At 61.1% G+C, this 57,671-nt stretch carries 47 protein-coding genes, 1 tRNA gene and 1 pseudogene (2 of these 49 only partly in view); 29 read left to right on the top strand and 20 right to left on the bottom strand.

The window, feature by feature from the left end; all coding sequences use genetic code 11:
• The 4 genes from uvsE to QPK31_RS16565 form a co-directional block, all read left to right on the top strand.
• Positions 1-869, top strand: partial view of a UV DNA damage repair endonuclease UvsE gene (gene uvsE, locus QPK31_RS16580; protein ID WP_290424016.1) — the 3' portion only. The gene continues 19 nt to the left of window position 1, outside the view; 869 of the gene's 888 nt are visible here — the last part of the coding sequence; its start codon lies beyond the left edge, outside the window; its stop codon occupies positions 867-869.
• A gap of 223 nt (positions 870-1,092) precedes the next feature.
• Positions 1,093-1,734, top strand: a complete 642-nt coding sequence (locus tag QPK31_RS16575; protein ID WP_290424015.1) for a choice-of-anchor J family PEP-CTERM protein — start codon at positions 1,093-1,095, stop codon at positions 1,732-1,734.
• 84 nt (positions 1,735-1,818) lie between these two features.
• A complete protein-coding gene (locus QPK31_RS16570; RefSeq protein ID WP_290424014.1) occupies positions 1,819-2,244 on the top strand; it encodes a post-PEP-CTERM-1 domain-containing protein in 426 nt (141 codons plus the stop codon).
• A 2-nt stretch (positions 2,245-2,246) separates the two neighbouring features.
• The gene (locus QPK31_RS16565) at positions 2,247-3,734 is read left to right on the top strand and encodes a PA domain-containing protein (RefSeq protein WP_290424013.1); all 1,488 of its coding nucleotides are present in this window, start codon (positions 2,247-2,249) and stop codon (positions 3,732-3,734) included.
• Between the two features lie 88 nt (positions 3,735-3,822).
• On the opposite strand, the gene QPK31_RS16560 is transcribed toward QPK31_RS16565, so the two are convergent.
• Positions 3,823-4,683, bottom strand: coding sequence for a class I SAM-dependent methyltransferase (locus tag QPK31_RS16560; protein WP_290424012.1), 861 nt, complete (start codon positions 4,681-4,683; stop codon positions 3,823-3,825).
• Between the two features lie 105 nt (positions 4,684-4,788).
• Between QPK31_RS16560 and QPK31_RS16555 the strand changes: the two genes are divergently transcribed.
• From QPK31_RS16555 to QPK31_RS16540, 4 genes are all read left to right on the top strand, one after another.
• Complete coding sequence (locus QPK31_RS16555) at positions 4,789-5,784, top strand: AraC family transcriptional regulator (RefSeq protein ID WP_290424011.1); 996 nt, start codon at positions 4,789-4,791, stop codon at positions 5,782-5,784.
• Between the two features lie 60 nt (positions 5,785-5,844).
• Positions 5,845-5,920 (top strand) — tRNA-Phe (locus QPK31_RS16550).
• Positions 5,921-6,288: 368 nt separating this feature from the next.
• A complete protein-coding gene (locus QPK31_RS16545) occupies positions 6,289-7,116 on the top strand; it encodes a hypothetical protein (protein WP_290424010.1) in 828 nt (275 codons plus the stop codon).
• Positions 7,116-7,961 (top strand): hypothetical protein, encoded by an 846-nt coding sequence (locus QPK31_RS16540; protein ID WP_290424009.1) that lies wholly within the window; start codon positions 7,116-7,118, stop codon positions 7,959-7,961. Before QPK31_RS16545 ends, QPK31_RS16540 begins: the two co-directional genes overlap by 1 nt.
• A 178-nt stretch (positions 7,962-8,139) precedes the next feature.
• Here QPK31_RS16540 and QPK31_RS16535 read toward each other — a convergent pair whose 3' ends face one another.
• The 4 genes and pseudogenes from QPK31_RS16535 to QPK31_RS16520 form a co-directional block, all read right to left on the bottom strand.
• Entirely contained in the window at positions 8,140-10,074 is a 1,935-nt protein-coding gene (locus QPK31_RS16535) for an AAA family ATPase (RefSeq protein WP_290424008.1), read from the bottom strand.
• Between the two features lie 910 nt (positions 10,075-10,984).
• Positions 10,985-12,368, bottom strand: a pseudogene (locus QPK31_RS16530) (N-6 DNA methylase); the annotation flags it as partial.
• A gap of 24 nt (positions 12,369-12,392) precedes the next feature.
• On the bottom strand, positions 12,393-14,774 hold the full coding sequence (gene hsdR / locus QPK31_RS16525) for an EcoAI/FtnUII family type I restriction enzme subunit R (protein WP_290424007.1): 2,382 nt from the start codon (positions 14,772-14,774) through the stop codon (positions 12,393-12,395).
• 11 nt (positions 14,775-14,785) lie between these two features.
• Complete coding sequence (locus QPK31_RS16520; protein WP_290424048.1) at positions 14,786-14,983, bottom strand: helix-turn-helix domain-containing protein; 198 nt, start codon at positions 14,981-14,983, stop codon at positions 14,786-14,788.
• 260 nt (positions 14,984-15,243) lie between these two features.
• On the opposite strand from QPK31_RS16520, the gene QPK31_RS16515 reads away from it, so the two are divergent.
• The 7 genes from QPK31_RS16515 (at position 15,244) to QPK31_RS16485 (ending at position 23,109) form a co-directional block, all read left to right on the top strand.
• The gene (locus tag QPK31_RS16515) at positions 15,244-15,405 is read left to right on the top strand and encodes a hypothetical protein (RefSeq protein ID WP_290424006.1); all 162 of its coding nucleotides are present in this window, start codon (positions 15,244-15,246) and stop codon (positions 15,403-15,405) included.
• Positions 15,406-15,498: 93 nt separating this feature from the next.
• Positions 15,499-16,077 (top strand): hypothetical protein, encoded by a 579-nt coding sequence (locus QPK31_RS16510; RefSeq protein ID WP_290424005.1) that lies wholly within the window; start codon positions 15,499-15,501, stop codon positions 16,075-16,077.
• A gap of 434 nt (positions 16,078-16,511) precedes the next feature.
• Complete coding sequence (locus QPK31_RS16505) at positions 16,512-17,678, top strand: hypothetical protein (protein WP_290424004.1); 1,167 nt, start codon at positions 16,512-16,514, stop codon at positions 17,676-17,678.
• 13 nt (positions 17,679-17,691) lie between these two features.
• Positions 17,692-18,429 carry a hypothetical protein gene (locus tag QPK31_RS16500; protein WP_290424003.1) on the top strand — a complete coding sequence of 246 codons (738 nt, stop codon included), beginning with the start codon at positions 17,692-17,694 and terminating at the stop codon, positions 18,427-18,429.
• A 260-nt stretch (positions 18,430-18,689) separates the two neighbouring features.
• Entirely contained in the window at positions 18,690-18,983 is a 294-nt protein-coding gene (locus QPK31_RS16495) for a hypothetical protein (protein ID WP_290424002.1), read from the top strand.
• Positions 18,984-19,642: 659 nt separating this feature from the next.
• Positions 19,643-20,824 carry a site-specific integrase gene (locus tag QPK31_RS16490; protein ID WP_290424001.1) on the top strand — a complete coding sequence of 394 codons (1,182 nt, stop codon included), beginning with the start codon at positions 19,643-19,645 and terminating at the stop codon, positions 20,822-20,824.
• 380 nt (positions 20,825-21,204) lie between these two features.
• Entirely contained in the window at positions 21,205-23,109 is a 1,905-nt protein-coding gene (locus QPK31_RS16485; RefSeq protein WP_290424000.1) for a phage/plasmid primase, P4 family, read from the top strand.
• A 193-nt stretch (positions 23,110-23,302) separates the two neighbouring features.
• On the opposite strand, the gene QPK31_RS16480 is transcribed toward QPK31_RS16485, so the two are convergent.
• Together QPK31_RS16480 and QPK31_RS16475 are read right to left on the bottom strand one after the other, a co-directional pair.
• Positions 23,303-23,629 carry a hypothetical protein gene (locus tag QPK31_RS16480; protein ID WP_290423999.1) on the bottom strand — a complete coding sequence of 109 codons (327 nt, stop codon included), beginning with the start codon at positions 23,627-23,629 and terminating at the stop codon, positions 23,303-23,305.
• 286 nt (positions 23,630-23,915) lie between these two features.
• The gene (locus QPK31_RS16475) at positions 23,916-24,626 is read right to left on the bottom strand and encodes a hypothetical protein (protein WP_290423998.1); all 711 of its coding nucleotides are present in this window, start codon (positions 24,624-24,626) and stop codon (positions 23,916-23,918) included.
• A 634-nt stretch (positions 24,627-25,260) separates the two neighbouring features.
• On the opposite strand from QPK31_RS16475, the gene QPK31_RS16470 reads away from it, so the two are divergent.
• Together QPK31_RS16470 and QPK31_RS16465 are read left to right on the top strand one after the other, a co-directional pair.
• Positions 25,261-26,136 carry a hypothetical protein gene (locus tag QPK31_RS16470; protein WP_290423997.1) on the top strand — a complete coding sequence of 292 codons (876 nt, stop codon included), beginning with the start codon at positions 25,261-25,263 and terminating at the stop codon, positions 26,134-26,136.
• A 12-nt stretch (positions 26,137-26,148) separates the two neighbouring features.
• Positions 26,149-27,417, top strand: coding sequence for an HNH endonuclease (locus QPK31_RS16465; protein WP_290423996.1), 1,269 nt, complete (start codon positions 26,149-26,151; stop codon positions 27,415-27,417).
• 504 nt (positions 27,418-27,921) lie between these two features.
• Here the strand turns inward: QPK31_RS16465 and QPK31_RS16460 are convergent.
• The gene (locus tag QPK31_RS16460) at positions 27,922-28,347 is read right to left on the bottom strand and encodes a hypothetical protein (RefSeq protein WP_290423995.1); all 426 of its coding nucleotides are present in this window, start codon (positions 28,345-28,347) and stop codon (positions 27,922-27,924) included.
• 131 nt (positions 28,348-28,478) lie between these two features.
• Entirely contained in the window at positions 28,479-29,918 is a 1,440-nt protein-coding gene (locus QPK31_RS26260) for a PKD domain-containing protein (protein ID WP_290423994.1), read from the bottom strand.
• Between the two features lie 444 nt (positions 29,919-30,362).
• Here QPK31_RS26260 and QPK31_RS16450 point away from each other — a divergent pair, with 444 nt between their 5' ends.
• On the top strand, positions 30,363-31,274 hold the full coding sequence (locus QPK31_RS16450) for a PEP-CTERM sorting domain-containing protein (protein ID WP_290423993.1): 912 nt from the start codon (positions 30,363-30,365) through the stop codon (positions 31,272-31,274).
• A gap of 19 nt (positions 31,275-31,293) precedes the next feature.
• Here the strand turns inward: QPK31_RS16450 and QPK31_RS16445 are convergent, their stop codons facing one another.
• Genes QPK31_RS16445 through QPK31_RS16435 form a run of 3 tightly spaced genes read right to left on the bottom strand, consistent with a single transcriptional unit; the run spans position 31,294 to position 36,148 of the window.
• A complete protein-coding gene (locus QPK31_RS16445; RefSeq protein WP_290423992.1) occupies positions 31,294-33,138 on the bottom strand; it encodes a glycoside hydrolase family 15 protein in 1,845 nt (614 codons plus the stop codon).
• Positions 33,135-33,896 carry a trehalose-phosphatase gene (otsB, locus tag QPK31_RS16440; RefSeq protein WP_290423991.1) on the bottom strand — a complete coding sequence of 254 codons (762 nt, stop codon included), beginning with the start codon at positions 33,894-33,896 and terminating at the stop codon, positions 33,135-33,137. Before otsB ends, QPK31_RS16445 begins: the two co-directional genes overlap by 4 nt.
• On the bottom strand, positions 33,893-36,148 hold the full coding sequence (locus tag QPK31_RS16435; protein WP_290423990.1) for a trehalose-6-phosphate synthase: 2,256 nt from the start codon (positions 36,146-36,148) through the stop codon (positions 33,893-33,895). Before QPK31_RS16435 ends, otsB begins: the two co-directional genes overlap by 4 nt.
• 139 nt (positions 36,149-36,287) lie before the next feature.
• Here QPK31_RS16435 and QPK31_RS16430 point away from each other — a divergent pair, with 139 nt between their 5' ends.
• The 6 genes from QPK31_RS16430 (at position 36,288) to QPK31_RS16405 (ending at position 41,982) form a co-directional block, all read left to right on the top strand.
• On the top strand, positions 36,288-36,449 hold the full coding sequence (locus tag QPK31_RS16430) for a DUF2256 domain-containing protein (RefSeq protein ID WP_290423989.1): 162 nt from the start codon (positions 36,288-36,290) through the stop codon (positions 36,447-36,449).
• A 99-nt stretch (positions 36,450-36,548) separates the two neighbouring features.
• Positions 36,549-37,409, top strand: a complete 861-nt coding sequence (locus QPK31_RS16425; RefSeq protein ID WP_290423988.1) for an alpha/beta fold hydrolase — start codon at positions 36,549-36,551, stop codon at positions 37,407-37,409.
• 120 nt (positions 37,410-37,529) lie between these two features.
• On the top strand, positions 37,530-38,897 hold the full coding sequence (locus QPK31_RS16420) for a S9 family peptidase (protein ID WP_290423987.1): 1,368 nt from the start codon (positions 37,530-37,532) through the stop codon (positions 38,895-38,897).
• Positions 38,898-38,920: 23 nt separating this feature from the next.
• The gene (locus tag QPK31_RS16415) at positions 38,921-40,150 is read left to right on the top strand and encodes a sensor histidine kinase (protein WP_290423986.1); all 1,230 of its coding nucleotides are present in this window, start codon (positions 38,921-38,923) and stop codon (positions 40,148-40,150) included.
• A 2-nt stretch (positions 40,151-40,152) separates the two neighbouring features.
• Entirely contained in the window at positions 40,153-40,938 is a 786-nt protein-coding gene (locus QPK31_RS16410) for a LytTR family DNA-binding domain-containing protein (protein WP_290423985.1), read from the top strand.
• A 99-nt stretch (positions 40,939-41,037) separates the two neighbouring features.
• Entirely contained in the window at positions 41,038-41,982 is a 945-nt protein-coding gene (locus tag QPK31_RS16405) for an alpha/beta fold hydrolase (protein WP_290423984.1), read from the top strand.
• Positions 41,983-42,012: 30 nt separating this feature from the next.
• On the opposite strand, the gene QPK31_RS16400 is transcribed toward QPK31_RS16405, so the two are convergent.
• Both QPK31_RS16400 and QPK31_RS16395 read right to left on the bottom strand, forming a co-directional pair.
• Positions 42,013-45,294, bottom strand: a complete 3,282-nt coding sequence (locus tag QPK31_RS16400; protein WP_290423983.1) for a DEAD/DEAH box helicase — start codon at positions 45,292-45,294, stop codon at positions 42,013-42,015.
• A gap of 68 nt (positions 45,295-45,362) precedes the next feature.
• A complete protein-coding gene (locus QPK31_RS16395; protein ID WP_374045818.1) occupies positions 45,363-46,520 on the bottom strand; it encodes a branched-chain amino acid ABC transporter substrate-binding protein in 1,158 nt (385 codons plus the stop codon).
• Positions 46,521-46,774: 254 nt separating this feature from the next.
• On the opposite strand from QPK31_RS16395, the gene QPK31_RS16390 reads away from it, so the two are divergent.
• A complete protein-coding gene (locus QPK31_RS16390; protein WP_290423982.1) occupies positions 46,775-48,286 on the top strand; it encodes an alpha/beta hydrolase in 1,512 nt (503 codons plus the stop codon).
• A gap of 356 nt (positions 48,287-48,642) precedes the next feature.
• Here QPK31_RS16390 and QPK31_RS16385 read toward each other — a convergent pair whose 3' ends face one another.
• The 3 genes from QPK31_RS16385 to QPK31_RS16375 form a co-directional block, all read right to left on the bottom strand.
• A complete protein-coding gene (locus QPK31_RS16385; RefSeq protein ID WP_290423981.1) occupies positions 48,643-49,047 on the bottom strand; it encodes a YgiW/YdeI family stress tolerance OB fold protein in 405 nt (134 codons plus the stop codon).
• Between the two features lie 97 nt (positions 49,048-49,144).
• Positions 49,145-50,500, bottom strand: coding sequence for an ATP-binding protein (locus QPK31_RS16380; protein ID WP_290423980.1), 1,356 nt, complete (start codon positions 50,498-50,500; stop codon positions 49,145-49,147).
• Complete coding sequence (locus QPK31_RS16375) at positions 50,490-51,155, bottom strand: response regulator transcription factor (protein ID WP_290423979.1); 666 nt, start codon at positions 51,153-51,155, stop codon at positions 50,490-50,492. Before QPK31_RS16375 ends, QPK31_RS16380 begins: the two co-directional genes overlap by 11 nt.
• Positions 51,156-51,354: 199 nt before the next feature.
• On the opposite strand from QPK31_RS16375, the gene QPK31_RS16370 reads away from it, so the two are divergent.
• Both QPK31_RS16370 and QPK31_RS16365 read left to right on the top strand, forming a co-directional pair.
• Complete coding sequence (locus QPK31_RS16370) at positions 51,355-51,930, top strand: PEP-CTERM sorting domain-containing protein (RefSeq protein ID WP_290423978.1); 576 nt, start codon at positions 51,355-51,357, stop codon at positions 51,928-51,930.
• A gap of 161 nt (positions 51,931-52,091) precedes the next feature.
• Positions 52,092-52,535, top strand: a complete 444-nt coding sequence (locus QPK31_RS16365; protein WP_290423977.1) for a nuclear transport factor 2 family protein — start codon at positions 52,092-52,094, stop codon at positions 52,533-52,535.
• Positions 52,536-52,589: 54 nt separating this feature from the next.
• Here the strand turns inward: QPK31_RS16365 and QPK31_RS16360 are convergent, their stop codons facing one another.
• Positions 52,590-52,799, bottom strand: a complete 210-nt coding sequence (locus QPK31_RS16360) for a DUF2945 domain-containing protein (protein WP_290423976.1) — start codon at positions 52,797-52,799, stop codon at positions 52,590-52,592.
• A gap of 139 nt (positions 52,800-52,938) precedes the next feature.
• Here QPK31_RS16360 and QPK31_RS16355 point away from each other — a divergent pair, with 139 nt between their 5' ends.
• Positions 52,939-53,802, top strand: coding sequence for a CAP domain-containing protein (locus tag QPK31_RS16355; RefSeq protein ID WP_290423975.1), 864 nt, complete (start codon positions 52,939-52,941; stop codon positions 53,800-53,802).
• 394 nt (positions 53,803-54,196) lie between these two features.
• Here the strand turns inward: QPK31_RS16355 and QPK31_RS16350 are convergent, their stop codons facing one another.
• On the bottom strand, positions 54,197-56,263 hold the full coding sequence (locus QPK31_RS16350) for a M13 family metallopeptidase (RefSeq protein ID WP_290423974.1): 2,067 nt from the start codon (positions 56,261-56,263) through the stop codon (positions 54,197-54,199).
• Between the two features lie 343 nt (positions 56,264-56,606).
• On the opposite strand from QPK31_RS16350, the gene QPK31_RS16345 reads away from it, so the two are divergent.
• Positions 56,607-57,509, top strand: a complete 903-nt coding sequence (locus tag QPK31_RS16345; RefSeq protein WP_290423973.1) for an AraC family transcriptional regulator — start codon at positions 56,607-56,609, stop codon at positions 57,507-57,509.
• A 13-nt stretch (positions 57,510-57,522) separates the two neighbouring features.
• On the opposite strand, the gene QPK31_RS16340 is transcribed toward QPK31_RS16345, so the two are convergent.
• Positions 57,523-57,671, bottom strand: the final stretch of a protein-coding gene (locus QPK31_RS16340; protein ID WP_290423972.1) for an MFS transporter. Its footprint extends 1,165 nt past the window's final position; the window shows 149 of its 1,314 coding nt (coding positions 1,166-1,314); its start codon lies beyond the right edge, outside the window; its stop codon occupies positions 57,523-57,525.

Raw genomic sequence — 57,671 nt, 5'->3', positions numbered from 1 at the left:
TGGTATGCATTACCGCATCAAAAGAGGTCCGATACCGGACCGTCACCCGCAAGCGCCTGCTCGAACAATCGCTCGATGGGCAACGCAAGATTCTGGAAGATATTTTCCGCGATAACATCCAGACCTTCGACAACGCCATGCGCTATTGCCAGAAGGCAGGCATCGCCCTTTACCGCCTGCCCTCCTCGATCTTCCCGTTTTCCGACGAGCCGATCGGGCGCGAAATCCTGGAAACCCTGGCGCCGATCCTGGCGCGCTCGGGCGAACGCGCCACCGCCGCCGGCATCCGCCTGGTGATGCACCCCGACCAGTTCGTGGTGCTGAGTTCGGATTCGCCGGCGGTGGTGGAAAACAGCGTCAAGATCCTGCAGATGCACGCCGACATCATGGACTTGCTGAAGCAGCCGCGCTCGCCCTGGGCGATCCTGGAAATCCACGGCGGCAAGTCGGACCGGGCCGATGCCCTGGTGGCGGCGATCGGGCGCCTGCCGGATGCCATCCGCACCCGCCTGGCGCTGGAAAACGACGAGTATTCGTACAGCGCCGAGGAAATTTATGCGATCTGCAAGCGCGCCAGCGTGCCGATGGTGTTCGATGCCCACCACCACATCGTGCACGAAAAGCTCGACAGCTACGAGCACCCGAGCGTAGCCGAGATGCTGGCCAAGGCGCGCGAAACCTGGCCCGACCCGGCGCACCAGCTGGTGCACATCTCGAACGGGCGCGAAGGCTTCAACGACCGCCAGCATGCCGACCTGATCGCCACCATGCCCTCCTCGTATGCCGGCGCGCCCTGGATCGAGATCGAGGCCAAGTCGAAGGAAGAAGCCATCGATGGCTTGCGCGACTGGGTCAGTGCACTGGCTTAGGATGTAAGACCACTCCCACAGCCTGTCGAGAATTTTGACAGGTTGATGACATGTTTTTTCGTATTGGTAATTTTTCCTTTCGAAAACAATGACATGGCTGAGTGGCACGCAATATGCATACGCCTCCAGCGTCGACGGAATGCTTCCGTTGCCAAGCTGGGGGTTGCGCCGAAGCCGCTATCTCGACGCCGCCCCACTGTTCACCACTTTGGAGGCGCACTACATGATGAAGAAAGCACTGCTCGTTCTGGCATTCTCAGGCGTCGCGGCATCGGCCCAGGCCGGCGCATTGATCAACGAAGGGTTCGACAATCTCGGCGACCTCGCCGGCAAGGGCTGGGTCATCGACAACGCCGGCACGCCCGGCGGCTCGACGCCCGCCTGGTACCAGGGCGACCAAAGCATCTTCCCGGCCCAGGAAGGCGCAGCCAACAGCTACCTCGCTTCCAACTACAACAACGCCCCCGTCGGCGGCGAACTCTCCAGCTGGCTGATCACCCCCGAATTCTCCACCGCGATGAACGTGATCGTGTCGTTCTGGCTGCGCGCCGACGCCCTCGCCGGCTACAGCGACCAGATCGCCTTCGGCTTCAGCAACGGCAGCACCTCGCTGACCGATTTCACCCTGGAACCGGCCTTTACCGTCCCGACCGGCGAATGGACCCTGTACAAGGCCCACATCGGCCCGCAGGGCGCCGACTCGACCGCGCGCTTCGCGCTGCAGTACACCGGTCCGGCCGACGCCGCCAACTACGTCGGCGTCGACACCCTGGCCGTGAACGCGGTGCCGGAACCGGCCTCGATGCTCATCCTCGCCGGCGGCCTGGCTGCGCTGACGGCTGCGCGCCGCCGTCGCAGCAACTGAAGCGGCAGTACTTTTCTTGCGGGCTGGCGTCCAACACACACGGCCCTTCGTCGTTCTGGAACACATCGCTACCAGGAGATCGTCATGTCACAGAAAGTAACGTCCCGCCTGCGCCTGTCGTGCGCCGCCGGGCTCGGCCTCGCCCTCATGGGCCTGGCAAGCCTGCCGGCCGCCGCGCAGCAAGCCGCGCCCGCCCCATCGAACGATAACCTGACCGTCGTGCGCGATGCCGAGACCGGCAAGCTGCGCGCCCCGACCGCCGCCGAATCGGAGACCCTGAGGCAGTCCGGCAAGGCCAGCGCCATGCGCAAGGCGCCGGAAGCCACCCTGCAGAAGTTCAACGCGAACGGCGCCGCCGGCGTGCGCCTGACCGACGAGATGATCAGCGCCTCGGTCGTGGTGCGCAAACCCGACGGCTCGCTCGAAAGCCAGTGCTTCGATTCCCACGGCGCCGCCGACAGTGCCGCCGCGGCCGGCCACGTCCACACCCTCACCCCGGTCACGGAGTAACCATGCGCCCAGTTCACCACTCGCGTCATCTCTCCCGCTCGCTCATCGCCGCCGCCGCCCTGCTCGCCTGCGCGGCCAGCCAGGCAGCCACCATCAACATCCAGAGCCGCGACCCGGCCGGCGTCGGCTTCAACGACACCACGCCGGTGGCGCCGGTCGGCGGCAACCCGGGCACCACGCTCGGCCAGCAGCGCCTGAACGTCTACCGCTACGTCGCCGACATCTGGGAACGCAACCTGCAAAGCAATGTCACGATCACCGTCAGCGCCGGCTGGGAAGCCCTGACCTGCAGCTCGAGCTCGGCCGTCCTCGGCAGCGCCGGCGCCTGGAATATCTGGCGCGATTTCCCGGGTTCCGTGGCGGGCACCTGGTATCCGCAGGCGCTGGCCAACAAGCTGGCCGGCGAGAACCTGAGCGCCGGCAATCCGGATGACGGCAGCGGCTACGGCAACGTCGACATCAAGACCCAGTTCAACATCAACCTCGGTAAACCAGGCTGCCTGGACGGCAGCGGCTTCTACCTGGGCCTGGACGGCAATGCCGGCAGCCAGGTGAACTTCGCCACCACCCTGCTGCACGAACTGGGCCACGGCCTGGGCTTCTCGGTGCTGACGGTCCAGACCTCCACCGGCAACCGCCTGAACGCAAACGGTTCGGCCTATGTGGCCACCGGCGGCGTGCCGAGCATCTGGGAACGCCACATGTTCGACAACACCCAGGGCAGGACCTGGCTGGCCATGACCGCGGCCCAGCGCCGCGCCTCGGCCATCAACCCGCTGCAGCTGGCGTGGATCGGCCCGAACGCGGTGGCCGGCGCCTCGATCCTGCGCCCGATCCCGGTCCTGAAAACCTCGTCGCCCGCATCGAGCGGCAACCTGCAGATGGACTTCAACGCCTCGCCATTCGGCGTCGTGCCGCCCGCCGGCACGCTCGGCGCGCTGACCACGATCGCCACCCAGAGCGGCGAACTCGGCCCGGGCTGCAGTCCGTTCGACAACGCGAATGCGGCTGCGGTGCGCGGCAAGGTGCCGATCATCAGCCGTGGCGGCTGCACCTTCGCCATCAAGGTCAAGAATGCGCAGGATGCGGGCGCGGTTGGCGTGGTGCTGGCGAATAACATCCCCGGCGCACTGCTGCCGGGCGGCACCGACGGTTCGATCACGATTCCATCCTTCGGTGTCAGCCAGGCCGATGGCGTGGCGCTGATCGCGGCGGTGGCCGCGGCCAAGGGCTACGGCACGCGCGGCCAGCCGGGACAGGTCACGGCCGTGCTGGGTTCGGACCCGACCCGCATCGCCGGCGCCGACCGTCTCGGCCGTCCGTTGCTGTACACGCCGAATCCGCTGGTCAGCGGCTCGTCGGTCTCGCACTGGGACGTGACGGCTTCGCCGAACCTGCTGATGGAGCCGAACATCAACGCCGACCTCACCAACATCCTGGTGCCGCCGAAGGACCTGACGCTGCCGCTGCTGAAGGACATGGGCTGGTAAGCGTTTTTCCAGCCAGGTAAGGAGTGGGTGGCCGGCTGATGCCGGCCACCTTTTTTTGCGCGCGTGCCGAGTGCTTAGTGCTGGGTGCTTATTCGCTGCGCTTGACGATCACCGCTTCCAGGTATTCGGACGGTACCACCAGCGAGGCGCCGCCCGCGCTGTTCGCGCCGTGCAGCATGCCGGTGATGTCGGCTTCCAGCGCCGCCTGGCCGGGCCCGTCGAGCGCGGCAAAGGCTTTCTGCACCGGGCCGTAGTAATCCTTGAACACCTGCAGCCAGTGGCCCGTCGACGCATAGCGGAACACGAACTGGCGCCGCACGATGCGGATCGCGGCCGCCTGGGCGCCGAACAGCTCGCGCAGGTACTCCTCGGTGCCCCACATGGCCGGCGAACGCAGCCCGGCGGGCGGCGGCACGTACTTGCCGATGGTCTTGAACAGCTGGCCGACCAGGCCGTCGGGCGTCCAGCTCGCCAGGCCGATGCGCCCGCCGGGACGCACCACGCGCAGCAGCTCGCTCGACGACTTCATGTGGTCGGGCGTGAACATCACGCCGAACGTGGACAGCGCCACGTCGAACGCGCTGTCGGCGAACGGCAGGTTCTCGGCATCGGCGACACGGAAATCGATCTTCAGGCCTTCGGCCTCGGCGCGCGCGCGGCCCTTGTCCAGCAGCGCCGGCACATAGTCGGTCGAGGTGACGCGGGCGAAACGGTGGGCCGCGGCCAGGCTGGCGTTGCCGTTGCCTGCAGCCACGTCGAGCACGGTTTCGCCGGCGTGGATATCGGCCGCCTCGGCCAGGGTCTCGCCGACGATCTGCAAGGTCACGCCGATGACGGCGAAGTCGCCGCTGGCCCAGGTGGCCTGCTGGCGGTGCTTGATGGCGGAAAAGTCCGGCTGGGCGCCGCGCGCCTGGGCTACGGTTGAAGTCGATTGCGTCCGTTTGTCCATGGTGTCATGCTCCGTTTTCGACATTGAGAAAAACCAGTATCGCGCGTCGGCCGTGGCAGGTGCTTGCTCCAGCGTCGCCCCGGTTTGCCCGCGCGTCCGGAACCGATGGGAATCGATACCCTGTCCGATGTGCTGCGCTCGGTCCGCCTGCGCGGCGCGGTGTTCTATCAGCTCAGTTTGCCGGCGAACTGGGCGGTGGAAGCCCCGCCCCTGCGCGACCTGGCCGGCCTGCTCTTCCCCGACGCCGAGCACGTGATGGAATACCACGTGCTCACGCGCGGCAGCGGCTGGGCCACGGTGGCCGGCCTGGCGCCGGTGCGCCTGCAGCCGGGCGACACCATCATCCTGCCGCACGGCGACGGCCACGTGCTCTCCAGCGACCCGTCGCAGCAGCCGGCGCGCATCGACCCGGCCTGGGTCGCCGCGACCCGCGACGCGCCGAAGCCGATCCCGATCGTGTTCCACTCGCAGTACGAGATCACCTGGGGCGAGCCGGCGCAGAACGGCGAAAACCAGCTCACCTGCGGCTTCCTCAGCTGCGACCGCCACCCCTTCAACCCGCTGCTCGGCGCCCTGCCGCGCCTGCTGCATTTGCCCGCCAGCGGCGCCAGCGCACGCACCGACCTGGCCGCGCTGGCCGCGCGCGTGGAACAGAACCAGCCCGGCGCCGCGGCGCTGCTGGAACGCGCCAGCGAAACGATGTTCATCGATGCCCTGCGCCGTTACCTGGAACACCTGCCGGCCGGCAGCACCGGCTGGCTGGCGGGACTGCGCGACCCGCAGCTGGGCCGGGCGCTGACGCTGATCCACCGCACCCCGGCGCGGCCCTGGACCATCGACGACCTGGCGCGCGCCGCCGGCCTGTCGCGCTCGGTGTTCTGCGCGCGCTTCCTGCGCCTGCTGGGCCAGCCGCCGATGCAATACCTGGCGCGCTGGCGCATGGAGGCGGCGGCCGGGCTGTTGCGCTCGAGCCGGGCGCCGGTGGCGTCGGTTGCGCTGGACGTAGGGTACGAGTCGGAGGCGGCATTTGCGCGGGCCTTCAAGCGCGAAGTGGGGACGTCGCCGGCGCGCTGGCGGCGCGAACATGTGGCGATGGGATGATGCTTTTGGCGTGAAGAAATTATGGACTTGCGGCTAGTTCGTGCTAAAATTCGCCGCCTTGGCCTGGTAGCTCAGTTGGTAGAGCAGAGGATTGAAAATCCTTGTGTCGGTGGTTCGATTCCGCCCCGGGCCACCAAGAACATCCCAAGCAAAACGCCAACCCATGCAGGTTGGCGTTTTTGTTTCTCAGGTTCGCAGTCCTTGCGTCCGGTCCATTTCCGGTGTGCCTCGTGTGGCGATATCGCCCGGACGGCGATCGACGATCTGGTACGAGATCGGGCGGCCGCAGGCCTGTTAGAAGGTTGTACGAATAGCTGCCGCCACCCAGGCCGTCGCTGCTGTCGCGCCAGTCGCCGGTCACCTGGCCGGGCTTGAGGCCGACCAGCTTGAGCTCACACCGATACCCCTTGGGCGCCGATTCCTGACTGGCGTATAAATTCTTGTGGACGCATACACTTCGTCAACGGTACCCTTGTGGACAAAAATGCGAGAAGACCACCTAACATGATAACAATCCTAACCTCTGACTCTTATCGCGGCTTTTCTGCACACTTGGGGGAACTCTTAGCGGGCGCAAGCGCCGCCGCTCAACCAATTTTCGTCGGCCGTGTAGTTTGGCCTGATTGCGATGAAGCCGAAGACGTCGTCGTTAAGCTCTACGAAACTAGTAGTTGTGGGGTAGCAAACGAAACGATCGGTTACATGGTAAACGCTCTCCGAGGGGTTCGGCAACCAAAAAAATGTGGCGTACTACTTCTGTCTAAACACGAACTTCCGGACCTAAAAAACGATCTCAGTGATTATATCGATCCGGTTACCGGGCTCGCTGCTTGCTGGATTACGTCTTTTGAAGCAAGTTCCCGACCTTTTCGATATATCCGAAGACTGTCTAGTTTTTCGAAAAAGCAAAGTGAGACGTTCTACAGTAGTCCGTTCTGCATTCGTTTGACCACCGTTGACCATGTAACAGGCAACAATGATAGGCACGAGACAAATTTCTTATACGAAGATGACCTGAAATATTTAGCAATAGATCAGGGATGCGTTGGAGGCGGAAAGTATTGGCATACCTCTTGGCCGGAGCAAAATGTTAGGAATGAGTTGTCATTGCTTGCACAGGGTAATCTTAACGGCTCTAGACTTGCTGCCTGGCGAGCAGCTGCGATCATGGAGTACGAAAAAGCGCAGAATGACTGGATTGGCATCTTGGCCGAAATCTCATCAATATTACCAGGCTTGCTTGTTTCAGACGAAATCGATTGCATCATTGGGTATATGAAAGAGCGCGCAACAGGACCCACGTTTGCAACTAGTTGCGAAAGGCTAATTTAATGAATTTTCTGGAACTTGTGAAACGAGCGACACCATCAGCAGAGCCGCTATTAACTGGTGAGTGGGCAACTATCGCATTTCGTCCTGACCTAGGTAGCCAACAAGAATTCATTGTAGGGGTAGCCGCTGCAATAAATGGCGATGTGGAACCGCATTTAAGTTGGCTTCCTTCTCTCTCTAAGCTAAGTCACCTGTACGGTGATGCCATAACCGCTTCAGATACCCGTGAACTCTTCGACGGCTCTGAGATAGCGATTCGCTCTACGTTTCAAAATGCGCTACAGTCACTCGATAGCGGCAGCCCTCATCTGCGAATCATTCCTTGTGGCTACCTAGCCACTCATGACGTCAGTATGGAATTGACGACCCTACTAAAGCGACAAGCGGGGGCAATTTGGGCTGATGTTCAGCACAGAGAAAGTCCAATGGACGACGATTGGGCATACGCGACAATGATCCGGACAATAAAATCCATCCAAAATAATCCAAATCCCTTTATTCCCGGACGTTCTATCACTATAGCGAATAAAAGTCTACAGATCGGCCTCACTAATGGTCGAAGTTACGGGAATATTGTGTCCGCGAGGTATGCATCCTTCTCGACAGTGCACACTCATATTCACTCGTCTATGCTTCAGGTCAACATTGCCCATAGACTTTCTCGTCTGCAGACCCAACCCGCACTCTTTGTCGTACTTCCGGAGGCAACGACCTCGACAGAAATCGTGACGACAAGGAAGACATTGGAGCTGCTAAACGAAATAGAGTCTGCCGGAGTAACTCCATTTTACGACCAGGACCCTTCAGCAGTGGCGTTGAAAATTCAAAATTGGGCCTCGACGTAGGCAAGCGGGGGATGAAATGCGACACCGCGGGCTTATGCTCGAAAAGCCTTGCGTCGGTGGTTCGATTCCGCCCCGGGCGACTAAGGAGATCCCTTACTGAGCGCCAACTCATGTAGGTTGGCGTTTTTGTTTCCGGAACATGCACCCCTCCGGTCCGGTACACTCCCGCCACCTTGGCCTACGTTGTCTGGCTCGTCAAATCGGATATCGCCACAGTATTACATTTCAATCTAATCAAATCGAACATTGGGCGAAATACTTCAAAACAAGCCGCATCTAAGCTCGGGACGATATCTTTAGCAAACTTAACCTTGTATTTGTCCCCCTTAAAGCTAATGTTTCCCGTTTTTTCATCCGTACGAAACCAGTCAGCAAGCCCGTCTACACCCCAAAAGAGATGCTCAATGCCAAGATACGGATTGGGTCTGATTTTTTCATTTGGATTCGTTTCATCCCAAACTTGGGCTTTAAGTGCGTTGTCAGGCACGGGTAAGAGAAATGCATGAGCATTTTTCCCCGGCAGCTTTCTGCAAAGCCCTTGACTGATATCTGTAATTTGATGTTCGCCCCCCAAACTTCGCCAGTCGTCATAGGCATCATCGAAGTCAAACAATGCAAAGAACTGCTTGTCAGGGTACGTTTTAAATATTTCGTTTCTGGATAACAGTATCTTGATGAAGCCTCGGTCAAAGGCGTCTTGAATCAGAATCGGAATGTCCTCCTGGGGATAAAGCTTCCTAAACGCCGCATTCAAAATACTTACATCAGATGGACCTTCAACAAACAAAATTGGACGTTGCGACGAACGTATTACATTATCGATAAGGAGCTTGCTCTCATCTTCAGAGTATTGAATAAAACTATCTGAGAGCTCATGTATTATTTCTTTTTTTGTTCGTTTAGAACAAGAGACGATAGAATTTTCAATTTTAAAGAAGCTGATTCGCTGCTCGGCCAATGGAAGCAAAGTCGCAGCACTGTGGCTACTCATCAGAACGTGATTGTTCGTATGAGTGGTGTCGGTAATCCCAAAGACTTGACGTAAAAAATCAAATTGCCACTCTGGGTGAAGGAATGCATCGGGTTCATCAAGTAATACTAGACAATTACGATCTTTGAAAAGTTCAACTATGGAATAAATGTAAACCGACTGAAACTGACCGTCGCTAAAATGGCCGACGTTTCCTTCCAAACCAGAAGTAAGTCGAAGTGGCACAGAAATGGCATCCAACATTCCTAACGTTTTCAAGTTGTCGAACTGGCGAAAAAGCTCCTGCCATTTTTCGGCGAATATCCCTTGCAGTTTGACGATTGACAGATAAAGAACGTAGCGATCCTCATTCGGAAGGTAACCTTCCGTGACCGTTAAATCCTTTGTATTACTCCAACCGCAACTACCAAGAATGTCGAGAAAGTCTTTTGTTATACCGATTGGCCGCCAATACCGAGATTCACTCTCCAAGGGATCAACATCATATTTTTCCTTTTCGCTACCTCGTGCATAATCGGGCCGTTTCAAATCGATTTTAAGTACCGACTCTGATGCTTCCTCAGTGCCAGGTTTAGCAATACCAAGTCTTTCTATCCCAAGCTTTTGGCGAATGAACGTGTGTGCCCTTCCGTCTTCTGGCTGCACCAGCAGTATCGCCAACAGAAGCGCCTTATATTCCTGCCCGATGCCGATGAAGCGACGGGAATCTTCCAAATCCGCAGCCTTAATACGGTTGCGAAATTTAGCTTCATAGTCCCCAACCAAATCGGACACCGTATTGTTGTGCCCAGAATAATAGATGAGTACATTGTCTGGGAACGGTGTCTGCCCCAGTGTCTTACGGTCTTCGTCCTTGTTTATACGTAACCTGTCAGCCTTCCATTCGATTTCGGTATCTTGTCCGTTAATTTCATAATTTAGGCGATAATCGAATGCAATTTCGTTCGTGGGAAGTCCCAGTTGATCAAGATGGCGAAATATCTCAATCAGTGCCTCGAACAGATTCGACTTCCCGCTGCCGTTCTTTCCTACGAAAACATCTATGAAACTCGCTGCATCGAGGCTGAGCGTGAAATCCTTTAGATTCTTGTATTGACTTACATAAACTGATTTTAATCGCATGTTGCCTCACCAACCTGCGCGAGCAACGCATTCAACAATGCAGTTTGAACATTAGTTGCAGATATCATCTGCTGTTCTAGAGTGTCACATATGGCCATAAGGAGATCGATTTTCTCGACGATTCGCAATTGCTCCTTTAATGGTGGCAGTGGGTGAACGCTATTATTTGCATCTTCAGTGCCTAAGCGTGGCATTTTTACACCATACATCAATGAATTGACGTGCAAAAGAAATGCTGGACGTTTCAGCAACCATCTTAGGAATTTTCCATCAACTACATCGTATGGCACAATGGGGACAATTTCTGTTGTGCAGACACCGTCCTCTTCCGCTAATAAAACCTTATCTAAATAAGGTCGCAACTTTCCGTAGAGAACGTCGCCTCGCTTAAATGTCGATTTTGTCGATTTTGACTGCCTTTCCGCATAGCAAGCTCTGTATAAAAGTTTTGACGTCGATTTTTCAATGTCCTCCAAATCCAATAACCAGGTCTCGGGCTCAATATCTTCAGGATTAATGTTATCCCGCCCGTTATATGCAGCGATCTCGCCAAGTCGTACCCATTTCCAGCTGTGAGGCAGAGGATTTAGGGATTCCTCGGCTGCGATAGGCAAGAATGGCTTGAGAGGTTTGGCTTTGCCTGCCTTTACTTGTCGCGCTCGCGCAGATCTAATCTTTTCCAGCATTTCCTCCGCTGGCTGGTCAAGCGCATCTTGCAACACTAGCTTACCTTGCATAGCCAACGTGAGTATCAGTTCACGCAATTTTCTAATTCCATCGGGCGCTGCAAAGGATGTGTCGAAATGCCGCTCTAGCAAAGATTTCTCCCGACCTGAAACTGCTGTTATAAGATTGACTTTCAGTTGGCCGTACGTATCTCGCACCCGGCCAGCTGCATCTTCATAATCCACTCGTAAGTCATCAGGATCGCCGTGATCCACCGACTCCATGTGCGGATTCTTGCCAGCCAAATCGAGATTATAATTTTTCGCCGCGATATCCTCTACAGAAACCTTCCATGCATGTTTTGTGTTTTTTCGCCCATGACGCTTAGCCCCTCCCCACCATGACTTCTCCAACGAAAACTCATCAATTGTGAGTGGTTTAGAACGTGAGTAGCTCTTGTACCCATCAGGATATGGGTGCTCGAAAAACCAGACGTCTTTTGTAGGCGTGCCCTTCTCAAAAAACAAAATGTTTGTTGAAATGCTGGTGTAAGGAGCGAAAACTCCTCTTGGGAGACGAACGATTGTGTGCAAGTTGAATTCTTCTAACAACTCACGCTTAAGCGTAGTTTTGGCCCCCTCGCCAAACAGGAACCCATCAGGAAGTACCACTGCAGCACGCCCGGTGTCATGTTTGAGTAGATGCATGATCAATGCCATGAACAGGTCGGCGGTTTCGCGAGTCTGATACTTGCGCGGGAAGTTGTTCTCAATCCCGTCTTCTTCCATGCCTCCAAATGGCGGATTAGTCAGAATGATGTCAACGCGGTCTTTTGGCCCATAATCCTTTAGCGGACGACTCAAAGTGTTATCGTGCCGGACGTTACTAGGTACATCGATGCCATGCAACATGAGGTTGGTCATAGCTAGCATATGCGGCAACGGTTTCTTTTCCACCCCATGGATACAGTCTTGCAATATTGTACGGTCCGCAGCTGTTCTGACTTGTGCCTTCATATACTCTATCGAGCAAGTAAGAAAACCGCCCGTACCACAGGCCGGGTCAAGAACGCTCTCTCCAAGTCGCGGGTTAAGAATGTCTACCATGAACTGGGTGACCGCACGTGGAGTGTAGTACTCGCCAGCATTACCTGCCGACTGCAGATCCGCAAGTATTTTTTCGTAAATGTCGTTGAACAAATGTCGATCTGAAGATGAGTTGAAATCGACATCACCTTCAATCGCGTTGATCACCTGCCGCAACAGAGTTCCAGATTTCATATAGTTGTAAGCATCCTCAAATACAGAGCCAACAACCTTTCCTCTTGCAGACACACCAGCGGTAGTTGCGAGTTTCTTAAGTGAGGGAAAAAGCTCATTGTTTACAAATTCAATAAGTTCGTCCCCGGTAATTCCCTCAGCGTTCTTAGCCCAATTACACCAGCGAAAACGGCTCTGCAATGGCGACTTGTAACCAGAGATGGTGAGTTGCCATTCCTGCTCTTTATCGTCAAAGATTTTTAGGAATAGCAGCCAGACGATCTGGCTGATCCGCTGGGCGTCGCCATCAACGCCGACGTCTTTGCGCATGATGTCTTGAATTGTTTTTATCAGGGTACCGATAGACATAAACGAAATTCCAATAAGTGATTGTTACGCGCGATAGAGCGCTAGTTCAAGTTCGTGCACTGCATGCTGGTACTGATCCAGCCCGCCAAAAGCTCGAATAATTTCAATAGGGGTACCAAAGCTGGTGAACGGCGCGATGGTAAGAATTTGTGTGTCCTCAATCGAGCCAACGCCCTCGTCTGAATATTTTTGGAGCAATGCCTGCAACACACGCTGTGCCTGCTCGCCGTAGCGGGTGAAGTAGTCGCGCTTTGTGACCTGTTCGGCACGCTCTTTGCGCGTAAGCGGCGGTCGCCCCCAAGCTACATGGCAAACCAAATCGAAGGGGTCGAATTCTTTGTCAGACTGGCGACCTATTTCTTCAGCCAGAGCCTCAAAGAAAATCCCTTCATTTGCCAATTCGTCGATGATGGCTTGCTTTTTTTCAGTATCGTTCCAGCGTCGCAGAAAATCATCCATGGAGCGGAATTCTTTGGCAATAGCTTTACGTGTGTAATCCTTGAGTGATTCGGTAATCAATTTACCGTTGGCATCGAAGTACTGCACCCGCTCGGATGCAACGTTAACTTCGACATTAGCAACGACATAACGGCGAATGCGACTTCCAGCTTCGCCCGGGCCGGACTCGGCGACGCCCAACCACGGCGATTCTCCCGTCAGCGGATAGGTGACCCCATCGTCGGTCTGTGGACTTGCGTCATTATCGGGCGGCACTGGCGATTGATCGCCCTTGGGCTCATAAATTAATACCGGATCGCCGTCGAATTCCGGGTCGGCGAATAGTTCGGTTGCCTTCTTAAAATCGATGATGGTGAAATAGTACTTATCGTAGTCCTCATTGATGCGCGTGCCCCGACCGACAATCTGTTTGAATTCGGTCATTGACTGGATGCGCTGATCCAGGACGATCAGCTTGCATGTTTGGGCATCCACACCCGTGGTCATCAATTTCGAGGTGGTAGCGATGACCGGGTACTTTGATTCCGGGAAGATAAAGTTATCGAGTTCGGCTTTGCCTTCTTCGTTATCGCCGGTGATTCGCATGATGTACTTGTAATTCTGGGCGACAAGATCTGCATTTTCATTTGAAAGCGCCTGCCGCATCCGTTCTGCGTGATCGATGTTGTCGCAGAAAACAATGGTTTTATCGAAGCGATTGGTTTGCCTGAGGAAATCGCTAATTTTCTTCGCGACTAACTCCGTGCGCTTTTCCAGGACAAGGCTTCTATCAAAATCACGCTGGTTATAGATGCGATCTTCAATTTCGTTGCCGTTCTTATCTACCATGCCCTTGTCGGGGCGCCAGCCGGTCAAGTCTTTATCTAGATCAATGCGTACGACCTTATATGGCGCGAGAAATCCGTCGTCGATGCCCTGGCGCAAAGAGTAGGTGTATATGGGCACGCCAAAGTAATCGATATTTGAAACTTCTTTGGTTTCTCGTGGTGTGGCAGTCAGGCCGATCTGAGTCGCAGTAGAAAAATATTCAAGAATTTCACGCCACGCGGAATCGGCTGCGGCGCTGCCGCGATGGCATTCGTCGATTACGATCAGGTCAAAAAAATCTCGGCTGAACTGCTTGTAAATGTTGCTTTCCTCGGCTGTGCCAGTGACTGCTTGGTACAGAGAAAGGTAAATCTCATACGACTTATTAGCCTGCCGCCTCTGGATTTTGGTCATAGCCGATCCAAACGGCTTGAAATCGTTGGTCATGGTCTGATCGACCAGGATGTTGCGATCAGCCAGAAACAGAATGCGTTTTTTCGCTTTTGACTTCCACAACCGCCAAATTATCTGGAATGCGGTGTATGTCTTGCCCGTTCCAGTGGCCATCACCAGCAGGATGCGATTCTGCCCCTTAGCAATGGCTTCGATGGTTTTGTTGATCGCGAGCAATTGGTAATAGCGCGGAGTTTTATTGCTGCCATCACTGTAGTAATCCTGAGAAACCAGCTCGCACTGTGCAGTACTTAGGCCAAGGTGTTCTGACCACCATCGCCATAGCGTCTCAGGGCCAGGGATCTCGTGAAGTGCCAACTCGCGTTCGATGATGCCATCTTTGGCGATTTTGTTGTGAAAAAGAAACCCATCTCCATTACTGCTGAAAACGAAAGGCACTTGCAGCATCTCGGCATAACCAAGACCCTGTTGCATACCATCGCCAAGCGAATGCTTATTATCCTTAGCCTCTATAATCGCGATCGGCATATTGGGCTTGTGGAACAAAACGTAGTCGGCACGCTTGTTTTGTGCGCGAGTGTGCAACTTGCCGCGGACAATGATTCGTCCTTTGGTAATTGAAAACTCTTCACGTACTTGAGTCGCGACATCCCACCCTGCTCGCTCCAGTGCTGGTGTAATGAATTTGGTGCAAATGTCACGCTCACTCAGCTGGCGTTTGTCCATTGAGATATCTTTCAATTAATGTCTCGACTTCCGCTCTCAGCCGCACCACCTGACCGAACCCATTCGTCGACTTCCTCAGTCTTGAACTTCCAGAGGCGACCAATGCGATGTGCAGGCATATTCCGCTTGCTTATCCACGCATACACGGTGTCCTTGCTGACCCCGAGGTACTCGCCGATCTCTTCTACAGACAACCACCGACTGCCCATGACGTCGCCCTTTAAAGTGCATGATATTTCAACCAGTACCATAGTCGCACATTTTTTGCCACATGTAAATCCTGTTTTGCAGGATTAGTATTGGACAGAGCCGGTTTAGTAGGATTAGAGCTGACATATTGGTATACGCAGAGCCCGACATCGACGAAAATCTCACGCATATATGATTTCTATGGTCACACCCGACCAAAGCTGGAACTTCTACAAGCCTTTGGGCTTTTCGTTTAGTCGCAAAAAAGGAAAAATCAACAATGATTGACATCACGGCAAACCCGACCTGGCAGTGGTCAAGCAAGAACGCCAACACAGGTTCAATCACTACGCAAACCCATAACGCAAGCGCAATCGTTATCAAACAAGCTTTGCTGCCGCGTAGCCTCGACTTGGCTTTCTCGCTCAAGTACCGGCGCTAACTCGCCAGCAACATCGCAAAATGTGCATCCCCATTACCGCAAGGTCATGGGGATTTTTGCTTTCTGAACCAGCGAAATACAAAAGGAGATCAAATGTTAAGGACAAACCCAACCGACACATCATCGACGAGCAGCGAATCATCGACGAGCAGCGACGCGAGCACGCCAGAAGCAGTAGACACGCAATCATTCTGGCTGCTCAAGGAAGGCGCGGCCTCTAAGCTGGGGGCACGGGCCGAAGGCAGCATCAGCTACAACGTGCTCGCTGACAATAAGCGCCAAAACCTTTTCATCGCCGTAACCGGCAACAAGGGCGGCGGCTACTTTAGCAAAGAGCGCGTGGACATCACCAAGATCGAAGAGTGCTTGGACACATCCACATCCGCCAAGCCTTTTCCATCGAATACATTCAGGGAAGCGTTCGTTGGTCGCAGCAGCAATAACGCTGGATTCCTAGTTGCCGTGCTACGCCACGAAGGATTGTTAGCGGCAGCGCCTGGAATCGAATCGCAGCATGTTCAATCTGGAGATTGGACTGCATGGAAAAAAACGATGCTCGCCCAACCCGGACAGCTGATCGAGGTCGGCAGCAAGGACTCCGAAAAAAAGTCGCGTGAAACTGAGCCGGTTCCGGAACACAAGAAAACGATGTCGCTTCCGCGCAAAAAATAGCGCCACGTGCCATTACGACGGTCACCAACCTATCTACTTACACTTCGGCTTCGCTGGCGAGCAAGCGCATCTCGCACAGACGACATGGCGCAATGTGGCCTTGGTCGCAGAAGTGAACAGCTAAACGCCAAAGCCCATCCAGACTGTAATGCCATCAACCAATCAGAACGCCCGAAGCTCCGTGACGGATCTTAGGGCGTTTTCACTTCAATTTACTAGCCAGAGGATTCAATTATGTCCAGCCGTCCGTCGTATCCAATCCTAACTTGGTCGCGCAATAACAGGCGACGATGTGTCGCGGATGAGCCACCGATTCGCTTTCATTGGCCAACAAGTACTGGCTTGATGGTGCGCTTGTCAACTTGGTTTGGCCGCATCCCTCTTCGCCCCGTTCACGAACAAGACGAGTGACATTCCACCTCTGAAAACGGAACATGAAACCAACATTTCAAAACTTCACTATCATCGTAAACTGGCAGATCAAAGGATTCGGATGTGCCAAGGTCTGCTCCTACTGCAACTGGCGCGATTCACCACAATTGCCGCACGGCGGTCAAAACCCCAAAGACATTTCAACCTTCATCGCGAAATGTGATAAATCGTTTATCACGATTAGCGGCGGTGCGGACCCACTGTACAAATTTGAGGAATACGGTCCGCAATTGCTCGCGATGATCCAGACCATCAAAGAGCAAGGATTCAAGGTCCGCATCATCACCCGGGAAATTCAGCACGTCGCCAAGCTGAAGGGAATCGTGGACTACATCTCGATTTCACTGGACCCCGATGTGCTGACCGAGATCGAACGCTATCAGCAAGAATGGATGGGGATTGACATCGACTACTCGTTGGTCCTGCCGCCCCTACCGACGGCAGCCCTCGTCAGGCTAAAACCCCAGTATTTAGCCCTTTCCGGCCAACTGGGCAAACGCCTTGTGCTACGGGAAAACCTCAACAGCATTTTCCCGCTCGACTTCAGCAAGTTGACCTTCGGGCACAGTGGCATAGTGTTCGTCGCCAAGGCACTGTGCCTTGCAAGCCGATACCTGACGACCGTCGATTGCGTCGGATACGACCTCGTACAAGACGGTGAGCGCCTCGCCAACTACGTCATGAACGAGCGGCGCCTACATTTGTTTGGCGGCTTCGTTAAGCATCTGATCAATCCATGTGTACATCCCGAGTATTCCGATATTGACATGATCGCGCTAGATGCAGACGTGATGCGAATTCTTGAGGGTGAATTTGCCTACACCTTCAAGGACGTATCGAAGTCGGCGACTAGCTACCCGCGCTACTTCCTCGGCAAGTCGACTCGTTCCGGAAAAACAATCCAGCTGATCTTGATGAACACGCCAGCCGACGCGGCGAAATTTATCGCTGGCGCGCAATACGACGTCGATAGGGTCACTTTCAGTAACGGGCATTTTAACTTTGACAGCATCGTCGGCGAACAGGCCATCAGGCATGCCATCAACACCAAGCAGGCACATCTGCTTGACGATGATCGGGACGTCAGCCTGTTCAACGTCAATCGCCCCCTCGTGGAACAGCGCCACAAAATCAAGCTGCTGCGCAGGGGGTTCACCATTAACGATTAGAGGAAAACATACTATGCAAGCCACACTTTTTATCAGCGCCGAAGCAATGACAACTGTCAACGCCATCAAGGACCTCGACTACTACAGCCGCGTATCCTTAAGCGACGAACCCGAAACCGACCTGACGACCGCCCCAGGCTACTTCATCAACACCAACGCGCTCCATATTGCCGAGCTGCCTGCCGGTGCCGAAGTGGCGATTCACCTCACGCCAGTTGATCAAGCGACATACCGTCAGCATGTCTCAATGCCAGCCAATTTGCGAGGCGTCATATTTTCTGGCGCCCCGAATCTGCCCCCCGACTATGCGGAAGTCATTTCATATTGGTCGCCGCTAGTGCCGACCATGCATCACCGCTCGGCCGTGTACTTTCAGAACGAAATGAATTCTTACTGCGTCCACCTGGTCGATCCCGATGACGCAGGTGAAACCTGTGTCGTGGGCGATGCCGATCACGCCGGGGATTTCCTCATCAGCGACGGCCTCGTCGTCACCATTACGGGACTGGCAGCGATGGTCGCAGATCTGAAGCCCGACCTCTTCGTCTCGTTAAGCATCCCGATCAATCTAAGCATGCTGGGCATCGAGCTTGAGGGATATCGGTCAACCGACGGATACGCCACCGATCCGGCCCCACAGATCGAAACGCTGTACTTGCGCATTGCCGACATCTTGGCGTCGCCTGACCCAAAGCACATTGCAATTTCGGCAATCAGAACTGAGCTATCGGACTACGGGTACACCTACTAGTCACACTTCCGCAATCCCTACCAGTTTGCGTTTGCGCCACCTTGCGAAGCAAGGTCTTCCCTCCCGCCACGAGCACGCTTCCTGAACAACGTCCCAAACGCGTAGGCCCGAACTAAATACGCACAGCCGCATTCGGTTACCCCAAAGAGCATGGTGCCGTATCGCGAAGCAATATCCCCAAGCCTGAAGAACCTCCACCCCGCACTGTGCTGAGCCGGCGTAGGAGCTCGCCATTTCTACTCACCTTTAAAGGATTTTCTATGAACCAACCCACAAGCAATGCCATGCTGTTTCCTTTGGGCGATCTCGTCGCCACGCCCGGCGCGCTCAGTGTCCTCGAAAAAAATGGCGTCGTGCCAATGCGACTGATCTCCCGGCACATGGAAGGAGACTGGGGCGATGTGCCGCCCGATGATGTCGTTGCTAACACCGATGCCCTGCGCATTCATGCGCGGCTGCTATCGAGCTACGCATTTCCGGACGGCGCGCGTATTTGGATCATTACCGAGGCCGATCGCTCGGCCACTACACTGCTACTGCCAGAGGAATATTGACCTGACAGCCGCCGATAATACGGTCAAGCTTTTGAGCGCGGCACACAATGCCGCAGCGAACTTTAATGCCAGGTCAATCGGCGTAACTTCCTTGACTGGCACACTGCTGCCGAAAAAATCCCCCTCTTCTCCCCCTGCAATGATCTTGTTCGATCCGAGTCAGGGGGAGAAGAGGTAGAAAATTTCATTAGCAGTACGAGGTTGACGCCGCCGTTTTCCCCTGACTGGCCCGCAATAGGCCGGACAAACCTCAACGTTTGGCATCACATACCAGGCACTTTTCAATCAACCAGGCAGTGCAAGGCCTGATAGGACGGTCACCCCGCCAGTCCTGCCCAGTTCAAGGGACTAACAAGACCAGTGCCGCCATGGGTTTTATGGTTTCTCCCTGACGTGAGCCGACGCCTTGCTAGTCGCGCAGAGGTAACGCCTCCCGCGTCGCCGCCGCCGCCGCGTGCGGTTCCATCGAGATTTCTAAAAACCAGCTCAAGGAAAAGTTTGAACAAGATAATAGGGGACTTGCATCGCGCAGGCCCTCCTTGAGGCAACAGCCTCGATCCAACTTCGTCCTGAATCTTGGACACCATCCCCCAGTCGAGTCATCGCCATGTCAGGCCTGTGCCTGCTCGGCTCCATTTCCCATGTTCAAAGGAGAACGAATGAAACTCACCAACCGCGCCATTGAAGCACTGTCAGGCCCTGCACCTGGCGCATCTGCAAAGTCTAAGGAAGTAAGCGATTCTGAAGTTACCGGGCTGCGGATCATTTGCAGCGCGGGTACGGCACGTCGGAAGTTCTTCTACTTTCACTACACGATTCACGGCCAGCGCAAGAAAGCCAAAATCGGCGAGTTCCCTGCCATCGGCATCCAGGAGGCACGGCAGCAGGCCCTCGAATGGCGAGCCGCAGTTGATCGCGGCGTCGATCCAATGGACCAGCGTGACCGTGTTCGACAGATGCCCACTGTTAGCCAATACGCCACGGACGAGTATCTGCCCTACGCCAAGCAGCACAAGGTCAGTTGGGATATGGACGAGTCCAAATTGCGGTTGCATATTCTGCCGAAGTTCGGGCCGCGCCGCTTGTGCGATATCTCGACCCGGGATGTGCAAATGTACATTGCACAGATCAAAGCATCGCGCAGCCCGGCCACTGCCAATCGTCACCTGGCTTTGCTCTCCAAAATGTTCAAAATGGCGATAACCTGGGAACGCATCGACCGGAACCCTTGCGTCGGCGTCGCAAAATTCCGCGAGCCTCAGGGTCGGACAGAAACTCTATCGTCAGAAGACCTTCAAAAAATGTTGAAGGCAATGGAAAGCGAGCCCAATATTCAGGCAGTTGCCGCACTAAAGCTGCTTTTGCTAACCGGTACTCGGCGTGAGGAGGCGCTTCAGGCTCGGTGGGACGACATCGACCTCGACAAGGCACTCTGGTTTCTTCCGAAAACCAAGAATGGCAAGACACGCCATGTGATGCTGAATATGGAAGCCGTGTCACTCTTGCGTTCCCACGTACGTCTGCCCGGTGTTCCCTGGGTCTTCCCCGGTCGGGACCCGGCACGTCCACTGAATAACCCTCGCAAGGCCTTCACGCGCATCTTAAATGCCGCGGGCCTGCCCTACTTGCGAGTGCACTCATTACGCCACCTCTTCGCTTCATTTGCGGTATCGTCCGGCGTCAGTCTCTTTCAGGTGCAACATCTGCTCGGCCATGCTTCACCGAGCACTACCCAGCGCTATGCCCACCTCGCCAACGATGTACTAAGGCAGGCGTCGGCGTCGGTTTCAAGCATTTTTACCAAAGCAAAACCCGGGGATGACGGCAAGATGGCAGCATAGTGCGGGCGGTTGGCTTGCCAGCGTCTTTTCCAGTCAAATACTTGCGATCCCGCTTCCTCTTCGAGATGGACTGCGGGATTTTTTTTGGCTGCGTAAACATCATCACAGCATCGCGCCCACATAGATCACGCGCGCGCGCCAGCAATCTTGCTGCAGCGCCGATATCTGGGCGCGACTCCGAACGAGGTTCCTGCCGACTTTTGAACAAGATAATAGGGGACTTTTTCAAGCCTCCCCTACCCAAGGGCGAGGTACCGAGGGCTTCATCTCGACCACACCAAGCACGGATACGCTGATTCGGCGCATCCGCTCATCTAATCACTGCCTCTACCCACGTTCACAGCGTGGCTGGAGGCTTGCCTTTTTCGGAGCCTAAAACCATGTTCAAGTTTAAATTCAGCACCTTCAATAACTGCACCAGCACGCAACCCAAACCAAAGCGTATGACCTTCGATGAGTTGTGCTCCACCTACTTCTCCGAACATGATTACCGTGACAGCAAGGACGGCCCAATGTTTTCCGGTGCGAGCTTTGCAAAAAACCAGACCCGTAACAATGATGCAGTACTGGAGCTTTCGATGGGGGTCTTCGACTTCGATGGAGTCGATCCTGAGGCGATCCAGCAAAACCTGACTGAGGCAGGGCTTCGCGCCGTTATGTTCTCAACACACAGTCATTCGCCGGAGTACCAATGCTTCCGAGTCGTGATCCCTTTCTCAGCCCCGCTTCCTGCCGCACAGTGGTCAACAGCGTTCAAAATGTTTAACGCGTTTTTCGATGGCCACGTTGATAAGAAAACGAAAGCAGTTTCGCAGCCCTTCTATCTGCCCTCCTGTCCAACGGCTAACCGCGCGTACTCTTTCATTCGACACGTCGAAGGCGATAGCTTTGACGCTGTGGGAATACTCGCTGATCCTGATCTCGACACCAATTCGGCGCCGGCCTCAAAAAATTCAGCAACACCATCGTTTCAACCTACCGGCTCGGGATCGAAAGATTGCCCGCGCAAGATGGCAGAACATGTGCTCCAAGATTTGTTTAACGGCGATCTAAAGTTCTTCAACTATACGTTCTACGCCTACGATGCGGGATACTGGCGACCCCTCGACCGGAACGTCGATGTGGAACAGCGTATCCTACGTACCTTCTCCACATTGACCGTATTCGCTGTGAAGCAGATCGTGGAGAATTTGCAGAGCCTCACATTTGTCCGGGATATATCTTCCAACGCTGGCGATGGCGGCCGCCTCGTTTGCCTGAACAACGGGACGCTTGACCTCAGGACAGGGGTCCTGCTTCCACATGATCCTCAGCACAACCTGGTCAACAAGATGGACGTAGACTGGGACCCGGCCGCAAAGGCGCCAATCTTCATGAGCTCACTTCGTGAGATCTTCAGGAACGATCAAGATGCCGATTCGCGAATTCAATTCATTCTAGAGTGGTTCGGATACTGCTTAGTTCCAGACGTCAGCCAGCACAAGTTCCTATGGCTGGTGGGTCCCGGCGGAAACGGCAAATCGCTACTGCTAAACACGCTGGCCGCTCTCGTCGGCAAAGACAACGTCTCGTATGCCATGCTGGAGCGTCTGGGAAGACCGTCCGTGCGCGCAGAGCTGCAAGGGAAGTTATGCAATATCAGTCCTGAGATGAGCGCCGACGCCACGCTCGCTGACGGCTACCTTAAGGCGGTCGTCGCGGGAGATTGGATCGAGGCTGAACGAAAGTTCCAACCTTCGTTCTCCTACCAGCCGTATTCTCGAATAGTGGCGGCGACGAACGTTCTACCGTATCTGAAGGACACGAGTGATGGCTTCTTCCGGCGCGCAATCATACTGGAGCTCACCCGTACCTTCAGAAGTGAGGAAATGGACAAACATCTGACTCGGAAGATTCTGGGTGAACTCGACGGCATTCTGGTCCTGGCCGTGAATGGGCTCAAGGCGCTGATGGAACGCGACGAATTCATCATCCCGGAGTCAGCTATTAGGACGGCCAATAAGTATCGGGATGAGTCAGACAGCGTCCGATACTTCATCAAACATGCGTGCAGGCCCGATAAGAAGGGGACCAAACCGTCGACGCTCTACGAGCTATATCGCGACTATGCCGTACGGTTCAAATTCCCCCCGTTAAACGTGATCCGATTCGGCAAGCAACTCAGCAACCTCGGGACCGAGAGTCGTGAGTCAAACGGAACGAAGTTCTGGCTGGTAAGTGCAAATGCGGATGAAGAGGAAACTAGGTCCCGCACTTCCTTGGCCGATGCAATGGAAGACTTGTAAGAGCTCCGCCCTAAACCTGTCGCCCGTCGCCCTCAAAGTCTCCAACGGAGCCCGTCGCTGGTGAATTGCTGAAGCAGACGACGCACCGGCAATCAAGTTCCAAAATCCTCAATGCGCTCACCGGCGCATTGGGATTTTTCAGCTGACCAAGGTTTATTTTCGGTCAGGATGAACGCGAAATCTCCCCCCTGTGTCAGTAAGGGTCCATTTCCGCGAAACGAGACTGGGGCTTGAGTTGCCAGTTCTTCGCGATCGTCCTCAGGACTTGATCGACAAGTCCGTCATCATTAACCGCCGCTGCGTTCTGGCCAATGAACTCTCCGTCGTGCGCCTTCATGTTCGCCTCGCCGATGCGGAAGCAGATACCGCCCATCCGCTCAGGCCCGGTGACGTCGGACAGGAACACAATGCCACTGTCTGTTACTCGCAGTTCCAGATCAATGTCATCACGCCCTGCAGCAAGCAGATTACGAACGTTGGCAAAAGTCAGGTCATTCGGATTGGTCAGGTTGATGGTCATAGTGTGGCGTTCGTTTGGCAGGAAGAACGCAATTATAACGACCTGATGCCGTCCGGGCTGGAAGCTTGCTCTTACGCAGGAAGCACGCAGGAGAAAACTGCTTTTTTATGGAAACATCATTGTGAATTTCTCTGCACGACTCAACTCCGAAGCTCAAGGTGTGCCATCCAAGGGAAAACAACTCGCTGTCGAACAGATCATCTCGGCCTCGCAGCAGTGTCCGTCAACATGGGGAATGCCATGCCTTTGATGCGCCGCTAGAGCGAGAGGGTCGGCTCCACCATTTTCAATGGTGCCTATCACTTACCTTGGCGAAGAACTCCCTTGAGGTGTGGTCCACGGCGCCCACGTCCTCGAGTACTGTAATCAAAGGATAGGTCTTGTTGGCGTAGTAGACGATAAGCGGCGCCTGAGCAGTGCCTCGGTAGCTCGAGAACTGTCCGAGCACATCCCGCATCTGAAATACCAGGCTTTCCAAATCGCGCACAATAGCCTCAACGATTGTTCCGCTCTCCCGTGCAACTTTGATGAACTCTATGTAGCTATCGGATTGATCCAATGCATTACGAACGCGATTGCCCTCTGCGACCATATGCGCTACCGTCATTGCGTGTTGTGCTTCTGGTGGACTCACCTTGGCATTGCGTACATTGTCCAGCCTTGCGTCAATGTCTCTTATGACAGTAAGAAGCTCGCTGGCAAGCTTTTCCTTGGTGTAGTCGTCAAACTCCTTCTTTGCGATAGAGTACTGAGCATCGAATCGCTCTTGGTTCTTTAGTGACTCCTCATGCTGGAGCACCAGTGAATACATAAGTGCACAAAAGGCAAGCAGCGAAAAAATCGGATTTAACAGTCCAGCAAAATAGTCCCCAAACTGGCCCCAGTCGCCAGGATTGGCGCTTCGCTCGGGGCCGAACTGATCGACATAAGCAAATACAACCGCCGTGATGAGAATCAATGCGACGGCAAGTGCTGCGACTAGAATGCGACGATTCATATGTGGACGGCTAACCTATCTGACGACGGCAGGAACGTAGAACGGAGTGTTGTAGTGGCACCAGCATGTATACAGCAGGAGCTGCAGCAAAGCTCTGCTGTTGGCCGACTGCTGTCGATTGTACTCGACTGCGGGCCGTCCACTGCCAGGTGCATTCCCCAGCGCACGTAACATCCACTCGCCGCTGTGGTTCGAGAAAAGGTGCTGGTCCGCCCCTGGTTGCCAAACGAACCGAAGACGGGATTTGTATCGAAAACGATGTTGCCAAACGCTCGAAATCGGTAAGCGCCAAGTCCACCCACATATGATTTTCTAATCGACATCAGCACACTGTTCTCCTGCATTCTTTTGGGGGAGACGGATGGCAAACAAGAGCGTGAACAGTTGTGGCGCGATCGCATCGCCCAGTTGCAGGCCAGCGGCATGACGCAGCGGGCATTTGCACTTGAGCACGGACACTCAGAACACCAGGTCGGCTATTGGGTCCGCCGCATTACGAAGCCGCAAGCGAAGCCTGCGCTGGTGCCAGTGCGGGTAGCGGCAAAGCTGATCAATGAATGTAAAAATAATTCGACCGCTACTCAGTCACTATTGCCAAAATTCACTTATAGTAGCCCATGTTCTGGAGGCAGAAATGAGTGAGACCGTACTGCGAGATGAAGATAGTGGTGGATTGAACCGCGCCTTCGCGCTGTGTAAGAAATGGGCTGAAGATCACCAGGCGGAAGTCGGCATAGCTGAGATGGCAATGGGCGCCGCCATTCTCTCTTGGGGCGTGATGAACGGGCATTTGACGATGGGACAGGACATAGCTGCAAGTAACCTAGGCGACATCGGCGGCCTCACCGGAATAGGGGTTGGTGCGCTTAGTTCGACCATACTTGCCACGACGCTTCTAAAGGGGGTGTTCGTCGGGGGTGTCGGCTTAGTAGCTGGCGTCACATGTATCCCAGCTGCCGTCATTGTCGGCGGCGGTGCTGTGATTCTGGGCAGTCTTGGTTATGTCGTCGGAGATAAGATAGCTCACCTATTCAGCTCTTCATTCGACTTTCAGGGCCTGCTTAGTGGCGCCTCAATCATTGCAGTGGGCACAGCACTTTTGATTGATGGAGCCCGGCGACTAGTGAAAGATGAGCGCGTATTGGCGCTTGCTTCAAACTTTCATGCTGGAGTAATCAAGCTGGTGCCCCAAACCACCGAGATTGTTGTCGCTAGCTGGACCGAACTACAGCGCCTCGTCCACGAACTAGCCGAGCGTCCTTCCGGTTATGCGGCCATCGGGAGCACTACCTTGGCCGGGGCAGCCATCGGTAGCACACTGGCGGCTGGGTCGGTAACGCTACTCGGTTCAAGTGGTCTCGGAGCTGTTGCACTTTCATTGGGAATAGTATCCGCACCGGTCTGGCCCATTATCGCCGGCGGCGCAGCGGGTCTGACCCTTGGTGTCGCTGCCTGGCGCCGTATCAGAAAATATCAGGCTCGAACAGTCAAGATAGGCGAAGCGAAATGACAACAGGCGATCATGAGTAAGTACAGCGCACTAGGCCAATTTCTTAGCAACGCGAAAGGCGACAGAATCGACCTTTCTTTTGCGGATATCGAGGGAATTCTGGAGGATGAGCTGCCGAAATCCGCGTATAAGCACGATGCATGGTGGGCCAACTCTAAAACTGAAGACAGTCACACTTGGGCACATCTATGGCTGGCGGCAGGATGGGAGAAGGAGTCGCACAGTCGCGCTAACCGCAACGTAGTCTTTCGTCGTTTATCAGCCAAAAATAGTCAACCGGCAGACCTTCTCGAGAGCCTTGCGCCGCGCACTTCCGAAACGCTCTTTGACATCCTTGCTCTCGCCAATATTTCGACGGCGGAGTGGCTGTTCACGGGTCGCGGTGATCCGGTAGTTGACTTCAAAGCGAACCCGAGCTACTGCTACAACTGGTCCTTCGGGTCGGAAACTGAGGGGTATGCGCTTTGCATGTGGCATGACCTCATGACTGTCGAAAACGGACAAATCATATACGAGGAAAACCACCAAGAAATCGCACGATCGCTAGAGAAAGTTACCCGCGATCCGACTTTTGACTCAGTGCGCAGAAGCCGGGCTTCTCAACAGGCAGCGCGGGCGCGCGCCTTCGATGCCGCAATCAATGCTTCTTACCGTAAGGGTCTGCCAATATCCGCTATTCTAACCGCCGGAACCCGGCGCGATCGTGACGATCTTGGAAAGGATTCTTCCCAAGTGAAATATCGATCACTGGATCCCGTTGCTTGGTACGTCCATGAATACGGTGCAGATACCGGGATTGCGCGCCTCGTTCGAGGTGAAAAGCCAGAGGGGGTAGTCGGGGAAGGTGACGCGGGCATCGAGCCTGATTTCGTAGGAACGCCAGATGAAATTCAATTTCGAGCCATTCAGACCAGGAGGGGGCAGGCGAAATTCAGGGAGGCCCTGTTAGCCGCGTACAACCGTCGCTGTGCAGTAACTGGGTGCAGCATCGTTGAATTGCTCGAAGCGGCTCATATCAGACCACATGCAGAGCAGCCGGACTACAGCGTAAGCAATGGGCTTCTATTGAAAGCTGATATCCATACGCTGTACGATCTCAAGCTGCTTTCGATCGACCAACGCTGCATCGTTCACTTGGCACCGTCGATACAGTTTTCCGAATACCGTCACCTGCATGGTCAATCTTTGCGCTTTAGCCCAGAGCGTTTCCTTCACATGCCAAGCCCGCAGACGCTGGAACGCAGGCACAAAGAATTCCTGGAAAAACATGGCCTCAAGTAGCGCTTGAAGATGACGGGCAGAGCGAGCGCCGGTCGTCTACTGGTGCAATTCCAAACTCTCAGAACGGAAAGTCACATGTGGGGAAATTTTTCTTGAGGAATGTAGCGGACGCAACGGTTCGGGTGGGCGACCGATGGCCGGCCGGTTGCTGGGTTTTCAGGTGGAAATGGCAGAGACGTGGCAGGAATACAGGGCGTGCCATGCATGCTTGGACGCCTGACAAATGCAGACCCAACGTACCGCGTACCAGCGATCAACATTCTATAGGAATGAAATTCTGACGGGCCGGTGGCGCCGGGACCTCCTTGATGCTGCGGCGTAGATTGAACTTCCTGTCTGCGAGAGTCGTTTTGAAAATCCTTGTGTCGGTGGTTCGATTCCGCCCCGGGCCACCAAGAATCAAGCAAACGCCACCTTCGGGTGGCGTTGTTGTTTCCGGCGTCCTCGTGCTGCATGATGAGTCCGGTGACCGGGTCCCCGGCACACCAGAGGCGAGCAATCGCCCTACTCTTTCCTTTCCCTGAATTCACCTTCGATCACCGTGTCGTCGTTGGCGCTTTGACGCGCGTGCCGGCCCGGGGTGAACCTGGAAAACGACGATCGCAGGCGATCGAAGACGGTTTTCCTCAGCCACGGGTAGGCAAGCAGGAAAGCCATCGTCAAACCGATAAACAGTGCGGGTACATGCTCGCCGCGCGACAGGAAGCTCAACAGGCAGAGTGCGAGCAGGCTCACCATGAGGGGCCGGCGCACGGGTTGCGGCAACAGGCCGACCAGGCGCAGCCTGCCTTTGCTGATCGACGGGAACCTGGCGAACAAGACGCCCAGCAGCAGGCCCGCCATCACGCGGCCCGTACCGAGATGATGGGCCAACTCGCCAATGACAAGGTAGCCGGTGTAGGTCATCGTGCCGGCCAAGGCGGCCAGCACGGAGAGGACAAGGGCGATCGTCAGCCTGGGCCTGCCGATCGCGGCTTTGATAAAGGAAGCGAGGATTTGCGTACTCCTGGAAAAATGGGTAACGGATGGCTACCGCAAAATTCTAGCAGTACTCGCCCAGGTCAGCGTGTTCGGCCCAGACCAGGCAGGGCAAGGCGCGACGCGCTTTCCCCGCCCGGCTTGTTGTCCGCGCTGTCGGTGACATCGACCCGGTGGCTGACGGTCGTGCCGCGGCCGTCGCGGTCGACCACCCTGACGATGATCTCAAAACTCCCCGGCGAGGCGTAGGCATGGCTGGCACTGGCCGTTCCAGCGCCACCGGCTTCGCGCAGCTTGCCGGCCTGCCCGCTGCCGTCGCCCCAGGACCAGCTGATGCTGCGCGTGCCGGTATGGTCGTCGTCGACAAAGCCGATCTTCGCCTGCAGCTGCTCGCCCGGCCTGACCGACGCCGCCGCCATGACCGGGCCGAGCAGGTGGCCGCGCACCGGCCCGCCGCCATATCCACCGTCCGGCCTGAGCAGCACCAGTCCCGCATTCGAGCTGGCCACGATGGCGCCGCTGTCGTTGACCGCCATCGCATGTTCCAGCACCAGCCCGGGCGGCGCGTTGCGCATTGCGCCATTCAGGTCGAGCATCCCGCTGCCGGCGCGCCAGACGAAGGCGCGCATGGCGCCGGCCCCGTTTTCGGCAAACCCAACGACCTGCCCCTTGCCATTCACGCCGCGCGCAACCGAGGTCCTGCCGCCCAGCGTGCCCAGTTCGCGCATGCCGCCGTGGCGTGTCCACGACATGGCGCGCTGGCGGCCATCCGGATAGCCGATGCCACCGGCGATATGCAGGCCGGGCGACATCGCGTTCACCCACGCCGAACTGCCGCGCCCGGTGCCGAGATCCACCATGCCGGCGGCGCGCGTCCACAGGAAGGGACGGTCGCCGCCATCCTCGTACGAGGCGAGCCGGTTGCCCGACACTTCGCCATTCGCGCCGACCGCCACCACCTCCGACTCGACGCTGCCCAGCGTGTCGATGGCGACCGTGCCGCCTGCCCGCGTCCAGGCGATGGCATGCGTCTGCTCGTCATCGATGGTGGCCACGCCGGCGATCAGGCCGGCGTCGTTGAGCACCCTGCCGGTGGATGGCCAGGGCAAACCGCGCGCCAGTCCCAGGTCTTCCATGCCGCTGGCGGCGCTCCAGCGGAAGGGACGCGCCGGGCCATCGGGGTCGTTGCTGAAGGCGCCGGTGACGACGCCGCGCTTGCTGATCGCCAGCCCATGCGAGCGGCCATTGCCGGCGCCGTGGATGCCGACCATGCCGCCGCCCGCGCTCCAGACAAAGGCGTTCTCGAGGCCATGCGTGTTCAGCGCGGTGCCGGCAACCTGCCCTGCGTCGTTCAGGCCGGCGACATAGACATTGCCGCCGCCGGGCGCGCCGATCTCCTTTATGTCGGCGCCGTCAAAGAAGAAGCCTGCCGCGCGGCCGCCGCTGACCATCGAAAAGGCCACCTGGCCGGCAGCGTTGATTCTCGGGTAGGCGGCGATCGATCCCGGGCCGAGATTGATCACGCGGTAGCTTGCCTGCGGGCCTGTTCCCTCCGTGTAAGCCGGCGCCGCACCGGCTGCGCATGCGACTGCTGCAAGCAGCAGCCCTACCCTGCGCGGTAAATTCCCCAGCTTCCATATGGCGCCACCAACCGGCACACCGTCTCCTCGCCCAGAACGCATCCCTGTCTCCCATGTAAGGTGAATGGCCGCCCCGGCATCACGGCGATGCCGGGCAGCGGGGCTCGACTATGCGCTGCAATTGACGCGCAGAGTGAAGCGCAGCCGGGCTATTTCGCCAGTGTTTGCGCTGCGCCTAGGTGTTTTGTAGAGAGCAAGTGTTTTAGAGAATGGAAACCGGCACGTTCAGTATTTCCTTGACGCATTCCAGCAGCAAATGCAGACTCGCCATATCAACCATTCGGCCAGGCTGGGTTGCTCCGAACAGCCGCCACATCGTGTCAAGCCATGCGCCTCCTGTCCGTCCTGCGTCCGTGCGGCGCCGCCTTGTTCGCCATGCTGGCACTGGGTTGTGCAAGTTCCCCGAAACCCGATTCGGTGCCGTCGCCGCCTTCAAGGATCCTCTTTGTCGGCAACAGCTTCATCTACGGCGACCCGGCCGGCGCCGCGCCGCTGGTCAAGTTCTACCGGCCCGGTACCGTGACCGACCTGAACGGCGAAGGGATCGGCGGCGTGCCGGCCCTGTTCAAGGCGATGACCGTGCAGGCCGGCCTGCACTACGACGTCAGCCTGGAAACCATCCCCGGCGCCGGCCTCGACGCCCATTACGACAAGAAGCTGTCCGTCATCGCCAAGCCTTACGACCTGGTCCTGCTGCAGAGCTACAGCACGCTCGATTCGGCCCGGCCCGGCAACCCGGCCACCCTCGTCAAGTACACCGGTTTGCTCGCACAGGCTTTGCGCACGCAGAACCCGACGGTCGACATCCGCCTGGTTGCTACCTGGTCGCGCGCCGACCAGACCTGGAAGCCGGGTGGCGCCTGGTACGGCAAGCCGATCGAGCGCATGGCGCTGGATGTGCGCCAGGGTTATGACACCGCAGCAGCCGCGAACAAGCTGGCTGGCGGCGTGATCCCGGTCGGAGAAGCCTGGAACCGCGCCATCGCGGGCGGCCTGGCCGATGCCAATCCCTACGACGGCATCAGTGAAAACCAGGTGAATTTGTGGGCGCCGGATGCCTACCACGGCAGTGCGCATGGCTACTACCTGGAAGCATTGACCATCTTCGGCCACGTGACCGGACGCGATCCGCGCACGCTCGGCGCCGAGGAACCGATCGCACGCGAACTCGGCATCGAAGCCGAGACTGCCGGCGCCTTGCAGCGCGTCGCGGCCGAGCAGCTGGCTGCAAGCAAATAAGCCGAAGCGCCGGCGCGGCTCACACCACGCTATTCCACGGCGCCGACAAGCGCATCGCGCAATTGATCAAGCCCACCATCGAGTAGGTCTGCGGGAAGTTCCCCCACATCTCGCCGGTAACCGGATGGGTGTCTTCGGACAGCAGGCCAAGGTGGTTGCGCGCCGCCAGCATCGCCTCGAAGACCTCGCGTGCTTCCTCTACGCGGCCGATGCGCGCCAGGGCATCGATGCGCCAGAAGGTGCAGATATTGAAGGCGGTTTCCGGCTTGCCGAAGTCGTCGGGCGCCTCGTAGCGGCGCATATAGGGGCCGTCGCACAGCGAACGTTCGAGCGCATCGACGGTGGCGACGAAGCGCGGGTCCTTCGGATCGATGAAGTTGATCTCCGCCATCAACAGCACGCTGGCATCGAGGTCGCGCCCGCCCAGGCTTTCGGCAAAGGCCTGGCGTTCCTCGCTCCAGGCTTCGCGCAGCAGGCGCTCGCGGATCAGTTCGGCGCGTTCGCCCCAGTAGGCGGCGCGGTCCGGCAGCGCCAGCTTGTCGGCAATCTTGGCCAGGCGGTCGCAGGCGGCCCAGTTCATCAGCACCGACGAGGTGTGCACGCGCGCGCGGGTGCGCAGTTCCCACATGCCGGCGTCGGGTTCCGCATGCAGGCGGAAGGCCTGCTCGCCCACGGCTTCGAGCTGACGGAACTCGGCCAGCCCGGCGCGCCGGAACAGGCGGTGGTCGAAGAAGGCCTGGGCCGCGCCCAGCACGATGTTGCCGTACACGTCGTGCTGGAAATGCTCCTGCGCCTGGTTGCCCACACGCACAGGCCCGTTGTTGCGGTAGCCGGGCAAGTGCTCGAGTATCGACTCCGGCAGTTGCTCCTCCAGCCCGATCCCGTACAGCGGCTGGATGTGGCCGCCCTTGGCGCGCGCCACCACGTTGCCCAGCCAGCGCAGATAGTCTTCCATGGTGCCGACTTCCGACAGGCTGTTCAGGGCGCGGATCACGAAGAAGGCGTCGCGCAGCCAGCAGAAGCGGTAGTCCCAGTTGCGCCCGCTCCCCGGTGCTTCCGGGATGCTGGTGGTCATGGCGGCGATGATGGCGCCGGTATCCTCGAACAGCGACAGTTTCAGGGTGATCGCGGCGCGGATCACCACGTCCTGCCACTCGAGCGGCAAGGCCAGGCGGCGCGACCAGGTGCGCCAGTAGCCGATCGTTTCCTTCTCGAAGCGGTGGGCGGTGTCCTCGATGCCCTCGGCCAGGGTTTCGTCGGGGCCGAGCATGAAGTTCATCGGGCGGTCGAGCACGAAGAAGGTTTCGGCCAGCACGTGGCTGAGCGAAGCATCGGTGTTCAGGCGCAGGGTCTGGGCCGGCCCAACGTAGCGGATGTGGTGGCTGCCCTGGGTGATCTGCGGCGTCTTGATGCCGTATTCGAAGCGCGGGCGCAGCAGCACGCGCATGCGCACGCCGCTGCCGATCGGGCGCACGCGGCGCACCAGCATCAGCGGCCGGAACATGCGGTCGCGGCTCAGGAAGCGCGGCGCGAAGTCGGTGATCTCGATGCCGTTGCCGGCCCGGTCGAACAGGCGGGTGCGCAGCACGGCCGTATTCGGCTCGTATGCCTGTTCACCATGGGAATAGCCGTCGATCTCGAAGCGCCACAGGCTGCCGTTTTCGCCCGGGTCGAGCAAGGCGTTGAACACGGGGTCGCCGTCGAAGCGCGGCAGGCAGGACCAGACCACGCTCCCCATGCGGTCGATCATGGCGCTGAAGGCGCAATTGCCGACCACGCCGCATTCGAGCGAGTTTTTCGTGACGCCGGAATTGGCACCGGAACCGGAGCCGAGAGCGGCCGGCTTGCTGGATACATCGTTCATGTCGCTTCCTTTCCTGTGACGGGCATGGCGGCCGCCCGCGCCAGCGCCGCGCGCAGGTCCTGCGCCGACGCGATGCGGTGCTGCGCCACGCTCGGCCCCGCACCCACCTTGATGCCGGCGCCGCCGATGCCCTGTACGTAATCGAAGCCCGCCTCGTCGGTGGTGTCGTCGCCGGCGAAGACCGCGCGGTGGCCGGCGAACGGCGCCTCGGCCAGGAAATCGCGGATCGCGGTGCCCTTGCCGATACCGGCGGCCTTGACCTCGATGATCATCTTGCCCTCCATCAGGAGCAGTTCAGGACTGTAACGGATGGCCTCGTGCAGCGCCGCACGGCAGACTTCCTGCAGTTCCGGCGCCTGGCGGTAATGCAGGGCCAGCGCGCCGTATTTTTCCTCGACCCAGAGGCCGGAATGACGCGCGGCCAGGGCCTGGGCCGCCTTGCGCACGGCGTCGAAATCGGGCGGCGGAAGGCGCCGCAGCACGCCGTCGGCGCCGCGTCTTTCCATGCCGTGCACGCCGGCGGCGGGCAGGCGCAAGGGCGCCAGCAGGGCGTCGAGTTCGGCCACCGGCCGTCCCGACACCACGGCCACCCTGCCCTCCAGGCGGGTCTGCAGGGCGGCCAGCGCCGCCAGCATCTCCGGCAGCACGACCACCTGGTCGGGACGGGCGGCGATGTCGACCAGGGTGCCGTCGAAATCGAGGAAGAGCGCGCAATCGGGCGCGGCCAGCAGGTCGTGGGCGGCGGTATCGGTACTCATGGCGCCTGCCTCTTGAACTTGTCCTGGCTGAGCGAGCCGATGCGCGACATCACGCGCTCGCGCTGGCGCAGGCGCGCCGCGTCCATCAGCATCCGTCCGGCCCAACGGTAGACGTTGAAGTCGCGCACCCGGCGCCGCATGCTGCGCATGCGCTCGCCCTGTTCGTCGGCCGGCATGGTCAGCGCCCGGTACAAGGCCTCGGCGCCCTGCTCGATGTGGTAGGGATTGACGATCAGCGCTTCGTGCAGTTCGCGCGCGGCGCCGGTGAACTGGCTCAGGACCAGCACGCCCTGCTCGTCGTCGCGGGCGGCGATGAATTCCTTGGCCACCAGGTTCATGCCGTCGTGCAGGCTGGTGACGCTGCATACCTGGGCGGCGCGGAAGTAAGGGCGCAGTTGATCCTGGCCGTGGTGCTCGGCCTTCAGGATGATCGGCACGTAGCTGTCGCGCGAGAAGCGCTGGTTGATGCGCTGGGCCAGGCCGCGCACGCGCGCCTCGAAGTTCTGGTACTCGTCGAGCGAGGAACGGGTGGGCGCCGCGATCTGCACGAAAGTAAAGCGGCCGACCATGTGCGGGTGTAGTTCGAGCATGCGCTCGACCGCCTGGAAGCGCTCGACGATGCCCTTGGTGTAATCGAGGCGGTCGACGCCGATACCGAGCAGGTGGTCCGCGGGCAGGCCCAGCGCATGGCGAACCTGGGCATGGCTGGCGGCGGCGTCGGGTTCGCCCGGCACCGGCTCCGGCCAGGCGATCGAGATCGGATAGTGCTCGACCTGGGTCAGCTGGTTGCCGTAGCTGACGGTCGAGGCCTCGGTCTCGATACGGGTTTCCAGGTAGCGGTCGACGGTATCGAGGAAGTTCTTGCGATGGAAAGGCGTGTGGAAGCCGAGGATGGTGCTGCCCAGCATGCCGTCGAGGATCTCCTCGCGCCACGGGCAGATGCCGAAGGATTCCGGGTTCGGCCAGGGGATGTGCCAGAAGGTGATGATGGTCGCCTTCGGCAAGACCGCGCGCACCATGCGCGGCAGCAGCGCGAAGTGGTAATCCTGGATCAGCACCACCGGGTTGTCGGAACGCGCCTCGCGGATCACGGCGTCGGCGAAACGCTGGTTCACCTTCACGTACTCTTCCCAGTCCGAGGAGCGGAACACCGGACGCACGTGGGCGATATGGCACAGCGGCCACAGGCCCTCGTTGGCGAAGCCATAGTAATAGCCCTGCTCTTCTTCCTTCGACAGCCAGACGCGGCGCAGCGTATAGCTGGGGTTCTCCGGCGGCACCGGTACGTGGTCGTTGCGGTCGACGGTGGCGCGGTCGGCCGAGCCGGCGCCGTGCGCGATCCAGGTGCCGGAGCAGGCGCGCATCACCGCTTCCACGGCGGTCACCAGGCCGCTGGCCGGGCGCTGCACCTGCACGCCCTCGGGCGTGGCCACGTGGATGTAGGGTTCGCGGTTCGACACCACCAGGATCTCGTCGCCGGCCAGCTCGCGCCGCAGCAGCGACTTGAGCGTATCGGCATCCCAGGCCTGGTTGTTGCCGGCGGCGCCGGGCTGGTCGCGGTTGTACTCGTAGAGCAAGGCGCGCAGGTCGCTGGCCAGCGGCGCCATTTCGGGCGGCGTGGCATGCGTCGATTGCGGCAGCAGTTCGCCGCGCAGCATGGCGCGCACGCCATTCACCCAGCCGCGCCAGCTCAGCTGGGCGACCAGCACGGTGATCAGCGAAATAATGCAGGCCAGCGCGGCGAACAGGCCGGTAATGTATTTCTTGGTGTCTTCGCTGCGGCGCTCGATGAAGCTCATGTCGTGCACCAGCACCAGGCGGCCGACGCCCACGCCGTCCTGCACCAGTTCTTTCGACGACACGTGCACCGGCCCCTGGGGCAGGCGCACCACCGGATTGGTCTTGCCTTCGCTGTCCTGGTTTTGCCAGCAGCCCAGGGACAGCGGGTAGGTATTCGTCTTGTACAGCAGCTTGCCGTCGGTGTCGCAGAAACCGAGCGCATACAGGCGCTCGTCCTGGATGGCGCGGTTGAACATCTCGTTGATGCGCCGTGGCGACTTTTCTTCGAGATACGTCAGCAGGGGCTGCTGCAGCGTGCTCGACACGAATTGCGAACGCGTGTCCAGGTCGCGTACGAACCAACGTACGGTGAAGCTTTCCATCCACGGAATCGCGAAGTAGCCGAACAAGGCCAGCACGACTGCCAGGGGAACGATGAAGCGCATCGCTAACTGTACCGATCTCAAACGCATGGAATTCTTTCAGGTGGGACGGTGACGCCGATGGTTTCATTATAACTTTGGACAAATATTCTTGTCGGAAAGGCATCTAACGGAACAGGGCTGGCGTGCGTGGCGGCACGATGACCGGGCAAGTCCGTACAATCGGCTCATGAAGATGCGCAAGAAATCCGATTTGCCTTCCAAGCTGTGCGCGCACTGCGGCCTGCCTTTTAGCTGGCGCAAGAAGTGGGAGCGCGACTGGGAGCAGGTCAAGTATTGTTCGGAGCGCTGCCGCCGCGCGGCGAAGCCGGCTGCCGTGCAAGCAAGCTGAACTATTGCTCACTCCTAACGAACGCGGCGCACGCCCCAGCTCGGCTACGCTGGCAGGCACGGTCAGCCCTATCCCGACCGGCTGGAAAGGAGTTCGACGATGCACCATATCCGTTGCGGCAGCGGCAAACCGCTGCTGCTGATCCATGGCCTGGGCGGCCATGGTCAAAGCTGGAACCCGATCCTGGACGACCTGGCCGCGACCCGCGAAGTCATCGCGGTCGATTTGCCCGGCTTCGGCAAAACCCCGCGCCTGCAAGGCGAAACCTCGATCCGCACGCTGGCCGATGCAGTGACGGGCTTCGTCCACGCCCACGGTTTGCAGGGCATCGACGCCGTCGGCAGCTCGATGGGGGCGCGCCTGGTACTCGAGCTGGCGCGGCGCGGCAGCGTCGTCGGCGGCGTGGTGTCGCTCAATCCCGGCGGCTTCTGGCAGGGTTGGGAGCGGCATGTCTTCTTCAGCTCGATCTGGCTGTCGATCCGGCTGCTGCGCCTGCTGCGTCCGGCGCTGCCCGCCCTGTCCGCGAATCCGGTCACGCGTGCCCTGCTGCTGGCGCAGTTTTCGGCGCGCCCGACCACACTGGCGCCCGACATCGTCAGCGATGAGCTGTGCAGCTACGTGGCATCGCCGGCCTTTGACGAATTGCTGGCCCAGCTCGCCTATGGCGAAGAGCAGCAAGGCGCGCCGCGCGGCAGCATCGCGCACCCGCTGGTCATCGGCTGGGGACGCCGCGACCGGGTCTGCTTTCCGCGCCAGGCGCGGCGTGCGCTGGCCGCCTTCCCGGATGCGCAACTGCACTGGTTCGAGCGCTGCGGCCACTTCCCGCACTGGGACCAGCCGGCGCAGACCGTGGACCTGATCCTGGGCGCCTTGGGCGGCGCAAGCCGGCGCCTGGCGTCACCTTCGCTTGACGCCGCCGGCAGCCACGATTTTTCCGGACCTGTCACGCAGCCAGTCTGACGCTTCATCTCTCCGGCGCGGGATTTCGTGACACGAAACCCGCGCTTCGCCGCATCGCGCCCAGGGACGGCGACACATGCGGCTACAGTCGCGTTCATCCAACCACGCGACCGACCTCCCATGAAAAAACTCCTCGCCAGCATGGCAGCAGTCATTTCCATGACCGCACACGCCGAAGACGCCCAGGGCATCTGGACCGGCAGCATCGCCAATTCCCTGCACGTCACCGTCAAGTTCGAGAAGACCCCCGAGGGCAAGTGGGAAGCGACCATGTCGGTGCCCGCGCAGAACCTGGTCACCAAAGTCGACGATGTGAGCGTCGCGCCGGACCGGATCGGTTTCGCGCTGAACAAGCTGCGCGCCAGCTACGCCGCCACCTGGAACGAACGGCAGCAAGCCTGGACCGGCACCTGGACCCAGGGCCGCACCGCCCCGCTGAACCTGAAGCGCACCACCGAGGAAGCGGCCAGGCCGAAGCGCCCGCAGGAAGACGCGATCGCCGCCCGTCCCGCCAGCTACGCCAGCACCGAGGTCGCCTTCGACAACGCCGCCGCCGGCGTGAAGCTGGCCGGCACCTTCACCGTCCCGCAGGGCAAGGGCCCCTTCCCCGCCGTGGTACTGGTGCACGGCTCCGGTTCCATCGACCGCGACGGCAGCGTCTTCGGCCACAAGACCCTGCTGGTGCTGGCCGACCACCTGAGCCGCCAGGGCATCGCCGTGCTGCGCTACGACAAGCGCGGCGTCGGCAAGTCGAGCGGCAAGCTGAAGGAAGCCACCACACGCGACCTGGCGGCCGACGCCGAAGCGGCGCTGCGCTTCCTGCGCGGCCGCGCCGAGGTCGACAGTCAACGCATCGGCGTGATCGGCCACTCGGAAGGCGGCCTGGTCGCGCCGCTGCTGGCCTCGCGCGACCCCGGCATTGCCTTCGTGGTGATGCTGGCCGGGCCGGGTGTGCGCGGCGACCGCCTTCTGGTCGAGCAGCATGCGCTGCTGGCCCGTGCGCGCGGCGTGCCGGAAGCGGCCATCGAGAAGGACCGCACCATGAATCGGGCCTTGTTTGCCGCCATGGTCGAGGAACCGACCCTGGAAGCGGCGCGCAACAAAGCTGGCCTGATCCTGGCGGAAGCCGAGCGCAAGGGCGACTTGCCGGCCGGCCTGGGCGCCTCTGCCCTCGAACGCTTCGGTACGCCCTGGTTCCGCGAACTGCTCGCCTACGAACCGGCGCCAGTGTTGCGGGCGGTGCGCCAGCCGATCCTGGTGCTGAACGGCGAGCGCGACCTGCAAGTGCCGGCCGGCCTCGACTTGCCGCCGATCCGCGCCGCGCTGGCCGGCAACCCGCGCGCCGTGGTCAAGGAAATGCCGCGCCTGAACCACCTGTTCCAGACGGCGAAGACCGGCGGCATCGAGGAATATGGCCAGATCGAGGAAAGCTTCGCGCCGGCGGCGCTGGACACCATCGCCGGCTGGATCAAGAGCACCGTGGAGTGAACGCGTCGGCGTAAAATATCTTGATGGAAACGACCACCCTCCACGACCAGCCTCTCCCGCACAGCCTGGCCACCAGGATCGCCGGCTGGGGCAGCATCGCGCGCCAGTACCCGATCTTCGGCAAGACCTGGTTCGGCTACCGCGTGCGCTCCTTCCTGGTGCCGCTCGGACTGCTGACCGGGGTCCTGGTGCTCATCGGCGCCTTTATTCCAGGATCCCAGGCGGCGCTGGTGCGCGGTGCCCTGCTGGCGGCCTGGCTGGTGGTGGTGCTGGCCCTGTTCCTGGGCCGGGCACTGGCGGTGCTGGTGTGCCGCCAGGGATGGCCGGCGCAGCGCGAAGCGGCCGGCGTCGTCTGCGCGCTGCTGTTCGGCGCGCTGTGCACGCTGCCGATCACACCCTACACCCGGATCAACCCGACGCCCGCCGCCATCCCGAACGCGACGCCCCAGCAGATCGAACGGCTGCGCGAACAGACCCGCGAGAACCAGATCGTGAACCTGGTCTTCTGGACCCTGGTGCTGGCCTGGCTGGGCGGCGGCGCCGACCTGCTGGCCTGGTTCCGCCAGCGCCGCCTGCTGCGCGAGAACGAACTGCTGGGCCAGGTGGCGCGCTACAAGGACGAGCGCAACGAAGTCGAGATGCAGCTCTCCATCCTGGCCAGCCAGGTCGAGCCGCACTTCCTGTTCAATACCCTGTCGGGCGTGCGCGCCGCCATGCTGAGCGACCCGGCACGCGGCGTGGCCATGATCGACCACCTGGTCGACTACCTGCGCGCCACGATTCCGCAGCTGCGCGCCGACCGCGCCCAGACCTTCGTGTCGCTCGGCTCGCAGCTCGATGCGGCCCAGGCCTACCTCGGCATCATCCGGGCGCGCCTGCGGCGCCTCGCGTTCGAGGTCGACTGTCCGCCCGAGCTGCGCAAGGCCGCCATTCCGCCGCTGATGCTGATCTCGCTGGTCGAGAACGCCGTCAAGCACGGCATCGAACTCAAGAAAGGCCCGGCCCGTATCCGCATCGCTGCGGCGCGCCGCCAGGCCGGCGATGCCGAGGTGCTGGAGCTCGCGGTTGCCGACGACGGCGTCGGCTTCGGCAAGGCCACCAGCGGCAGCGGCATCGGCCTGTCGAATATCCGCGAACGCCTGACACACCTGTACGACGGCGCGGCCGCCCTGTCGCTGCGCGCGGGAGACGAAGGCGGCGTGGTGGCCAGCCTCGTGCTGCCGCTGCGCGCCATGCCGGACCAGGGAGCTTGAGGATGCCGACCGCGATCATCGCCGACGACGAAGACCTGCAGCGCAGCGACCTGCGGCGCATGCTGGCCCTGGCCTGGCCCGAGCTCGAGATCGTCGCCCTGTGCGAGGACGGCAGCGAGGCGCTCGATGCGATCGCACGCCTGCGCCCGGATATCGCCTTTCTCGACATCCGCATGCCCGGCCTGAGCGGCCTGGAAGTGGCCGGCGCCAGCGGCGGCGCCTGCCGCGTGGTTTTCACCACCGCCTACGACAGCCATGCGCTGGAAGCCTTTGATCTCGGCGCCATCGATTACCTGCTCAAGCCGGTCACCCAGGAACGCCTGGCGCAAGCGGTGGCGCGCCTGCGCGAGCGGGGTATTGGAAGCGGCAACAGCGGCCAAGCCGACAGCGCCGGCCTGCTCCAGGCCATGATGGAGCTCGACCGCCGCCTGCGCGCAAGCGCGCGCGAGGAACGCATCCGCTGGATCAGCGCCACCGCCGGCAGCACGATCAAGATCTTCCCGATCGAAGAAGTGCTGTTCTTCGAATCCGATGCCCGGTATACGCGCGTGGTCAGTGCAACCGACGAGGGCCTGATCCGCAAGCCGCTGAAGGAATTGCAAGCCGGGCTCGACCCGGACGCATTTTGGCAGATCCACCGCGGCACCCTGGTCGCCGTGCGCGCCATCGCGCGCGCCCGCCGCGACGAACTCGGCAACATCACGGTCGAGCTGCGCGAGCATCCGCAACAGCTGAAGGTGAGCCAGACCTATGCGTGGCGTTTCAGGAGCGAGGTGTCGTTCCGCTGAGCTTCGTCATGCGGTAAGTCTAAGCTGTCGTGGGAACACTTGTGTTCAGGACTACTCCAAGACTTCACAGTCAACCGATTTCCAACCGCGAGGCGCACCATGACACTCCGACTCCTGCTGCAGGGCTGCCTGCTGGCCGCCCTCTTCCTCTCGCCGTTCACACAAGCCGCCGCCCCGGCGCCCGTCCCCGGCTTCGCCACCCGCAGCGTCGACATGCCCGACGGCGCGACCATCTTCGTCCGCGCCGGCGGCAGCGGGCCGGCGGTGGTGCTGATCCACGGCTTCGGCGACACCGGCGACATGTGGGGACCGCTGGCCGAGCGCCTGGCAAAAAACCACACCGTCATCGTGCCCGACCTGCGCGGCATGGGCCGTTCGTCGCGCGCGCCTTCCGGCTACGCCAAGAAGGCGCAGGCCCAGGATATCCGCGCCGTACTCACCGCCTTCAAGATCGACCGTGCCAACGTGGTCGGGCACGACATCGGCACCACGGTCGCCTATGCGTATGCGGCCAGTTACCCGGACAAGGTGAATAAACTGGTGGTGATGGATGCGCCGGTGCCCGGCATTCCGCCCTGGAACCAGCTCGTACTCAACCCCAAGCTCTGGCATTTCAACTTCGGCGGACTGGATGCCGAGCGCCTGGTGGCCGGGCGCGAACGCATCTACCTCGACCGCTTCTGGAACGACTTCGCCGGCGACCGCAGCAAGATCGACGAGGCGACACGCGCCTATTACGCCCAACTGTATGCCCAGCCCGGCGCGATGCGCGCGGCCTTTGCTCAGTTCACGGCCATCGGCGCCGAGGACGTGCGCGACAACGCCGCGCTCGGCCAGCGCAAGCTGACCATGCCGGTGCTGGCCATCGGCGGCGAGCAATCCTTTGGCGCCACCATGGCCGAGGTGATGCGCAACGCCGCCACGAACGTCACCGGCGCCGTGGTCCCGCATGCCGGCCACTGGCTGATGGAAGAAAATCCGGACGCCACGGTCAAGCTGGTCACCGACTTTTTGGAGACGAAGAACAGGCAGGTCAGGAACTGAGGGCCGCGCTGGCAAGCTCAGTGGGCAAGCTCAGTCGGCGGGCTGCGCGAAGATCGCCTGCAAATCTTCCGCACCGAGCCCCGGCGCCAGGCCGCCCTCGGCATCGAGCACGGCGGCGGCTAGCTCGCCCTTGCGCCGCTGCAGTGTCTGGATTTTTTCTTCCAGCGTGCCGCGCGCGATCAGCTTGTAGACGAACACCGGCTGCGTCTGGCCGATGCGCCAGGCGCGGTCGGTGGCCTGGTTTTCGCTGGCCGGGTTCCACCACGGGTCGTAGTGGATGACGGTGTCGGCCGCCGTCAGGTTCAGGCCGACGCCGCCCGCTTTCAGGCTGATCAGGAACACGCTCACCTGTCCGCCCTGGAAAGCGGCGACCGGCGTGGCGCGGTCGACCGTGTCGCCGGTGAGCAGGGCGTAATCGACGGAGCGCGGCTGCAATTCGGCTTCGATCAGCGCCAGCATGCTGGTGAACTGCGAAAACACCAGCACCTTGCGCCCTTCGGCCAGCAGGGTGTCGAGCAGGTCCATCAGGGTATCGAGCTTGGCCGATCCTGCCGCGCTGTTCTGGCGCAGCAGGCGCGGGTCGCAGCACACCTGGCGCAGCTTGAGCAGGGCGTCGAGGATCACGATCTGGCTGCGCGCCAGGCCCTTGCGGCCGATCTCCTCGCGCACCTTGCGGTCCATCGCCACGCGCACGGTTTCGTACAAATCGCCCTGGGCGGCGCCGAAGTCAACCTGCACCACCACTTCCGTCTTGGGCGGCAGTTCGGTCGCCACCTTGTCCTTGGTCCGCCGCAGCATGAAGGGCTTCACGCGCCGCATCAGCAGCTCCTGGCGCCGCACGTCGCCGCCCTGCTCGATCGGCTTGCGAAAGCGCGCCCTGAAGCTCTTGTCGTCGCCCAGCAAACCCGGCATCAGGAAGTGGAACTGCGACCAGAGTTCGCCCAGGTGGTTCTGCAGCGGCGTGCCGGTCAGGCAGAGGCGGTGGCGGGCGTCCAGCAGGCAGGCCGCTTGCGCCGCCCGTGAGCGGTGGTTCTTGATGTACTGCGACTCATCGAGGATCAGCAGGTGGTACTTGTGCGCGCGCAGCGCCGCCTCGTCGCGTCCCAGCAGAGGGTAGGTGGTCAGCACCAGGTCGGCCTCGGCGATATGCGCGAACTGGGCGGCGCGGTCCTTGCCGTGCAGGAGCAACACGCGCAGGCCGGGCGCGAAGCGGGCCGCCTCGGCCTGCCAGTTGCCCATCAGGCTGGTCGGCGCCACCACCAGCGCCGGCGCATCCAGGCGGCCGGCCTCTTTCTCGGCCAGGATGTGGGCCAGGGTCTGGATCGTCTTGCCAAGGCCCATGTCGTCGGCCAGGATGCCGCCGAAGCCGTATTCGCGCAGGAACTGCATCCACGCCAGGCCGGCCTGCTGGTACTCGCGCAATTGCGCCTGCAAGCCTTGCGGCGCCGGCACCGGCGCGATGCCGGCGAAATCGTGCAGCTTGCGGCCCAGTTCCAGCAGGCGCTCGCCGCCCAGCCAGCGCATCTGCGCCGCCGCTTCCAGCTCGGCCAGACGCGCGGCGTCGGTGAAGGGCAGGCGCAGGGCGGCGTCGATGCGTTCGGCAAAATACAGTTCGCCCAGCGTGGACAGGATCGGCTTGATGCGCTGCCACGGCAGGGCCACGCGTGTGTCGCCGCCCAGGTCGAGGACGATCTCGGCGGCGTCCTTGTGCGCCTCCAGCGCGGCCGGGGTGAAATCGGCCGGCGCCGTGCGGATCATTTCCAGCAGCAGCGGCAGCAGGGCATGGCGGCGGCCATCGACCACGATGCCGAGTTCCAGCGCGAACCAGGGATTGCCCTCGCCTTCTTCGTTCAGGTCGGCGTACCAGTCCTGCACGTCGGCGATGTCGTAACGGTAGTTGCCGTCGAATTCGATCTGCCAGCCGGCGGCACGCAGGCGCGGCAAGTCGTGACGGGCAAAGTGCAGCCACGCTTGTTCGGTCGGCAGGCACAGGGACTGCTCGATATCGTCGAGCGGCGAGCCAGGGCGCGGGGGCGCGAAGCCCAGTCCGGCGAGCCTGGCGCCGGCCGCCGCCTCGGCCTCCGGGTCGCGCTCGATCAGTTCGACGCCGCCATCGACCACGCGCCGGAATACCGGCCCCTCCTCGTCCATCGTACTCAAGCCGTCGTATTCGAAGGAGAGCTGCGCATAGTCGTGCCAGATCCGTTCGCGGCGCCGGGTTTCCGGTTCGCTGTTCAACAGCAGGCAGGGCACGGGCGCAATGTCGCGACGCTGCTTGAGCGCCAGTTCCTGCGGCAGCGGCAGGGTGTGGTCGAGGCCGAGCTCGGCCAGGCGCAGCGCCATGCCCGCGCGTTCGTCGGCATGCAAAGTCGGCGTACGCGCAACGAGGTCCAGCAAAGGGCCGGCCGGCAGCGCCGCCAGCGCCTTCGGCAGCGTCAGCCGGCCCAGGATGCCATCGTCCAGGTAGAGCAGCGGTTCGGTGGGCAGGATGGCGCCGGGGCCTGCGCCGTCGTCGAAGCGCCACGCCAGCGCCAGCGCTTCGCTGCCGGGCGTATCCGGATGCCAGCCTAGCGTCACGTCCCTCTGCGGGCCTGGCCGGATGCCGTACAAGCGGCCGGCGCGCAGTCCGGCCAGCGTATCGGCCCAGAACAGCTTGCCGTCTTCGCACAGTTGCTCGAGCACGCGCGCGCCCAGGCGTCCCTCGGGCTTGAAGCCGCCGGCGCGCATGTTGCCAAGGCTCTGGCCGATGATCAGGCGCACCATGTCTTCGTCGTCGGGCGCCACATGCGCGGGCGGCGCCATCACCAGGCCGTAGGGATCGTTGTGCAGCGTGGTGCCGCCGATGCTGCCGTCCGGGCGCAGGCGCAGCTTGCACAGGTTGAGACAGGGCTCACCGCCCTGCGGGTCGGGCACCATCACATAGCCGAGCCGGGACGTCGGGCCTGGCCTGGCTGCGGCAGGCGCCGGTGCGGCCTGCAGGGACGCCATTTGCTGCAGCCAGTATTCAGCGGCCATCGGCAGCGCAGGCCCCTGTTCCTGCTGCTCCAGGCTGGCCAGCAGGACGGCCACGACGTGCTTGCAGTTATACGCAATCGGGCAGCTGCAGCTGCCCTCGAACCGGAAGCCGCGGGGGTCTTCCCTGAAGCGGACCGTCTGGCGGTAGATCGTACCCCCGCTGCCGCCGACCTCGCCCTCGATGCGCTCGCCGGCGTCGCGCGCAGCCAGCACCCTGCCCTCCAGCGCATAGCCTTCGCCGCGGCGGAAGGTGCCGCTGTCGAACTGGCGCTTGACGTCGTCGTAGGTGAAATGCATGGATGGCAGCGGGCAGGTGGAGACGCCATTATGGCGCATCTCCCGTGACCGGGATCGCTACATGAGCGTTACCTGAGCACCTGCAGCTTGACCTTCTTCCCCTGGCGGTAGGTGTACATGGTGAGCGCCGCGTTCTTCAGGTCGCCCTTGGGATCGAAGGCGATGTTGCCGGTGATGCCCTGGTACTGGACCCTGGCCAGCGCCGGCAGGTATGTCGCGGGCTGCGCCGAGCCGGCCTGCTGCATCGCTGCCGCCAGCACCATCACCGAATCGTAGGCATACGGCGCATAGGTCTGCAGCGGCATCTTGTAGCGCTGGCGGTAGCGCTCGACAAAGGCGTTGTACCGCGCTTCCTCGGCGCCAGTGACGCCGCCGGCCACCACGCAGATCACCCTGTCGTCGCCGAGCGCGTCGCCAGCCAGTTGCGGCAGCTTTTCCGAACAGATGCCGTCGCCGGACACCAGCTTGGCGCGCAGGCCGAGCGCCTTCATCTGCTTGAGCATGGGTCCGGCCACGGCGTCCATGCCGCCATAGAAAATCACGTCCGGGTCCTGGCCGCGGATCTGCGTGAGGATGGCAGTGAAGTCGGTGGCCTTGTCGTTGGTGAACTGGCGGCTGACGATCTTCGCCGCCTTACCCGCCCGCACGCTGCGGTTGAATTCGTCGGCCAGGCCCTGGCCGAAGGCGGTGCGGTCGTCGATGACGGCGATCTTTTTCGCCTTCAGGGTGGTAACCGAATAATTGGCCAGGGTCTTGCCAACCAGCTGGTCGCTGGCCACGACGCGGAAGGCCGTGTTGAACCGCTGGTTGGTGTACTGCGGCGTGGTGGTCGCCGGAGAAATCTGCGGGATGCCGGCGTCGTGGTAGATCTTCGAGGCCGGCACCGTGGTGCCCGAATTCAGGTGGCCGACCACCCCGGCCACATGCGCGTCGACCAGCTTCTGGGCGACAGCGGCGCCGGTCTTCGGATCGCTGGCGTCGTCCTCGGGCTGCAGCACCCATTTGACCTTCTTGCCGCCGATGACGATGCCCTTCGCGTTCAGGTCGTCGATGGCCATGCGCGCGCCGTTCTCGATGTCCTTGCCCTGGTGCGCACCCGGTCCCGACAAGGGCGAGGCCGTGCCGATCTTCACGGCCTGCACCTGATTGCGGGCCGGCGCCTCCGCCTTGGCGGCGGGAACGGTGGCCATGATGATCAGGGACAGGATGGTGGGGGATGCGGGCATGAGCGGCTCCTCTGCAATATCGACACGTCATTCTACTGCCGACATCGAAATTCTTGCCAAAGCGACAAATCGTGCGCTGTATTGACAAGCGTATTGACACCCGTATTGACATGCCAGCCGCATATTCCCGGCCGGTCGCCGAAGCGCCACACACCGTTGAATGTTGCTATCTCGGGATCAATTTTCGACCTACAATAAACCACACAGTGAGACCAAGTTTCGCTGTGCAAAACTACAATTATGGAGGCAATCCGATGAACCAGCAGCCCAGCATTTCCAAGCCGCGCCGCGTCATGACGCCGGTCGTGACGACCCTGGTGGCGGCCCTGACCCTGTCCGCCTGCGGCAGCGGCAGCACCGATCCCGTTCCACCGCCGACCCAGACCACGCCGCCGCCGGTCGCGGTGCAACCCGAGCCGGCGCGCCCGCAGGATAGCCGCACCTTTGCCGTGGTCGAAGCCAACCTGCCCTTCAATGCCTTGGCGAATGCGCCGGAAACCGACCGCTGGTGGGGCACGCTGAACAAGGCCGGCTACCAGATCGAAGTGCCGAAGAACTGGAACGGCATGCTGGTCATGTATGCGCACGGCTATGCCGGCACCGGCTCCAACCTGTCGGTCTCGCCGCCGGCGCTGCGGCGCCACCTGATCAGCCAAGGCTATGCCTGGGCCGCGTCGAGCTACAGCACCAATTACTACGACGTGCGCGCCGGTGTCGAGGACACGAATGCCCTGGCCCTGGCCTTCAAGGACATCGCGACGAAAAACGGCCGCACCCTGAACGCGCCGACCAAGACCTACATCATCGGCGTGTCGATGGGCGGTCACGTGACGGCAGCGGCCGTGGACGAGGAAAACATCGCCACCGCCAACAACAAGATCCGCTACGCCGGCGCCGTGCCGATGTGCGGCGTGCTCGGCGACACCGAACTGTACGACTACTTCGCCGCCTACCAGACCGCCGCCATGGTCGAAGCCGGCATGCCGGCCACCGACTGGCCGCCATCGAACTGGGCGACGGTCGGACCGCAGGTGCAGGCGAAGCTGTTCTCGAGCTTCCCGGGCGGCAGCACGCCGACCGCGCAGGCCGTGCCAACCGCCCAGGGCATGCGCCTGAAGCAGATCGTCGCGAATCTCAGCGGCGGCCCGCGTCCGCTGTTCGACTACGCGTATTCGGGCTCCTACCAGGCGACCGTCTGGGGCACCTTCGGGCGTGACGGCAAGATGCAGGGCATCCTGAACGAGGACGTGGTCACGACCAAAGACATCACCTTCCAGCTCGACGCCGACCCGGCCCTGAGCGCGGCAGAGGTGGCCTACAACTCGAGCATCTTCCGCGTGCCGGCTGTGGTCGACGCCAACCGCCTGCGCCGCGACGGCCTGCGCTGGATTCCGAAGACGAACGCCCAGATCAAGGTGCCGGTCGTGACCATCCACACCCTGGGCGACTTGTACGTGCCGTTCAAGATGGAGCAGATCTATAAACGCCGCGCCGATGCCCTCGGCACCTCGAACCTGCTGGTCCAGCGCGCGATCCGCGGCATCGCCCACTGCGACTTCACCATCGCCGAGCAGGCCTCGGCCTTCGACGCGATGATCAAGTGGGAACAGCAGGGCGTGAAGCCGGAAGGCGACGACGTGCTGACGCCGTCGGTGGTGGCCGATCCGCAGTACGGCTGCAAGTTCACGGACAACACGCCGTCGGAAGGCGACAGCAGCAATCTGCTGGCGGTGCGGGCGTCGCTGCCGCAGTGCACGCCGCGTTGAGTTGCGTTCTTGATGTGCGAACGCCAGCCTGCGGGCTGGCGTTTTTTTTGAGATTGCTACTGCGACCGATGATCAGTGTCCGGCACGTCTCGCCCGGAACAGCAACCGTACGGTGGGGTCCGTGAGGCCGGGGGCCTCACGGACGAAGTGCCCACGCGGCTACGTGCGTGGGAGTTTTGTGTTGACCGCGAGGTAACGCTCGCTAACATCGAGCGAAGCCCGTTCACGGCCGCCGGATAGACCGCGAGCGACATTCCGCCGCCAACGCAGAAAGGATGCGCACGTATCCGCGTGGGCACGGAGTGCCCACCGTACGTCCACGCCAACATGGAAACCATGTTGGCGCTGCGCTCACTTCACTTCCCCACCACCTTCACCTGCTTCACATCCAGCGTCGATTCGCCAAACGTCTCCTTGTCGAACTCCCCGGTCAGTTCCACCACCGTGTTCTGGTCGACATTCACGCCCTGCGGAAAATACTTGGCATCGATCTCCACCGTGATCTTGCCGCTGGCGTCGGTGAACTCGTAATCCTCGCCGCCCTTGTGGCTGGTGAGCTTGCCCTGCAGGCGCACGTACTGGTCGTCCTTGCCGTTGTCGAGCAGCTGCTTCGCCGTCATCATCGGCGCGCTGGACGGCCCGGTGTAGCCCGATGCGGCCGGCTTGCTCGACGGGCCGGTGTAGTTGCCCGGCTGGGCGATGGCGACGGCCGAGCCGGCGATCAGGGCGGTGATGCAGGAAAGTTGAATCAGGCGTTTCATGGTCGGTCCTCCGTTGGTTGATGTTCACGCTGCCGTTCGCGGCAGGCACAGACGCATTACACGATGCGGACATTAATCGGACCTTAAGGCGCCGATCTCAAGCTGCCGGCAGGTCGAGCGTCACACCCAAGCCGCGTCCGTCCAGCCCCACGCCGAAGCCGAGCGCGATGCCATGCAGCTCGGCGATCCTGCGCACGATCGACAACCCGAGTCCGCTGCCGCCCTGCCCCTGCCCCAGCACCCGGAAGAAACGCTCGCCCAGGCGCGCGCGGCTGGCGTCGTCCACGCCGGGGCCGTTGTCGCGCACGGCGATGCGCTCGCGCCCTTCATGCCGGATAACCGATACCTCGACCCGGCTGCCATCCGGACAGTAGCGCAGCGCGTTCTCGACCAAATTGCGCAGCATGATCTCCAGCATGCGCGGATCGGCCTGCACGGTCTCGAGTTCGCAGCGCAAGGCCAGCGTGATGCCGCGCCGCGCGGCTTCCGGCGCGTGCAGGGCCAGCACGCCTTCCAGCAAGGGCGCCAGCAGCACCTGCTGGCGCAGCAGCTGCTCGCGCGCCAGCGGATCGAGCCGCGCCAGCGTCAATAAACTGTCGACCAGCGCCGTCAGCCGGGCGATGTCCTGACGCAGCTTGCCGAAAGGCGCCGCCATTTCCGGGTGCTGGCGCCCGAGCAGTTGCACGTGCATGTGCAGTCCGGCCAGCGGCGTGCGCAGTTCGTGCGCGGCGTCGGCAGTGAAGCGGCGCTCGGCCTGAAGCGCCGCATCCAGCCGCGCCAGCACGCCGTTCAGCGCACCTACGATGGGCAGCAGCTCGCGCGGCTGGCCTTCCAGCGCCACCTGGGCCAGGTCGCTTGGACTCTTGGCGGCGATCTCGTTCGCGGTGCGTCGCAGGGGCTTCAGCACGCGGCCGATCAGCAGCCAGCACACCAGCGCCAGCAGCAGCAGGATGCCGGCCACCGGCAGCCACAGCGATTCGGCCAGCTCTTCCAGGATGTCGAAACGCTTGTCGTGGCGCTGGCCCACCTGCACCTCGAAGCGCCCCGCTTCGTCGCGCACCACGAACACGCGCCAGCGGCGGCCATCGACCTTCGGGTCGGCAAAACCCTCGTCGTCGTCGAAGCCCGCCACAAAGGCTTGCCGCGGTGCGCCTTCGGTGCGCTGGATGACCCGGCCCTGCTGCACGATCTGATACTGCATGTCCACTTTGCGCACCTCGCGTGTCGGCGGGCGCGCCGGCAGGCCGCGTGCGTGCCAGTCGGTGGTGGCCGACAGGATCATGTAGCCGGCTTCCTCCAGCGCGTCGTCGAAGACCTCATTCGTTTCGTGCCAGGCGATCACGGTGACGATGCCCAGGCTGGCCAGCCACAGCGCCACGCTGGCCGAGACGATGGCCAGCACCAGGCGGCGCCGCAGCGAAGGCGGCTTCGTTGCCGGGGCGTCAGTTGTCATCGTGCTTCAGCCGGTAGCCGAGCCCGCGCACGGTGACGATGCTGTCGCTCCCCAGCTTCTTGCGCAGGTTGTGGATGTAGACCTCGATGGCATTGCTCTCGACTTCCTCGCCCCAGCCGTACAGGCTTTCCTCGATCTGGGCGCGGGTGACGATGCCGTTCTTGCGCAGCAGGAGCGCGTGCAGCACGTGGTACTCGCGCGCAGTGAGGGCCACCGGCTGGCCGGCCAGGGTGGCTCCCTTGCTGTCGGGGTCGAGCGCGATGGCGCCATGGGTCAAGGCGTTGCTGGCCTGGCTGGCGCCGCGCCGGGCGGCGGCCCGGATGCGCGCCGACATCTCTTCCAGTTCGAAGGGTTTGACCAGGTAGTCGTCGGCGCCCAGGTCCAGGCCTTCGACACGGTCGGCCAGGGCATTGAAGGCGGTAATCAGGATTACGGGCACGGCGTTGCCGGCCGCGCGCAGGCGGGCCAGCAGCGCGTCGCCGGAGAGGCCGGGCAGGCCGCGGTCGAGCAGCACGCAGTCGTAATGGTGGGTCTTCAGGGCGGTGTCGGCGGAGTCGCCGCGCTCGACCCAATCGACGGCATGGCCGTCCAGGCGCAGCCAGGACTGGATGGTGTCGCCGAGGGAGATGTCGTCTTCGACTAGCAGGATGCGCATGGGTGTCGAGGCTAGGCCGGATGGATGAAGCGAATCTTAAGAAGAAGCTCCTTGCCTGCGGACCGGCGTCGGTTTTCTTTACAAAAATCATCGATACGCATTCGTCAATACGGCAAGCAATTGTTTTTAAATGGTAATTTTTGGTGGCACAGGCATTGCTTATAAGATAACACCACAACTAGATAAAGGGATGTCCATCATGCGTTTTCCATTTTCCCGTACGCTGAAACTCGCCGCCGCCAGCCTGGCCTTCGTGTCGCAAGCCGTGCTGGCTGCGCCGGTCGACTTCTCCGGCGCCCTGACCGAATCCGATCCTGTCTTCAACCGTCCTTTCACGACGTTCAGCCTGAGCGGCGTGGGTACGGCAACGTCCTACGACGTTTTCAATTTCCACGTGACCGCCGACGGCGTCTACTCCATGGAGACGCTCTCCGCCAGCTTCGGTGGCGGCGACACCTTCCTGGGACTGTATGCGAACGCCTTCGATGCCTCCTCCCCACTGACGAATCTGCTGAGCGTCGACGACGATTCGGGTGCCGGCCTCCTCTCGCTGATCAGCCGGTCGCTGCAAGCCGACATCCCTTATTTCCTGGTCGTGACCTCGTACGACAATAACCGATTCGGCACCTACACCGGCCGTTTCGATACCGTCAGTGGCGGCGGCCAGGTAGTGCTGGGCGAGGCTGCCAGCGACGTGCCCGAGCCGGCCACGCTGGCCCTGCTGCCATTGGCCTTGCTGGGCATGGGCATGGCGCGCCGCCGCCAGCGCGGTTGATCCGGCATCCGCTGTACACGATGGGCGGCGCTGGCCGCCCATTTTCTTTGGCGCCTGCCCAGCTTGACATCCTGCTTCCGCGAACTAGGCTGAAGGCATCGACTATCCGGGCATGACCGACCGCGATTGTCAGTGGACAGCCGAATTCGGAGGACGCTGTCATGAACGCACAAGACAACAAACAGCTGGTCATGGAGTGCTACCAGCTATTTCTGAAAGGCGACATTCCGAGCCTGCTGGAGCGCTGCGACGTGAACGCCGACTGGGTCGAACGCGACTCGGACTGCATTCCGTTTGCCGGCACCTACCATGGCAAGGCCGAGATCGCCGACTTCTTCACCAAACTGGCCAACGGCGCCGAAGCGCTCAGTTTCACGACCAGGGAATTCATCGCCGAGGGCGACAAGGTGGTGGTCGTGGGGGAAGCCACCTGGCTGGCCAAGCCGACCGGCCGCAGCTTCGACAGCCCCTGGGTGCACGTGCTGACGGTGCGCGACGGCAAGATCGCACGCTTCGAGGCCTATAACGACACCGCGCCCGCCGAGCGCGCCTTCCGCACGGACCTGCCGGCGCAGGCATCCATGGCGGCGCCGATGCGTCATTGAAGCGCTTGCATCGTCGAAGAGGCCGCCGCTAGCCGCAAACCGCAAGCCGGGCCCTCAGGCTTTCTTGAGCGCGTCCGGCTTGTGCGCCGCCTCGGCCCCGGTCTTGTCGCTGACCACCAGGTATTCCGGATTCTCTTTCGAGGCCGCCACCTCGTGGCCCTTGATGGTGGTGTGCGCGGTCAGCTTCTTCTTGACCGTGCCGTGCACCGTTCCCTGCGACGACTCCCATGTCACCTTGTCGCCGGCCTTGAATGCGTTGGTCATGATCCGTTTTCCGTAGATGGTCGATGAGCGCCATTTGACCATAGCTGGACAGAATTTCCGCACGTTACGGAACAGCCGGACAACGCGCTGGGCCGGGCACCGGTATGCTGAAGGCATCCAAACAGCCCTCCCACCTGCCTTGAAGCGTCCTGTCCTCCACCGTCTGCTGCATGCCGTACTGCTGGGCGGCGCCTTGTCCTGGCTCCACGCCGCCCAGGCCCAGAGCGACGCGCGCGTGGTTGCCGGCATCAATGCCTACCGCGCGGCGCCCGAGGGCTGCCCGGGTGCGCGTCCCGCCCCGGCGCCGGCCCTGATCCCGCAGGCGGCCCTGGCGCGGGTGCGCGTAGGGCTGGGCAGTTTCCCGGAATGGGCGCTGGAGCAGGCCGGCTACCACACCGACAAGGCCCAGGTGATCTTCGTCGGCGGCGCGCCCGACAGCGAGGCCGTGCTCGCCCTGCTGCGCAAGCAGTATTGCCGCAGCCTGCTCGACGCCGGTTTCAGCGACATCGGCGTGGCAAGGAGCGGCAACGACTGGACCATCGTGCTGGCGCGCCCGACGCCGCCGCTGGTGCTGCCGGACCAGGACGAAGCCGGCCGCATCATCCTCGACCTGGTGAATGCGGCACGCAGCCAGGCGCGCCGTTGCGGCGACCGCCTCTTCGGCCCGGCGCGGCCGCTGGCCTGGAACGCCGAGCTGGCGCAAGCGGCGCTGGCGCACAGCAGCGACATGGCATCGCACCGCCAGTTCAGCCACCGCGGCTCGGACGGCAGCGAAGCGGCGCAACGCGCCACCCGCGCCGGCTACCGCTGGCGGCATATCGGTGAAAACATCGCGGCGGGCCAGACCTCGCCACGCGAAGCCGTGCAGGGCTGGCTCGACAGCCCCGGGCACTGCGCCAACCTGATGAATCCGCAGTTCAGCGAGATGGGGGCGGGGTATGCCGTGAGCCACGTTCGGGTCCCGGGGTTCCCGTATTGGACGCAGGTGTTTGGGACGCCCTGATGATCCACTGGCCGTAACCGTACGGTGGGCACGCTGTGCCCACGCGAAACGATGATCATCGTTAACATTGAACGGTGACGCAAGACACGTATATTGTTGACGTATCCAAGAGCGTTTCGCGAACGTTTCCATCCAACGCAAGCTGTGCGGGCGAATCATCGCAGCTACCGACTCCGGACGAACACGTAACCGCGTGGGCACTTTGTCTGTAAGGCCCCCGGCCTCACAGACCCCACCGTACTGGATACGCCAACGCATATCGGAATACGCCAACGCCTATTCGTAGGGTGGACGGGTCCCCCGTCCACGCGTTCAACCCAACATGCCTTGCCGCGGCACCAAGAAAAAAGGAGCGCCGCAGCGCTCCTTTCGCATCAGTCGAATCGACCGGCAATTACCAGAAAATCACCCGCTCTTCCGGCGCCAGGTACATCTTGTCGCCCGGCTTCACGTCATACGCTTCATAGAAGCCCGGGTGGTTGCGCAGGCTGCCATTCACGCGGAATTCCGACGGCGAGTGCGGGTCCGATTTCACCTGGGCGATCAGGGCCGCGTCGCGCGCCTTGCCGCGGCGGGCCTGGGCCAGGCCCATGAACAGGCGCTGCTCGGCGGTGAAGCCGTCGATCACCGGGGCCGGCTTGCCGCCCAGCGAGATTTTATAAGCGCGGCTGGCCATGATGGCGCCGGCGTTGTCGGCGATGTTCTCGCCCAGCGTCAGTTCGCCGTTCAGGTGGTAGCCCTGCACCGGGCTGTAGCCGGTGTACTGCGCCACCAGCACCTTGCCGCGCGCGGCGAACTTCTCGCCGTCTTCTTTCGTCCACCAGTTGCGCAAATTGCCGTCGCCGTCGAACTGCGAACCCTTGTCATCAAAAGCGTGGCTGATCTCGTGGCCGATCGAGATGCCGACCGCGCCGTAGTTCACCGCCGGTTCGGCGTTCGCATCGTACAGCGGGGCCTGCAGGCGCGCCGCCGGGAACACGACCTCGTTCATGCTCGGGCTGTAGTAGGCGTTCACGGTTTGCGGGCTCATGCTCCAGGCCAGGCGGTCGACCGGTTTGCCCAGCTTGTCGATGCCGAACTGGTGGCCGAACTCGCGCGAGCGCATCACGTTGCCGACCACGTCGCCGCGCACGATGTTCAGCGACGAATAATCGCGCCACTTTTCCGGGTAGCCGATCTTGGCGTTCATCTTGGAGAGCTTGATCTGCGCCTGCTTCTTGGTTTCAGGGCTCATCCAGTCGAGCGTCTCGATGCCTTCCTTGAAGGCGAGGATGAAGTTCTTCACCATCGCCTCGACCTGCGCCTTGCGCTCGGCCGGGAAGTGGCGCTCCACGTAGACCTTGCCCACTACCTCGCTCAGCTCGCGGTTGACCAGGGCGATCGCACGCTTGTTCAGCGGACGGTTTTCCTTGGTGCCCGACAGCACGGTGCCGCGGAAGGCAAAGCTCTCGTCGACGAAAGGCTGCGACAGATAAGGCGCGTAGGCGCTGATCAGGTGGAAAGCGTAATACGATTTCCAGGTATCGACCGGGGTCGCGGCGATGATCTTGTCCAGGCCGGCCAGGTAGCTCGGCTGGCTGACGATCAGCGAATCGACCTTGCCGGCCACGCCGACGTCCTTCATCCAGGTGGTCCAGTCGAAGCCCGGCATCAGGTCCTTCAGCTGGGCGAAGCTCATCTTGTTGTAGCGCTTGACCGGGTCGCGGTTCTCGACGGCGCTCCACTGCACCTTGGCGATTTCGGTTTCCAGGGCCACGATCTTCGCGGCCTCGAGAGCCGCATCCTTGTGGCCTGCCAGGGACAGCATCTTCTCGATGTGGACCTGGTACTTGGCGCGGAAGTCCTTCATGCGCGCTTCGTCGGCCAGGTAGTAGTCGCGGTTCGGCAGGCCCAGGCCCGACTGGCCGACGCTCACCACGTAGCGGGTCGAATCCTTGCTGTCCTGGCCGACGTACATGCCGAGCGGCGCCTCGCCGCCGATGCGTTCCATGTGGGCCGACAGCGCCGCGATGCCGCGCTTGTCCTTCAGGGCGGCGATGCGCGCCAGTTCGGCCTTCAGTGGTGTAAGGCCGAGCGCGTTGCGGCGCGCCTCGTCGAGGTAGCTGTTGTAGTAGTCGCCCATCTTCTGCGCGTTCGAACCCTTGGCGGCCTTGGTGTCGGCGGCGGCCTGCTCGATGATGGCGCGGATCTGGTTCTCGACGTTTTCCTGGGCCACGCTGAAGGCGCTCCAGCTCGAACGGTCGGATGGAATCTCGACGTCCTGCAGCCACTTGCCCTGGGTATGGCGGAAGAAGTCGTCCTGTGCGCGCACGCCGGTGTCCATCGCGGCCTTGTCGACGCCCGAGACGGCGGCTGCGGCAGCGGTCGACGGCGCGCTGGTGTTGGCCTCGTCATGCGCACCGGCGTGGGCGGCGACGGCGAACAGCCCCGCGATCAGGGTGCTGCACAGGGTACGCTTCATGTTTTCTCCGTGATTGGAATAGTTGGGATCGGAGGATGCTAATCCATAAAGCCGGGCATTGCCAAGTGCCGGCGCCCGCCTGTCGCATGCATGCCGATTCTGCATAGCGGCTGTACGTACGGGCGTTATGCAAAATGGCGGCGGCGCTGCCGGTGTCCGTGTCGCATTCGCGCCAAGACCGGCCCGGCGCCACGGCTGTATATTTCGCTATTGCACGTTTTCTAAGCCATAATGGGTAATATTTCATCACCGCTGCCGCCTTGATGCGCCCTTCTCCCCGCCACCTGCCAGATTGCGCCGCGGCGCCGACAGCCCGCCTTGCGGGCCGATGCGGGGCTGCGCGATGAAGCCGACTTCGCGCGTCTCGCGCCTGTACGAGGTGATGGACCTGATGCTCGACTCGGTAGGCGATCCGCTGGCGCTGAAGAACCTGGCGGCATCGGCCAGCTATTCCTCCTTCCACTTCGACCGCATCTTCCGCGAGCTGACCGGCTTTTCGGCGGTGGAATACCAGCGCAAGCGCCGCCTGCGCCGCGCCGCCCACCTGCTGCGCCACGAGCCCGACGTGCCGGTGCTGCACATCGCCCAGGACTGCGGCTTTCCTTCGAACGCCGCCTTTGCCAAGGCCTTCAAGCAGCAATTCGCGATGTCGGCCAAGGCCTGGCGCGAAGGCGGCTGGCGCACCTACATGGACCAGCAGGTCGGGCGCGAGAGCGACGTCAGCTTCTTTGTCGCCGAGCCCGACAACCTGGACGTGATCCTGGCGCCCTACTGCCCGCCCGAACCGGGCAGCGTGGCCGCGCGCATCCGCGTGCAGACCCTGCCCGCCGTCACGCTGCGCTACCAGCGCTTCTTCGGGCAGTCGGGGGCGGCGTTGTCGATCGCCTGCAATAACTTCATCTGCGAGCGCGAGAGCAGTGGCGACGTGACGCGGGCGGCCGCCTGGTATGGCGTGTTCGACGAGGATCCGGGTTTTACCGGGGAGCGCGAATACTGCTATGACTTCGGCTTCGGCGGCGACGCAAGGCCGGACCCGACGCTGGGCCTGCGCGTGCTGCCGGCAGGTTCGTATGCCATCCTCGACTTTTGCGGCGACTGGCCGCGTTTCCGCTTCATGTACGAGGACTGGCTCGACAAGCAGGCGTTCTGGCGCCTGGACAGCACGCGGCCGCATATCCAGAAAGTCGAGCGCGATGGCGCCGGCAAATGGCAAGGGTGGCTCGCCTTACCCGTCAAAAAGCGTTAAAAACCAACAGGGGTCAAGTCTGACATCCGTTGTTTTCAGGCGTCAGCCGCACGAAGCGCGTGAGCACCAGCACCGGCACCGCACACACCAGCACCCACAGGAAGAAATGGCGGTAACCCAGCGCCGCCTGAATGTCGCCGCTGATCATCTTGAACAGCACGA

The organism is Massilia sp. YIM B02769, assembly GCF_030411995.1.
Lineage (GTDB): Bacteria > Pseudomonadota > Gammaproteobacteria > Burkholderiales > Burkholderiaceae_D > Telluria.
The sequence above is the reverse complement of the archived record's forward strand: the minus strand, read 5'-3'. Positions and strand labels throughout refer to the sequence as shown.

Bases quoted from the DNA above. Each gene is read 5' to 3' on its own strand.
- QPK31_RS16480 (WP_290423999.1), bottom strand. From the start codon at position 23,629: ATGACCATCAACCTGACCAATCCGAATGACCTGACTTTTGCCAACGTT.
- QPK31_RS16385 (WP_290423981.1), bottom strand. From the start codon at position 49,047: ATGAAACGCCTGATTCAACTTTCCTGCATCACCGCCCTGATCGCCGGC.
- QPK31_RS16470 (WP_290423997.1), top strand. From the start codon at position 25,261: ATGAGTGAGACCGTACTGCGAGATGAAGATAGTGGTGGATTGAACCGC.
- QPK31_RS16565 (WP_290424013.1), top strand. From the start codon at position 2,247: ATGCGCCCAGTTCACCACTCGCGTCATCTCTCCCGCTCGCTCATCGCC.
- QPK31_RS16435 (WP_290423990.1), bottom strand. From the start codon at position 36,148: ATGCGTTTGAGATCGGTACAGTTAGCGATGCGCTTCATCGTTCCCCTG.
- QPK31_RS16505 (WP_290424004.1), top strand. From the start codon at position 16,512: ATGAAACCAACATTTCAAAACTTCACTATCATCGTAAACTGGCAGATC.
- QPK31_RS16445 (WP_290423992.1), bottom strand. From the start codon at position 33,138: ATGAACGATGTATCCAGCAAGCCGGCCGCTCTCGGCTCCGGTTCCGGT.
- QPK31_RS16350 (WP_290423974.1), bottom strand. From the start codon at position 56,263: ATGAAGCGTACCCTGTGCAGCACCCTGATCGCGGGGCTGTTCGCCGTC.
- QPK31_RS16475 (WP_290423998.1), bottom strand. From the start codon at position 24,626: ATGAATCGTCGCATTCTAGTCGCAGCACTTGCCGTCGCATTGATTCTC.
- hsdR (WP_290424007.1), bottom strand. From the start codon at position 14,774: ATGGACAAACGCCAGCTGAGTGAGCGTGACATTTGCACCAAATTCATT.
- QPK31_RS16465 (WP_290423996.1), top strand. From the start codon at position 26,149: ATGAGTAAGTACAGCGCACTAGGCCAATTTCTTAGCAACGCGAAAGGC.
- QPK31_RS16345 (WP_290423973.1), top strand. From the start codon at position 56,607: ATGAAGCCGACTTCGCGCGTCTCGCGCCTGTACGAGGTGATGGACCTG.
- QPK31_RS16545 (WP_290424010.1), top strand. From the start codon at position 6,289: ATGATAACAATCCTAACCTCTGACTCTTATCGCGGCTTTTCTGCACAC.
- QPK31_RS16395 (WP_374045818.1), bottom strand. From the start codon at position 46,520: ATGCCCGCATCCCCCACCATCCTGTCCCTGATCATCATGGCCACCGTT.
- QPK31_RS16420 (WP_290423987.1), top strand. From the start codon at position 37,530: ATGAAAAAACTCCTCGCCAGCATGGCAGCAGTCATTTCCATGACCGCA.
- QPK31_RS16430 (WP_290423989.1), top strand. From the start codon at position 36,288: ATGAAGATGCGCAAGAAATCCGATTTGCCTTCCAAGCTGTGCGCGCAC.
- QPK31_RS16495 (WP_290424002.1), top strand. From the start codon at position 18,690: ATGAACCAACCCACAAGCAATGCCATGCTGTTTCCTTTGGGCGATCTC.
- QPK31_RS16365 (WP_290423977.1), top strand. From the start codon at position 52,092: ATGAACGCACAAGACAACAAACAGCTGGTCATGGAGTGCTACCAGCTA.
- QPK31_RS16500 (WP_290424003.1), top strand. From the start codon at position 17,692: ATGCAAGCCACACTTTTTATCAGCGCCGAAGCAATGACAACTGTCAAC.
- QPK31_RS16425 (WP_290423988.1), top strand. From the start codon at position 36,549: ATGCACCATATCCGTTGCGGCAGCGGCAAACCGCTGCTGCTGATCCAT.
- QPK31_RS16390 (WP_290423982.1), top strand. From the start codon at position 46,775: ATGAACCAGCAGCCCAGCATTTCCAAGCCGCGCCGCGTCATGACGCCG.
- QPK31_RS16380 (WP_290423980.1), bottom strand. From the start codon at position 50,500: ATGACAACTGACGCCCCGGCAACGAAGCCGCCTTCGCTGCGGCGCCGC.
- QPK31_RS16570 (WP_290424014.1), top strand. From the start codon at position 1,819: ATGTCACAGAAAGTAACGTCCCGCCTGCGCCTGTCGTGCGCCGCCGGG.
- QPK31_RS16560 (WP_290424012.1), bottom strand. From the start codon at position 4,683: ATGGACAAACGGACGCAATCGACTTCAACCGTAGCCCAGGCGCGCGGC.
- QPK31_RS16375 (WP_290423979.1), bottom strand. From the start codon at position 51,155: ATGCGCATCCTGCTAGTCGAAGACGACATCTCCCTCGGCGACACCATC.
- QPK31_RS16400 (WP_290423983.1), bottom strand. From the start codon at position 45,294: ATGCATTTCACCTACGACGACGTCAAGCGCCAGTTCGACAGCGGCACC.
- QPK31_RS16535 (WP_290424008.1), bottom strand. From the start codon at position 10,074: ATGCGATTAAAATCAGTTTATGTAAGTCAATACAAGAATCTAAAGGAT.
- QPK31_RS16410 (WP_290423985.1), top strand. From the start codon at position 40,153: ATGCCGACCGCGATCATCGCCGACGACGAAGACCTGCAGCGCAGCGAC.
- QPK31_RS16405 (WP_290423984.1), top strand. From the start codon at position 41,038: ATGACACTCCGACTCCTGCTGCAGGGCTGCCTGCTGGCCGCCCTCTTC.
- QPK31_RS16520 (WP_290424048.1), bottom strand. From the start codon at position 14,983: ATGGGCAGTCGGTGGTTGTCTGTAGAAGAGATCGGCGAGTACCTCGGG.
- QPK31_RS16510 (WP_290424005.1), top strand. From the start codon at position 15,499: ATGTTAAGGACAAACCCAACCGACACATCATCGACGAGCAGCGAATCA.
- QPK31_RS16450 (WP_290423993.1), top strand. From the start codon at position 30,363: ATGCGCCTCCTGTCCGTCCTGCGTCCGTGCGGCGCCGCCTTGTTCGCC.
- QPK31_RS16485 (WP_290424000.1), top strand. From the start codon at position 21,205: ATGTTCAAGTTTAAATTCAGCACCTTCAATAACTGCACCAGCACGCAA.
- QPK31_RS16555 (WP_290424011.1), top strand. From the start codon at position 4,789: ATGGGAATCGATACCCTGTCCGATGTGCTGCGCTCGGTCCGCCTGCGC.
- QPK31_RS16540 (WP_290424009.1), top strand. From the start codon at position 7,116: ATGAATTTTCTGGAACTTGTGAAACGAGCGACACCATCAGCAGAGCCG.
- QPK31_RS16415 (WP_290423986.1), top strand. From the start codon at position 38,921: ATGGAAACGACCACCCTCCACGACCAGCCTCTCCCGCACAGCCTGGCC.
- QPK31_RS16490 (WP_290424001.1), top strand. From the start codon at position 19,643: ATGAAACTCACCAACCGCGCCATTGAAGCACTGTCAGGCCCTGCACCT.
- QPK31_RS16515 (WP_290424006.1), top strand. From the start codon at position 15,244: ATGATTGACATCACGGCAAACCCGACCTGGCAGTGGTCAAGCAAGAAC.
- otsB (WP_290423991.1), bottom strand. From the start codon at position 33,896: ATGAGTACCGATACCGCCGCCCACGACCTGCTGGCCGCGCCCGATTGC.
- QPK31_RS16370 (WP_290423978.1), top strand. From the start codon at position 51,355: ATGCGTTTTCCATTTTCCCGTACGCTGAAACTCGCCGCCGCCAGCCTG.
- QPK31_RS16575 (WP_290424015.1), top strand. From the start codon at position 1,093: ATGATGAAGAAAGCACTGCTCGTTCTGGCATTCTCAGGCGTCGCGGCA.
- QPK31_RS16360 (WP_290423976.1), bottom strand. From the start codon at position 52,799: ATGACCAACGCATTCAAGGCCGGCGACAAGGTGACATGGGAGTCGTCG.